This is a genomic window from Streptomyces prunicolor NBRC 13075 (genome assembly GCF_000367365.1).
In the GTDB taxonomy this organism is placed as follows: Bacteria; Actinomycetota; Actinomycetes; order Streptomycetales; family Streptomycetaceae; genus Streptomyces; species Streptomyces prunicolor.
Genome location: NZ_BARF01000093.1, coordinates 1 through 55578, shown reverse-complemented (window position 1 = coordinate 55578; position 55578 = coordinate 1). Strand labels below are relative to the sequence as shown.

Annotated in this window: 55 protein-coding genes and 1 pseudogene (1 of these 56 only partly in view); 36 read left to right on the top strand and 20 right to left on the bottom strand. The window is 69.4% G+C overall.

Annotated features, from left to right (window positions below; translation table 11 throughout):
• A protein-coding gene (locus tag SPR02S_RS39590; protein ID WP_026151268.1) for a winged helix-turn-helix domain-containing protein crosses the window boundary here: on the top strand, positions 1-718 show its 3' portion. It extends 197 nt beyond the left edge of the window; the window shows 718 of its 915 coding nt (coding positions 198-915); its start codon lies beyond the left edge, outside the window; it ends in the stop codon at positions 716-718.
• A gap of 71 nt (positions 719-789) precedes the next feature.
• On the opposite strand, the gene SPR02S_RS39585 is transcribed toward SPR02S_RS39590, so the two are convergent.
• A complete protein-coding gene (locus SPR02S_RS39585) occupies positions 790-978 on the bottom strand; it encodes a hypothetical protein (RefSeq protein ID WP_019062567.1) in 189 nt (62 codons plus the stop codon).
• A gap of 156 nt (positions 979-1134) precedes the next feature.
• On the opposite strand from SPR02S_RS39585, the gene SPR02S_RS39580 reads away from it, so the two are divergent.
• Both SPR02S_RS39580 and SPR02S_RS39575 read left to right on the top strand, forming a co-directional pair.
• Positions 1135-2016 (top strand): winged helix-turn-helix domain-containing protein, encoded by an 882-nt coding sequence (locus SPR02S_RS39580; protein ID WP_063746297.1) that lies wholly within the window; start codon positions 1135-1137, stop codon positions 2014-2016.
• Positions 2016-2753, top strand: coding sequence for an HAD family hydrolase (locus SPR02S_RS39575; RefSeq protein WP_245607693.1), 738 nt, complete (start codon positions 2016-2018; stop codon positions 2751-2753). The genes SPR02S_RS39580 and SPR02S_RS39575 overlap by 1 nt, the downstream gene beginning before the upstream one ends.
• On the opposite strand, the gene SPR02S_RS39570 is transcribed toward SPR02S_RS39575, so the two are convergent.
• Entirely contained in the window at positions 2744-2926 is a 183-nt protein-coding gene (locus tag SPR02S_RS39570) for a hypothetical protein (protein ID WP_019062564.1), read from the bottom strand. The genes SPR02S_RS39575 and SPR02S_RS39570 overlap by 10 nt on opposite strands.
• Before the next feature lie 225 nt (positions 2927-3151).
• On the opposite strand from SPR02S_RS39570, the gene SPR02S_RS39565 reads away from it, so the two are divergent.
• The 5 genes from SPR02S_RS39565 to SPR02S_RS39545 all read left to right on the top strand — a co-directional run bounded on the left by SPR02S_RS39565 (position 3152) and on the right by SPR02S_RS39545 (position 8756).
• On the top strand, positions 3152-4084 hold the full coding sequence (locus tag SPR02S_RS39565) for a winged helix-turn-helix domain-containing protein (protein ID WP_043258811.1): 933 nt from the start codon (positions 3152-3154) through the stop codon (positions 4082-4084).
• Between the two features lie 162 nt (positions 4085-4246).
• Entirely contained in the window at positions 4247-6472 is a 2226-nt protein-coding gene (locus SPR02S_RS39560; RefSeq protein ID WP_019062562.1) for a phosphotransferase family protein, read from the top strand.
• A 40-nt stretch (positions 6473-6512) separates the two neighbouring features.
• A complete protein-coding gene (locus tag SPR02S_RS39555; RefSeq protein ID WP_106437108.1) occupies positions 6513-7400 on the top strand; it encodes a hypothetical protein in 888 nt (295 codons plus the stop codon).
• A 136-nt stretch (positions 7401-7536) separates the two neighbouring features.
• A complete protein-coding gene (locus tag SPR02S_RS39550; RefSeq protein ID WP_019062560.1) occupies positions 7537-8160 on the top strand; it encodes an RraA family protein in 624 nt (207 codons plus the stop codon).
• A 95-nt stretch (positions 8161-8255) separates the two neighbouring features.
• Entirely contained in the window at positions 8256-8756 is a 501-nt protein-coding gene (locus tag SPR02S_RS39545; RefSeq protein WP_043258803.1) for an HAD domain-containing protein, read from the top strand.
• 28 nt (positions 8757-8784) lie between these two features.
• Here SPR02S_RS39545 and SPR02S_RS39540 read toward each other — a convergent pair whose 3' ends face one another.
• On the bottom strand, positions 8785-9882 hold the full coding sequence (locus SPR02S_RS39540; protein WP_019062558.1) for a phosphotransferase: 1098 nt from the start codon (positions 9880-9882) through the stop codon (positions 8785-8787).
• Between the two features lie 64 nt (positions 9883-9946).
• Here SPR02S_RS39540 and SPR02S_RS39535 point away from each other — a divergent pair, with 64 nt between their 5' ends.
• The 5 genes from SPR02S_RS39535 (at position 9947) to SPR02S_RS39515 (ending at position 13053) form a co-directional block, all read left to right on the top strand.
• Positions 9947-10429, top strand: a complete 483-nt coding sequence (locus tag SPR02S_RS39535; protein ID WP_026151266.1) for a GNAT family N-acetyltransferase — start codon at positions 9947-9949, stop codon at positions 10427-10429.
• A 64-nt stretch (positions 10430-10493) separates the two neighbouring features.
• On the top strand, positions 10494-10919 hold the full coding sequence (locus tag SPR02S_RS39530; RefSeq protein ID WP_019062556.1) for a hypothetical protein: 426 nt from the start codon (positions 10494-10496) through the stop codon (positions 10917-10919).
• Between the two features lie 14 nt (positions 10920-10933).
• Positions 10934-11737: an SDR family oxidoreductase gene (locus tag SPR02S_RS39525; RefSeq protein ID WP_019062555.1), complete on the top strand. Its 804-nt coding sequence runs from the start codon at positions 10934-10936 to the stop codon at positions 11735-11737.
• On the top strand, positions 11734-12690 hold the full coding sequence (sigJ, locus tag SPR02S_RS39520) for an RNA polymerase sigma factor SigJ (protein ID WP_019062554.1): 957 nt from the start codon (positions 11734-11736) through the stop codon (positions 12688-12690). The genes SPR02S_RS39525 and sigJ overlap by 4 nt, the downstream gene beginning before the upstream one ends.
• 132 nt (positions 12691-12822) lie before the next feature.
• Positions 12823-13053, top strand: coding sequence for a hypothetical protein (locus tag SPR02S_RS39515; RefSeq protein ID WP_019062553.1), 231 nt, complete (start codon positions 12823-12825; stop codon positions 13051-13053).
• Here the strand turns inward: SPR02S_RS39515 and SPR02S_RS39510 are convergent.
• Positions 13040-13573 (bottom strand): DUF3592 domain-containing protein, encoded by a 534-nt coding sequence (locus SPR02S_RS39510; protein WP_019062552.1) that lies wholly within the window; start codon positions 13571-13573, stop codon positions 13040-13042. The two genes, SPR02S_RS39515 and SPR02S_RS39510, sit on opposite strands and share 14 nt — an antisense overlap.
• Before the next feature lie 87 nt (positions 13574-13660).
• Positions 13661-13807: a hypothetical protein gene (locus SPR02S_RS63565; protein ID WP_019062551.1), complete on the bottom strand. Its 147-nt coding sequence runs from the start codon at positions 13805-13807 to the stop codon at positions 13661-13663.
• A gap of 28 nt (positions 13808-13835) precedes the next feature.
• On the opposite strand from SPR02S_RS63565, the pseudogene SPR02S_RS60940 reads away from it, so the two are divergent.
• The 4 genes and pseudogenes from SPR02S_RS60940 to SPR02S_RS39480 all read left to right on the top strand — a co-directional run.
• Positions 13836-14194 (top strand): annotated as a pseudogene (locus SPR02S_RS60940) (TetR/AcrR family transcriptional regulator); the annotation flags it as partial.
• Positions 14195-14524: 330 nt separating this feature from the next.
• Entirely contained in the window at positions 14525-18244 is a 3720-nt protein-coding gene (locus SPR02S_RS39490; protein WP_245607692.1) for a laminin G domain-containing protein, read from the top strand.
• A gap of 115 nt (positions 18245-18359) precedes the next feature.
• Positions 18360-25178 (top strand): polymorphic toxin-type HINT domain-containing protein, encoded by a 6819-nt coding sequence (locus SPR02S_RS39485; protein WP_019062547.1) that lies wholly within the window; start codon positions 18360-18362, stop codon positions 25176-25178.
• A complete protein-coding gene (locus SPR02S_RS39480; RefSeq protein WP_052347118.1) occupies positions 25165-25449 on the top strand; it encodes a hypothetical protein in 285 nt (94 codons plus the stop codon). Before SPR02S_RS39485 ends, SPR02S_RS39480 begins: the two co-directional genes overlap by 14 nt.
• A gap of 247 nt (positions 25450-25696) precedes the next feature.
• Here the strand turns inward: SPR02S_RS39480 and SPR02S_RS39475 are convergent, their stop codons facing one another.
• On the bottom strand, positions 25697-26407 hold the full coding sequence (locus SPR02S_RS39475) for a TetR/AcrR family transcriptional regulator (RefSeq protein ID WP_043258802.1): 711 nt from the start codon (positions 26405-26407) through the stop codon (positions 25697-25699).
• 53 nt (positions 26408-26460) lie between these two features.
• On the opposite strand from SPR02S_RS39475, the gene SPR02S_RS39470 reads away from it, so the two are divergent.
• The gene (locus tag SPR02S_RS39470) at positions 26461-27585 is read left to right on the top strand and encodes an FAD-dependent oxidoreductase (protein ID WP_043258801.1); all 1125 of its coding nucleotides are present in this window, start codon (positions 26461-26463) and stop codon (positions 27583-27585) included.
• A gap of 248 nt (positions 27586-27833) precedes the next feature.
• Here the strand turns inward: SPR02S_RS39470 and SPR02S_RS39465 are convergent, their stop codons facing one another.
• Together SPR02S_RS39465 and SPR02S_RS39460 are read right to left on the bottom strand one after the other, a co-directional pair.
• On the bottom strand, positions 27834-29357 hold the full coding sequence (locus SPR02S_RS39465; protein ID WP_019062543.1) for a hypothetical protein: 1524 nt from the start codon (positions 29355-29357) through the stop codon (positions 27834-27836).
• A 108-nt stretch (positions 29358-29465) separates the two neighbouring features.
• Positions 29466-29663 carry a hypothetical protein gene (locus tag SPR02S_RS39460; RefSeq protein ID WP_019062542.1) on the bottom strand — a complete coding sequence of 66 codons (198 nt, stop codon included), beginning with the start codon at positions 29661-29663 and terminating at the stop codon, positions 29466-29468.
• 118 nt (positions 29664-29781) lie between these two features.
• Between SPR02S_RS39460 and SPR02S_RS39455 the strand changes: the two genes are divergently transcribed.
• The 3 genes from SPR02S_RS39455 (at position 29782) to SPR02S_RS39445 (ending at position 31458) form a co-directional block, all read left to right on the top strand.
• A complete protein-coding gene (locus SPR02S_RS39455) occupies positions 29782-30249 on the top strand; it encodes a helix-turn-helix domain-containing protein (protein WP_019062541.1) in 468 nt (155 codons plus the stop codon).
• 76 nt (positions 30250-30325) lie between these two features.
• Positions 30326-30991, top strand: a complete 666-nt coding sequence (locus SPR02S_RS39450) for a hypothetical protein (protein ID WP_019062540.1) — start codon at positions 30326-30328, stop codon at positions 30989-30991.
• 131 nt (positions 30992-31122) lie between these two features.
• Positions 31123-31458, top strand: coding sequence for a DUF2516 family protein (locus SPR02S_RS39445; protein WP_078623141.1), 336 nt, complete (start codon positions 31123-31125; stop codon positions 31456-31458).
• Positions 31459-31490: 32 nt separating this feature from the next.
• On the opposite strand, the gene SPR02S_RS39440 is transcribed toward SPR02S_RS39445, so the two are convergent.
• The 3 genes from SPR02S_RS39440 to SPR02S_RS39430 all read right to left on the bottom strand — a co-directional run bounded on the left by SPR02S_RS39440 (position 31491) and on the right by SPR02S_RS39430 (position 35276).
• Complete coding sequence (locus SPR02S_RS39440) at positions 31491-32933, bottom strand: PP2C family protein-serine/threonine phosphatase (protein ID WP_019062538.1); 1443 nt, start codon at positions 32931-32933, stop codon at positions 31491-31493.
• Between the two features lie 262 nt (positions 32934-33195).
• Positions 33196-34281: a C40 family peptidase gene (locus SPR02S_RS39435; protein ID WP_019062537.1), complete on the bottom strand. Its 1086-nt coding sequence runs from the start codon at positions 34279-34281 to the stop codon at positions 33196-33198.
• A 182-nt stretch (positions 34282-34463) separates the two neighbouring features.
• Positions 34464-35276: a class I SAM-dependent methyltransferase gene (locus tag SPR02S_RS39430; RefSeq protein ID WP_026151264.1), complete on the bottom strand. Its 813-nt coding sequence runs from the start codon at positions 35274-35276 to the stop codon at positions 34464-34466.
• Positions 35277-35415: 139 nt separating this feature from the next.
• Between SPR02S_RS39430 and SPR02S_RS39425 the strand changes: the two genes are divergently transcribed.
• The 4 genes from SPR02S_RS39425 to SPR02S_RS39410 all read left to right on the top strand — a co-directional run bounded on the left by SPR02S_RS39425 (position 35416) and on the right by SPR02S_RS39410 (position 39783).
• Positions 35416-35940 carry a hypothetical protein gene (locus SPR02S_RS39425; protein WP_019062535.1) on the top strand — a complete coding sequence of 175 codons (525 nt, stop codon included), beginning with the start codon at positions 35416-35418 and terminating at the stop codon, positions 35938-35940.
• 225 nt (positions 35941-36165) lie between these two features.
• Complete coding sequence (gene mshA / locus SPR02S_RS39420; RefSeq protein ID WP_019062534.1) at positions 36166-37503, top strand: D-inositol-3-phosphate glycosyltransferase; 1338 nt, start codon at positions 36166-36168, stop codon at positions 37501-37503.
• Positions 37496-38008, top strand: coding sequence for a type III secretion system chaperone family protein (locus SPR02S_RS39415; protein ID WP_019062533.1), 513 nt, complete (start codon positions 37496-37498; stop codon positions 38006-38008). The genes mshA and SPR02S_RS39415 overlap by 8 nt, the downstream gene beginning before the upstream one ends.
• 131 nt (positions 38009-38139) lie before the next feature.
• The gene (locus SPR02S_RS39410) at positions 38140-39783 is read left to right on the top strand and encodes a glycosyl hydrolase family 28-related protein (RefSeq protein WP_019062532.1); all 1644 of its coding nucleotides are present in this window, start codon (positions 38140-38142) and stop codon (positions 39781-39783) included.
• A 13-nt stretch (positions 39784-39796) separates the two neighbouring features.
• On the opposite strand, the gene SPR02S_RS39405 is transcribed toward SPR02S_RS39410, so the two are convergent.
• Positions 39797-40444, bottom strand: a complete 648-nt coding sequence (locus tag SPR02S_RS39405; protein WP_019062531.1) for a methyltransferase domain-containing protein — start codon at positions 40442-40444, stop codon at positions 39797-39799.
• A 9-nt stretch (positions 40445-40453) separates the two neighbouring features.
• A complete protein-coding gene (locus tag SPR02S_RS39400; protein ID WP_019062530.1) occupies positions 40454-41293 on the bottom strand; it encodes a helix-turn-helix transcriptional regulator in 840 nt (279 codons plus the stop codon).
• 49 nt (positions 41294-41342) lie between these two features.
• Between SPR02S_RS39400 and SPR02S_RS39395 the strand changes: the two genes are divergently transcribed.
• Positions 41343-41804 (top strand): DUF2000 domain-containing protein, encoded by a 462-nt coding sequence (locus SPR02S_RS39395; protein WP_019062529.1) that lies wholly within the window; start codon positions 41343-41345, stop codon positions 41802-41804.
• Positions 41805-42138: 334 nt separating this feature from the next.
• Positions 42139-42363, top strand: coding sequence for a hypothetical protein (locus SPR02S_RS39390; RefSeq protein WP_043258806.1), 225 nt, complete (start codon positions 42139-42141; stop codon positions 42361-42363).
• A 137-nt stretch (positions 42364-42500) separates the two neighbouring features.
• Here the strand turns inward: SPR02S_RS39390 and SPR02S_RS39385 are convergent, their stop codons facing one another.
• Positions 42501-43769, bottom strand: a complete 1269-nt coding sequence (locus SPR02S_RS39385; RefSeq protein WP_019062527.1) for an MDR family MFS transporter — start codon at positions 43767-43769, stop codon at positions 42501-42503.
• A gap of 169 nt (positions 43770-43938) precedes the next feature.
• Between SPR02S_RS39385 and SPR02S_RS39380 the strand changes: the two genes are divergently transcribed.
• The 4 genes from SPR02S_RS39380 (at position 43939) to SPR02S_RS39360 (ending at position 46699) form a co-directional block, all read left to right on the top strand.
• Positions 43939-44700, top strand: a complete 762-nt coding sequence (locus tag SPR02S_RS39380) for a phosphoglyceromutase (protein WP_019062526.1) — start codon at positions 43939-43941, stop codon at positions 44698-44700.
• Positions 44701-45049: 349 nt separating this feature from the next.
• Positions 45050-45592 carry a hypothetical protein gene (locus SPR02S_RS39375; RefSeq protein WP_158697959.1) on the top strand — a complete coding sequence of 181 codons (543 nt, stop codon included), beginning with the start codon at positions 45050-45052 and terminating at the stop codon, positions 45590-45592.
• Positions 45593-45973: 381 nt separating this feature from the next.
• A complete protein-coding gene (locus tag SPR02S_RS66295) occupies positions 45974-46366 on the top strand; it encodes a GIY-YIG nuclease family protein (protein ID WP_373283393.1) in 393 nt (130 codons plus the stop codon).
• A 105-nt stretch (positions 46367-46471) separates the two neighbouring features.
• Positions 46472-46699 (top strand): hypothetical protein, encoded by a 228-nt coding sequence (locus SPR02S_RS39360; RefSeq protein WP_019062522.1) that lies wholly within the window; start codon positions 46472-46474, stop codon positions 46697-46699.
• Between the two features lie 72 nt (positions 46700-46771).
• On the opposite strand, the gene SPR02S_RS39355 is transcribed toward SPR02S_RS39360, so the two are convergent.
• From SPR02S_RS39355 to phoU, 5 genes are all read right to left on the bottom strand, one after another.
• Positions 46772-48151 carry a S53 family peptidase gene (locus tag SPR02S_RS39355; RefSeq protein ID WP_019062521.1) on the bottom strand — a complete coding sequence of 460 codons (1380 nt, stop codon included), beginning with the start codon at positions 48149-48151 and terminating at the stop codon, positions 46772-46774.
• A gap of 157 nt (positions 48152-48308) precedes the next feature.
• Entirely contained in the window at positions 48309-48500 is a 192-nt protein-coding gene (locus SPR02S_RS39350; protein WP_019062520.1) for a hypothetical protein, read from the bottom strand.
• A gap of 116 nt (positions 48501-48616) precedes the next feature.
• Positions 48617-48865 carry an SCO4226 family nickel-binding protein gene (locus SPR02S_RS39345; protein ID WP_019062519.1) on the bottom strand — a complete coding sequence of 83 codons (249 nt, stop codon included), beginning with the start codon at positions 48863-48865 and terminating at the stop codon, positions 48617-48619.
• A gap of 147 nt (positions 48866-49012) precedes the next feature.
• A complete protein-coding gene (locus SPR02S_RS64140) occupies positions 49013-49168 on the bottom strand; it encodes a hypothetical protein (RefSeq protein ID WP_019062518.1) in 156 nt (51 codons plus the stop codon).
• A 141-nt stretch (positions 49169-49309) separates the two neighbouring features.
• Positions 49310-49999: a phosphate signaling complex protein PhoU gene (gene phoU, locus SPR02S_RS39335; RefSeq protein WP_019062517.1), complete on the bottom strand. Its 690-nt coding sequence runs from the start codon at positions 49997-49999 to the stop codon at positions 49310-49312.
• A gap of 229 nt (positions 50000-50228) precedes the next feature.
• On the opposite strand from phoU, the gene phoR reads away from it, so the two are divergent.
• Positions 50229-51482, top strand: a complete 1254-nt coding sequence (gene phoR / locus SPR02S_RS39330; RefSeq protein WP_019062516.1) for a two-component system sensor histidine kinase PhoR — start codon at positions 50229-50231, stop codon at positions 51480-51482.
• A 5-nt stretch (positions 51483-51487) separates the two neighbouring features.
• The gene (gene phoP, locus SPR02S_RS39325) at positions 51488-52159 is read left to right on the top strand and encodes a two-component system response regulator PhoP (protein WP_010985401.1); all 672 of its coding nucleotides are present in this window, start codon (positions 51488-51490) and stop codon (positions 52157-52159) included.
• An 88-nt stretch (positions 52160-52247) separates the two neighbouring features.
• Here the strand turns inward: phoP and SPR02S_RS39320 are convergent, their stop codons facing one another.
• Positions 52248-52907, bottom strand: coding sequence for a hypothetical protein (locus SPR02S_RS39320; RefSeq protein WP_019062515.1), 660 nt, complete (start codon positions 52905-52907; stop codon positions 52248-52250).
• 588 nt (positions 52908-53495) lie between these two features.
• Here SPR02S_RS39320 and SPR02S_RS39315 point away from each other — a divergent pair.
• The 3 genes from SPR02S_RS39315 (at position 53496) to ispF (ending at position 55557) form a co-directional block, all read left to right on the top strand.
• Positions 53496-53978, top strand: a complete 483-nt coding sequence (locus SPR02S_RS39315; protein WP_003953493.1) for a CarD family transcriptional regulator — start codon at positions 53496-53498, stop codon at positions 53976-53978.
• Between the two features lie 330 nt (positions 53979-54308).
• Positions 54309-55061 (top strand): 2-C-methyl-D-erythritol 4-phosphate cytidylyltransferase, encoded by a 753-nt coding sequence (gene ispD / locus SPR02S_RS39310; protein WP_019062514.1) that lies wholly within the window; start codon positions 54309-54311, stop codon positions 55059-55061.
• A complete protein-coding gene (gene ispF / locus SPR02S_RS39305; protein ID WP_026151262.1) occupies positions 55051-55557 on the top strand; it encodes a 2-C-methyl-D-erythritol 2,4-cyclodiphosphate synthase in 507 nt (168 codons plus the stop codon). Before ispD ends, ispF begins: the two co-directional genes overlap by 11 nt.
• Positions 55558-55578 lie beyond the last annotated feature (21 nt).

The following is a 55578-nucleotide window of genomic DNA, read 5'->3' as shown; positions in this document are numbered from 1 at the left end:
GCGCATCCTGCAGTCCGAGCGGCTGCTCACCAACATGTCCAAGGGGAGCCCGGCGACCGTGGCCCCCGACCTCGGCCTGGCCCTGACCGGCCCCGGAGCCCCGCCGCAGCCCACGATGGTGGGACTGGGGCCGCGTATATCGGAGGCCTTCGCGCAGCCGCACGTCGAGATCGAGGCGCTCTGTCTCACCGCCGTCTCGCTCCAGCTGGCCGTCGGCGAACCGCTGCGCCAGATCCACGCCGGACGTCTGAAACCGGCCACGGTCGACGTCCGGGTGCTGCTGCCGAGCAGCGACATCGACCTTGCCTTCCCCGCCCGCGTGGACGCCCCGGCCGACAGCCGGCTGCAACGCCGCTGGCTGGCCCAACGCAACGCCCAGGGCCAGGTGTTGAAGCACAACCTGCTCGCGTTACGCGCGACCCACGGCATCGACGTGCACATCACGTTCCGCGCCCTGCCCTTCACCCCACCGGTGAAGCTGTACCTGCTCAACGGCTCGGAGGCGCTCTTCGCCTACTACACGCTGACCCAGCGCGAGGCGGAGATCGGCCACGAGCAGGTGGAGATGTACGACGCGGAGGGCACCCAGTCGATGCTGTTCGCCTTCGAGCAGGGCGCGGGGCTGCGGGACACGACGTTCGTGGAACAGTCGCAACTGTGGTTCAACGCACTGTGGGAGACGATCAGTTCGGAGCTCACGCTGACACCCACGAGCTGATCGCCTCCCGCAGTGGCTGACCTGATCTGACCTTGGGGGCGGCCTTCGGGTCGTACGGGTCGTCCTACGGGTCACAGGGCCGGACCGGTGACCAGCAGGGCCAGGACGACGGCCCCGATGGAGCTGATGGCCGGGCTCTTGGCCTTGATGCCGATGGAGAGCAACAGCAGACCGATGATCCCGGTGGCGCCGTACTTCCACTGGACGATCTGCTCGAAGCCGACGACGAAGACGGCGGAGAGGAGGGCGATGGCAGGCACGGTGGTTCCCCCTTCGGGCTGTGGAAGCAAAACTTCCACCAACTTGGAGAAGTTGGCAGCCAACTCTGCTTAAGTTGTTCCCGATTGGCACCTACTCACACCTACTTACAATCAGGTTCCAAACAACTCCCCTTAGATGGGGCAGAGTTATACCGTTTGGTCGTGACCCAGGAGAACGTGGCAGTGAACGGCAGCAGAAGCTTCTCGCCCCAGGAGATCGCCGACGCCCTACGCGACCGCATCCGCACCGGCGACCTCAAGGCAGGCGACCGCCTGCCCACCCAGGCCGACCTGGCGGAGGAGTTCGGGGTCGAACGCGGCGCCGTACGCCAGGCACTGCGGCTGCTCCAGGAGGCGGGCCTCCTGACGAACGTGAGCAAGGGGAGCCCACCGCGGATCGCGGAGCCGCCGGCGCCGCTGCGCGGCGAACCCCAGCCGACGATGGTGGGGTTGGCCCCCCGCCTGACGGACGCGTTCGCGGCATCGAACGTACGCATAGACGTCGTGTGCCACACGGCCGAGACCCTGATGCTGGCCCTGGGCGAACCCCTGCGCCAGATCCACGAGGGCCGCCTCAGCCCCCAGTCGATCGAGGTCCGCATCCTGGTCCCCTCCAAGGAGATCACCCTCGCGTTCCCCGTCCCGGCCGACGGCAGTGGCGAGGACAACTCGATCCACCAACGCTGGCTGTCCATGCGCAACGCCCAGGGCCAGGTGCTCCAGCACAACCTGCTGGCTCTGAGAGCCACGCACGGCATGGACGTCAAGGTCACGTTCCGGGCGCTCCCTTTCACCCCGCCCGTGAAGCTCTACCTCCTCAACGGCCAGGAGGCGCTGCTCGGTTACTACTTGCTGACGCGGCGGGAGGAGGAGTACGGCAGCCAGACCCTGGACATGTACGACGCCCTCGGCGCCAAGTCCCTCCTCTTCTCCTTCCTCCGGCAGACCGGCGAGCGGGACGCGGCGTTCGTGGATCAATCGCAGCTGTGGTTCGACGCCCTCTGGGAAACCATCACGACGGACCTGACACTCTCCTAGTGACTCCTGATACGACGCAGACTGAACCGGTGACAGTAGAGACAGAGAACCTGCGAGAACTGATCACCAAGACGCGCAACGTCCTGTTCGACTTCGACGGCCCCATCTGTCGGCTGTTCGCGGGGCACACGGCGGAGCGCGTGGCGGGCGAACTGGTCGAGTGGCTCGAAGGGCGGGGTCTGCACGGGCTGTTGACGGAGACGGAACGGGATTCCCTGGACCCGCACATGGTCCTGCGCGCCGTCGATCGCCGGCATCCGGGCAGTGACCTGGTCGCGGAGCTGGAGGAACGTCTCACGCAGGAGGAACTGCGGGCCACGGATTCGGCGATGCCCACGGCGTACGCCGATCCGCTGATCCAGACCTGGTCGGCGGTCGGCTCACGGCTGGCCATCGCCACCAACAACTCCCCGCGCGTGGTGCGCACTTACCTGTCCGGCCGCGGGCTCTTGTCCCGCTTCGCCCCGCACATCTACGGCCGCACCCAGGACCTCCAACTCCTCAAGCCCGACCCGCACTGCCTCAATCGTGCGCTGAAGGGCCTGGGCGCCGCACCGTCGGCCACTTTGATGATCGGCGACACTCCCACGGACTTCGAAGCCGCGGAAGCGGCCGGTGTGTCGTTCCTCGGCTACGCGCGTAACGACCGTAAGGAGAAGGTGCTGCGGGACGCGGGAGCCGAGCACGTGGTCGGCTCCCTGGACACGGTGTTGCAGATGCTGCGGGATCAGGCCTGAGTCATCAGGAGCACGAAGATCACGGCTCCGACGGACATGCAGGTGGTGTTACGGACCTTGTAACCAACGCTGAGCAGGAAGAGGCACAGGAGGCCGAGGGCCCCGTAGCGGTACTGCATCAGTTGCTCCACGCCGAGCGACACAACTGCTCTCAGCAGCTCTAAGGAGATCATGGGACCCCACCCCTTGTTTCTCTCTGTTTGTTTCTCTCCGACACGACTTCTGCCCGGTTGCGGATCAACAACCGTTCCAATTGGACTGGTTGCCGTAAATTTGATGTGCCCAGATGGCTTGATCGGCTAACGCCGCCGCCCTATTTACATGGTGGGCGGTCACATTGGGCCGCCGATGTGGCTGGAAGCGGTTTGGTCGCCGTGCCGAAGCGGTACGGTCGCGATGTGAGCTCAGGACGTGGCGAGGGCGGCGGCAGGGAGTACAACACCCTGCTGGAGGAACTCCGTGTCCGCATCGCCGACGGCACCTACGCAGTGGGGCAATCGCTGCCCACGCAGCGCGAGTTCGCCGAGGAGTTCGGAGTCTCCCGCGACACGGTCCAGCGTGTACTGCGCGAGTTGAAGGGCGAAGGGTGGATCGAGTCCCGTCAGGGAAGCGGTTCGCGGGTAGTGAAGAGCCCCATCCACTCCGGCAAGGTTCCGCAGCAGGCGCCCCGGCTGCGGGCGGCCCTGGGCCCCTTCGTCACCCGGGCGTTCGCTCAGCCGACCGTGCGCCTGGACGTCTTCACTCTCACGTCGGAGAGCCTGGACGCCCATGTCCGGCTGCAGGCCGAGCACATCCGTACCGAGCACATTCGCACTGGGGAGATCACCACCGAACGCATCGAGTTGCGGATGCTGTTGCCCTCCGAGTCGCTGCAACTGCCGTACCCACGGGCCCTGAAACCGGTGGGCGAGCCCGAAGAGGCGTACGGGCCCGAACAATTGGACCAGTTGCAGGAACAGATCCAGGAGCGTCTGCGAGGTATCACCCGAAGACACACGACGTCGCTGCGCGCGGCACTGCGGAATCTGAAGACAGAGGGACTGGTGCCGTCCGTGGCGGTGGAGGTCAGGAGCGTCCCCCTGGTACCCGCCTTCAAGCTGTACCTCCGCCCGGGCACCGAGGCCCTGTTCGGGCCTTACGAGGTCGTGGAGCGCTCCATCCTCCTCGACGACGGGACGGAGGTGGACGCCCTCGACGTCCTCGGTCTGGGATCGACTCTGATCAGGCACGTCAACGACGAGGGTGATCCCAACTCCACCGGATCAGTGTTCATCGAGACCATGCAGGCATGGTTCGACGCCTGCTGGGAGCGCCTGGCTGTGCCGTTCTGAAATCCGCAGGTCATTGGGTCGACGTCATCAAGTGAGTTGCGTTTTTCGATGTTGTTCCACTCGCTCCAGTCTTGGGCATTACAGTGTGGCCACCCATCTCGCGACGCATGAACATCTGCGGCGACGTACAGCTATTCAGGAGTGACCTTGGGTGGTCCGCCGATGCCCCGAGCTCCCTTTTCGGAGAGGGACGCGCGCGAAGCGTTCACCTCGCTCGTGGCTTGCGCCAAGGTCGAGGGGGAGTTCAGCCGGGGGCACCACAATCTGAACCATGTGGTGCAACCGCCGGGAGCGGTGAGCGCCCGGCTGCCGGCGCTGAGGGGGCACGAGCGGGTCACCATCCGTCAGCGGATCGGCGATGCGCTGCCCGTCGTCATCAGGACATGGCAGGACGAGGCGGAGATCCTCGACGCGCTCCGTGGGGTGCTGCCTCATGTGCCGCAATGCCTCGTCAGACACGGCGACATGACGGTTCTGAGCTATGTGCAGGGGGTGCCCCTGTCGACGATCTGCCGTAACGGCAAGCGCGTCGAACCTCATCTGATCCCAGCCCTCGCGGGCCTGCTCGCGGACATGACGCAGGTGCGCAGAAAGGATCTGCCACCGCTGCCGCTGTCCTGGCCCCGCAACGGCCGGGACAGCCGGGCCTTTCTGCAGACTCTGGCCCTGGCGACGGAGGAGCAGATCCGGAAGCGCAACTGGTCGAAGTTCGGCGGTCTGTTCGCCACGCTGGGTATTCCGGAGGACGCCATGGTGCGCTTCGCCGAGCGGGTGCCCAAAATGACCAGCCGCTCTTTCAGCTTTCTCCACACCGACCTGCACCGCGACAACGTGATCTTCTCGTACGACGGTGACCCGCCCCTGATCTGTGTCGATTGGGAGCTGGCGACCTTCGGCGACCCGGTGCACGACCTCGCCACCCATCTCGTGCGGATGGACTACCCACATGATCAGTGGTCCGAGGTGATGGACGCCTGGCACACCGCTATGGACCACCGGTGCGGTGACGCGGTGCAGGGTGCCGAGCGGGATCTGAGGCACTACGTTGACTTCGAGCGCGCGCAGTCCGTCTATCCGGACGTGATGCGGGCGGTGACCTCGCTCGGCGACAAGTTCGACCAGCGGGACCTGGATGCTGCGACGCACGCGGTGCACCGGGCGTTGGTGGCGGCGGAGATCCCCCTACGGCTCAAGAGCGTGCCGGACGAGCAGGCCATCGAGCGGATGCTCTTCCGGTGGAACGTGTCCAACGGCAAGCGGCACAGCAAGGACCGGAACAAGCTGACCATCGCCTGGAAGCGGGACATCAGGGTGCCTGAGCATCCGAAGTTTCCGGCGTGGGCGGTCCGGGACGCGCTCTTCGGGGAGGGCGCCGCTCCCGCGGACCATGTGTTCAAGGGGACGGCCCATCTCAGTACGGCGGTGCAGGTGCGTGGCATCCCGTTGCCGGTCATGGTGCGTCGGAAGGTGGGACCGGCCAATCCACGCGAACGGCGGTACCTCAACGAGCATGCCGTCCTGACGGCGATCGAGAAGTCCGGGGTGAAGGTGCGCGCCCCGCGGGTGTTGGCGCTGGGCACCAGCCATCGCCAGCTGAAGGACCAGTTCACCATCCACTCCTACGAGGGGCCGAAGGGCGAGATCCGGCACCCCGACCATCCGACCGAGGGGCTGCTGCCGTACGAGGCGGACGATCTCGTCGACCAACTCTGTGAATTGACGCAGATCGACTGCGATGAGCTGGGTTCGGACACTCTGGGCCAGGACTTCTACCACGGACTGCGCCTCGAACTGCTCCGCATGGTGTCCCAGCTCCCGAAGGAGACGCTGGCGCTGGCCCGGGAGTTGGGCCTGCCCGGAAACATCGTCCGACTGGGAGAGATTCTCGACCGGCACATGGTGACCCCGCGCCGGTCCGTGCTCCTGCACGGTGACCTCAACCCCTGGAACCTGGTGCGTCGCGAGGACTGGACGGGGCTGACTCTCATCGACTGGGAGATGGCGATGGTGGGCGACCCGCTCTACGACCTTGTCCGCCACATGCACCTGACCCCGACGAGCCCGGACATTCGGCACCGCCTGTTCACTCGATGGGAGAGGAGGATGCCGGAGGAGTGCACCAAGGGCTGGAACGAGGACTGGAACGTGTACCGCTGGATCGAGACCGTGCGGTCCGCCTATGTGGACCTTGACCGGCTGGTGACCGGAGACAGCCTGGAGGCTCCCAACGTCCGCCGGGCGGTCGACACCTACGCCATGACCTTGAAAACGGCGACCGCGTCACTCGGGCTCAGGGACAGATCGACGGCAAATCCCTATCTTGCCTTGGCGCTTGCATGGCCCGACCATGGACAGACGCGGACGCACGAGTACCCCGCAGAGGTGTGACTTGTCGTTGTGCGTCGCGTGACGGGGGAGAGGGGCTGCGATGGCCGGCAGTGGAAGGGTGCTGCCGGAAAGCACCCTGAGCGAGCGGCTCAGGCGGTTCCAGGCCCGCTACGAGCCGACGATCACGCGGATTCTGCTCCTCTCCGTCTTCGTCGTCGCGCTGATCGCACAGTTCGTGAAGCCGGTGGGCGATGCCCTCCAGGGCAAGGTGTTCCTCGGCAGCGCCCTTCTCAGCGTCGTGGCCTATGTGCTGTACAGCAAGGTCAACGACCTTGACGCGTCGCTCAGGGTGCCGTCGCACGCCCAGGTGAAGTCACGGGAGCTGGGCACCTTCGTGACCGAGGCCTTCCGCGACCGGACGGTGGAGATCAGTTTTCTCGGCTACACGGGCGAGACGCTGTACAACGAGCTCTATCACCGTCTGGAGGAGCTCCACGAAGATCCCGGTCCGACGCGGGAGGTAGTGGTCAGATTCCTGGTGCCGGACTTCCGCGTTCCCATGACGGTGCCCTCCCGAGTGGGCACGGGGGGTGTTCCCGTCGATGACGTGGACTTCCGCAAGCGGGTGGAGCTCAAGTGCGAGGAGTACGACCAGAGGCTGTCGGGCATCGCGAGGCGGCTGACGTCGGTGGGGCGGGTGACGGCCGCGTGCGAGTACCGCTTCTACCCGGGCATTCCGCGCGACAAGATCTGCATCTTCAACCGGGAACTGGTTCTGCACGGTCTCTACGACGTGTCCGCCCGCACCGTGGGATTCGGTCCGGAACCGGAATACTACGATCCCCAGGGATATCGCACCGACCTCAACATCTGGTCGCGGGAGGACACCGACGACGCCAAGGCTGCCGTCGAGACCTGGAACAAGCACTTCGACGCCCTGTGGGAACTGGCCGACAGGCCATCCTGGCACAGGGGCACGCTCGACTGACTGTGCTCGGCCGAGGAGCGACGTCGAAGAGCGGGATCAACTGCTTTTCCTTGTCGGCGAGGACCACGGCTCGGGCCTCGAATGTGAACGTGCCGCTCTCGACGGCGACTTGGGGGTGGGCGGTAGCGTCCGCCGTATGACTGATGCCACCGATTTCCAGGACGTTCCCACGACCACCCTCGCCGACCTCCTCGGCCACGAGCAGGTGTTGGACCTCGGTATCCGGTCGCTGTGGGGTCCGGTGTCGCGCCTTGTCGGGCCCGCCTTCACCGTGCGGTGCCCTCCCGGCGACAACCTCATGCTGCACGCGGCCATTTACCGGGCCGAGCCCGGTTCGGTGCTCGTCGTGGAGTCGGGTGACGTGGAGTACGCGCTCGCCGGGGGGAATGTGTGTGCCGTCGCGCAGCGGCGCGGGATCGCCGGGTTCGTCGTCGACGGGGTGATCCGGGACGTCGGGGAGGTGCGGGCGGCCGGGTTCCCCGTGTTCGGGCGAGGGACCGTGCCGATCCCGGGGGCCAAGAAGGCCGTACTGCCGTTGAACGAGCGGGTGCGGTGCGGGGGCGTCGCCGTCGACGCCGGGGATGTCGTGGTGGCCGACGAGGACGGGGTCGTGGTCGTGCCGGGTGCGCGGCGGGCGGAGGTGCTCGCGGGGGCGTTGGCGCGGCTGGTTCAGGAGGGCGACGAGAGCCTTGACGAGTGGGAGGCGGCGCATCGGGCCCGGGTCGAGGAGCTGCTGCGCGCGGGCGGGTTCGAGGGGTGACGTGTCCGGCGTAGGAGTTGAGAGTGCGGAGTGGGGGCGAGGAGTGGGGGTGATGCGCGTGGCGTCGGGGAGGGAAGTGGCCGATCCTGGTGTCGATGCTTCTCTTCCTCGATGTCGACGGAACCCTGCTCCCCTTCGGTGCGTCGCGGCCCTACCCGGTGTACGAGCCGGAGTTTGCGCCGCCGGTCGCCGCCGCCCCGCCCCTGCTGACCCGGATCGACCCCTCGCTCGGGCCCCGGCTCGCCGCGTTGCGGTGCGAACTGGTGTGGGCGACGACCTGGATGGACGACGCGAACGTGTGCGTCGCACCCTGGCTCGGGTTGCCCCAACTCCCCCTGGTGGACTGGCCCGACCCGGCCGAGGAGAGTGCGGGTGGGAGTCCGGTCAGCGGCCTGCACTGGAAGACCCGGCCGCTCGTCGCCTGGGCCGCCGGGCGCCCTTTCATCTGGGTGGACGACGAGATCCGCGACGCCGACCGCGACTGGGTGACCGCCCATCATCCGGAACGGGCCCTGCTGCATCGCGTCGACCATCGGTACGGGATCACCGACGCCGATCTCGATGCCGTGCGGGCGTGGTTGGACGCCAACCGGTAGCGGGCGGCGGGCAGTTGACGTACGGCTCTCAGAACGGAGGCTCGGCCGTTGCCAGTTGCAGCAGGCGCTTCGTGCTTTCCGCCGCGCCCGTCGCGCGCGTCTCGTCGGACGCGCCGGGGAAGATCCGGCCCCAGGTGACCGCACGTCCGATGACACCGAGCCGTCCGGCCAGGCTCAGCGCGCGACGAAGTTCCTTGCTGCTACGGCCGTTTCCTGTCCAGGGTTCCAAGTAGGCGTCCCGTAGGCGGGGCAGCGAGTCGGGGCCGTAGCGTTCGGTGAATTGCTCGGCCGGGACCAGGAAACTGCAGAACGGGTGGGAGACGGACGCGTCGCCCCAGTCGAAGAAGGTGAAGCGGCCGGGCTCCGGGTTGAACAACTGGCCCTCGTGCAGGTCGGAGTGGTCGAGCGAGTCGGGGATGCCCAAGTCGGCCAGTTCCGCGGACCAGTTGAGCAGGCGCGGGCGTAGGGCGTGCAGGGTGGTGGGGTCGACGCCGGGGGCGGGGTGTCGTGGCGGCGCTGCTGTTTTCTCGGTGACCGACCTGATGAACTCCACTGTCTCGTCGAAGACTTGGGGGAGTGTTGTCGTCCTGGCGCTGGGGACGCCGAGTTGTTCGAGGTCCTTGGTGTACGGGATCAGCGCGCGCTGCATCGTCGCGTACTGGCGCAGCGGTTCCTCCCAGGCGTGGGGGTCGGCGGGGTTGCGGTCGAGGACCTGGTAGAAGAGGTCGCCGCCGTCGGGGAGCAGGGACCAGCCGCGGTCGGCGTCTACGGCGAGGGGTTCCAGGACGTACTCCGGGACCCAGTGGGCGAGTGCGGCGGCGAGGGGTGCCTCGAAGGCGCTGGCCGGTGGATTGGCCTTCAGCCATACGGTGGAGGTGGAGGCGGACGTGGAGGTGGTTCCGTCGGTGGTGTCGGCGTCCTCGACCGGGATGCGGACCAGGACGGACCAGGGGCGTAGGCGTACCCGCCGTCCGGCTGTCCCGCTCTCTCGTAGTCCCCTCGTCGTGAGTTCGCGGGTGGCCCAGTCGAGGGCCGTGTTCCGCCAAGTCGGCTGGTCCCAGGGGGTCTTGGCGTTCTTGTGCCGACCTCGGTCCGTGATCGTCGATGTGTCGGCGGCGTCGCGCATCGGGTCATTCCAGCAGGCGGGGCCGCTCGGGTTCCATCGATTTCCGCGCGGTAGCGTGCTGATCATGGCTGACTGGGAGATACGGCCCGCGTCGGCGGCCGACGTCAACGCGATCGCCGAGCTGCGTGCCGTCGTGATGCGTGGTGATCTGGAACGGCTCGGGCGGTACGACGAGCGGCGTGTGCGGCAGCGGCTGCGGGACGGGTTCGTGGCGGAGTGGACCTGGGTGATCGAGGTGGGCGGGGCGTTCGCCGGGTGCGTGGCGCTACGGCCGGACGGGGACGCCCGTTGCCACTGGCTGGAGCATTTCTATGTGGGCGCGCAACATCAGGGGCGTGGGATCGGTTCCGGTGTGCTGGGGGAGCTGCTGGAGCGGTGTGACCGGGGTGAGGTCGATGGCGGGGGCGGCATCGGTGTCGGTGTCGGTGTTGTACGGCTGAATGTGTTGCAGGGGAGTCCGGCTCGGCGGTTGTACGAGCGGTACGGGTTCGTCGTCGAGGCCGAGGACGCGGTGGATGTGTTCATGGTGCGGGGAACGGCCGCCTGACCTGTGACTTTGTCCTCCGCCCTGACATTCGCGGGGGCTGTGTCGTCGTACGGGTATGACAGGTATGAGCACACGAATCCGGTACGTCAGCCTCGGTCTGCTGGCCGTGGTCGGGCTGTACACAGGTGGCCGGGCCTATTTCTCGCCGACGGGGTGGTACGCGAACTTCCCTGGACTCGGGCTGAGTTGGTTGCCCCAGCTGGGTCCCTACAACGAGCACCTCGTCAAGGACGCGGGGGCGATGTTCCTCGCGCTGGCCCTCCTCACGATCGTCGCGCTGCGCGAGGTGCGGAACACCAGGCTGGTGCAGACGACGGGTGCGGTGTGGCTGGTCTTCAACGTGCTGCACTTCAGCTATCACGTGCAGCATCTCGACATGTACGGGACGCGGGACCAGGTGCTGAACGTGGTGTTCCTCGCCGCGTTGGTGCTGTTGTCGGCGGTGCTGCTGGTGCCGGTGTCTCCTGGGCGGCGGGGTGACACCAAGTGAAGGCGAGGGTCGGTATGCGGGTTGCGGTGGCGGGCGGTACCGGGCTGGTCGGGCGGTACGTGGTCGAGGAGTTGGTCGCGGCCGGGCGGGAACCGGTGGTGCTGAGCCGGTCGCGGGGTGTGGACCTGGTAGCCGGGAGCGCTGGGCTCGATGCCGCGCTCGATGGCGTGGATGCCGTCGTCGACGTGAGCAACGTGACGACCACTAGCGCGCGAAAGTCGGTCGCGTTCTTCGACGCCGTCGGGCGCAATCTGCTGGACGCGGGGGAGCGGGCCGGCGTACGGCATCACGTGGTGCTGTCGATCGTCGGCATCGACCGGGTCGGCCTCGGCTACTACCGGGGCAAACTCCGCCAGGAGGATGTGGTGAGGGGCGGGCCGGTGCCGTGGACCGTGCTGCGCGCGACACAGTTCCACGAGTTCGCGGAGCAGACCCTCGACCGGGTGCCGGGGCCGTTCGCGGTGGTGCCGCGGATGCGGACCCAGCCGATCGCTGCGCGGGAGGTCGCGCGGCAACTGGTGACGCTCGCGACCGGGCCCGCGCAAGGTATGGCCCCGGATCTCGCCGGGCCGCGCGTCGAGCAACTCGTCGACATGGTGCGGCGGTTGCTGCGGGCGAGGGGGGAGCGGCGGTTGGTGGTGCCGGTGCGGATGCCGGGGGCGGTCGGGGCGGCGATGACGGGGGACGGGCAGTTGCCGGTCGCCGACGCGGCCGATGCACCCGGGGCGCGGGGCGGGCAGACCTTCGACGAGTGGCTCGCGCGGCATGTGGTGCGGGGCGGTCGGTCGTCCGGCCGGCCGTCTGTACGGGGAGGATGATCACCGCTGTGTCCAGTTCACCCGGTTCGTCCCAGGATCCCACCCTCGGTTCCCTCATGGCCGAGCGGCGGCGGCTGCTCAACCTCGGTTACCGGATGCTCGGTTCGGTGCAGGACGCCGAGGATGTCGTACAGGAGACGTACGCCCGTTGGTACGCCCTGTCCGAGGAGGCGCAGCGGGCGATCGACGTGCCCATGGCGTGGCTGACCCGGGTCGCCTCGCGGATCTGCCTCGACCAGCTGGGCTCGGCGCGGGCCCGGCGGGAGCGGTACACCGGTGAGTGGCTGCCGGAGCCGGTGCGGCACGGTGCGGGGTGGGCCAGTACGGGGGGTGGTGCGGGCGCCGACGATCCCGCCGACCGGATCACCCTCGACGAGTCGGTCAGCATGGGGATGCTGGTGCTGCTCGACTCGATGACTCCCGCGGAACGCGTCGCGTTCGTCCTGCACGACGTCTTCGGGCTGCCGTTCACCGAGATCGCCGAGACCGTGGGCCGTACGCCCGCGGCCTGTCGCCAACTCGCCTCCTCCGCCCGCCGACGCCTGGCCCACCGCGCACCCGGCAGCGGTACGGCGGCGGAACACGGGCGGGTCGTCTCCGCGTTCCGCGAGGCCTGCGAGACCGGGGATCTCGATGCGCTGGTCGCGTTGCTCGACCCGGCGGTCGAGTCGCGCAGCGACGGGGGCGGCAAGGTACGGGCGGCTCTGCGTCCGGTCGTCGGCCGCGACAAGGTGGCCCGCCTCTTCCTCGGCCTCATGCGGCGGGAACCCGACATGGAACTCGTCGAGGACGACGTGAACGGGACGCCCGGGGTGGCGGTACGGATAGCCGGGACGACGTTCGCCGTGCTCGCGGTGGGGGTGGGGGGTGCCGGCCTGATCACCGATCTGTGGTTGGTGGTCAATCCGGACAAGTTGGGGGCGTGGAACGGGTATGGCGATGGCGAGACGTAGGGGGTGAGGGGGGGGAGGGGTTGAGGCGGTGAGGGGGTAAGGCGTGATGCAGCTTGAAACGGGGTCGGAGTCGCCGAAGAAGGCCTGTGCTCCCGGACGTACGAGGCCGCCACCTCCAGTTTCGTCGCGGTGATGTTCCTGACCGGGCTGGCCGCCCTGGCGGTGGTCACCCTGCTCGTCTCGGCCGGCAGCACCTCCGTCTGGCAGCCGGCGGACGACCGTCCGGCGCGTCCCCCGTTGCTGCTCGCGCCGGCTCTGTTGGTCGTCCTGCTCGCGGGGCGTGCCCGGGGAGTCGGACCCGGGGCCGGAGATACGACCATGGCGACCGGGGAGACTACGGCGACCGCCGTCACGGCGCCTTGAGGAGTGCGTCGGACCGAGGGGGTGACGCTTGCGGACTCGCGGCCCGCGAACGCCTCCGGGTCAGCACCGCCACCGTCGTCCCGATCGCCGCGACCACCAGCCCGATCCCGCCGAAGACCAACGGCAACAGCCACAGGGAGAGGAACCCGTTGATCCGCGCGTCCTCGGGTGAGTCCGCGTGGTAGAGCACCTCGACCCGCTCACCCGCGTCGTACGCGGGCGGATTGGACCCCGTCGAGTCCCGGAACGTCCGCCGCGTACCGTCCGCCGACGTGAACTCGACGACCGGGTACGCCATGGGCTTGTCGCTCGCCCGGTTCTTGCGGGACGTACCGCTGTGGTCCTGCCGCCACTCCAGGCTCACCACGGTGCCGGGGGCACGTTCCGCATCCACCAGGAACGAGACCGACACCCCCGCCGTGATCACCCCGATGACCAGGAACAGCGCCCCGAAGGCGATCACCCCGAACAAGATCCAACGGCGTGCGCGCTGCCCCGGTACCTGACCCCGAACCTGCATGACATTCCTTGCCCCGAAACGGTCAACTGCGGCGATCAGTGTGGCCAGTTCGGGTGCGCGGTGGCCAATTGGCGTGGGTACCCGAGGTCAGGTCTTCGGCGTGGGCGTGGCCGCGGCCGGCAGTACGGCGAACACCACCGGGCCGGCCGTCTGGTACCCGATCCACACCTCACCCCCGGCACCGCTGCCCCGCCACGCCATCAGCAGGGCCACGCCGGAGACGGCCCGGGCCATGAGTGTTCCTCCCTGAAGCTCGTTCGACGTCTCGTCGGCTCAACTGCGGCCGTACTACGAGGAGATCGAGCGGGAGGTCCCGGCCGGGCTGGAGCTGCCGGCGGCGGTCGACGCCTTCGCCCGGCACTGCCGGCGCGGTGGTGACGGCCCCGACGCGCTGCCGCGCCTGTCGCTCCAGGAGGAGCACCTGATCGCGCTGTTCACCGGCAGGTCGTACGACGGCGGCACCGTGACGTCACCTCAGGCCCGGCTCCGGTCACCGCGCTCAGAGTGCTGTTCGTCGGCCTCACTCAGGGCGTCACCCTCGGCCTCGCCCCCGACGCCGACGAGCAGTGCTTCGCCGACACCGCCCGGGCCCTGGCATCCGACGTCTCCCCGCTCTCGTAGGCATGGGAAGGGGAATGCCTTATAACACCCGCCCTGTCGGGTCTGTGCTCGTACTCGACGGTGACCCTAGGGGAAACCTGTGTCCAGGAATCTTTTGGTCAAGTCCCCGGGTTTGAGGGGGAGATGGGGCAAATGAAATCTTGATGAAGGTTGTGAATCGCTTTAGGTTCCCTTTGCTGATCCATGTGGGATCGCGGGGGACGGGGGCGGATTGTGATCCGAAGAGGCAGTGGAAGAGGCAGCGGCAGCGGAAGAAGCAGAACCGGACGCGGGCTGGGCACGTTGCTCGTGTCAACGGCCTTGGTGTGCGGCCTGGTTCAGGCCGGAGGCGTGTCCGTCGCGGCCGACGTGGATCCGCTGGACGGGACGGTCGAGGCGGCCAGGTCGGTGGCGTCGGCGGCGAAGTCGGAGCCGATGAGCGAGGCCGAGGCGTCGGCGGACGACGGGAGTTCGGAGTCGACGCAGGCCGCGCAGGACGCGCTCGCGGCGGCGAAGTCGACGGGCGCGCAGGTGGAGGTGCCCGCGCTGCGCACCGAGTACGCGACCACCTACGCCAATCCGGACGGTCTGTCCTTCACGCTGGAGGACTCGGCGGTCCCGGTGCGGGTGAAGGCCGGTGACGACGACGGCTGGGTCGCGCCCGATGCCACGCTGGAGGTGCGCGCGGACGGGTCGGTCGGGCCGAAGGCCGCCGCTGTCGGCATGTCCTTCTCCGACGGCGGCGACGGCGGCGATCTGGTGTCCGTGACCCGGGAGGGGCGCACCCTGTCCCTGGGCTGGGCCGGCGAGCTGCCGAAGCCGGTGCTGGCAGGGGACTCCGCGCTGTACAGCGAGGTCCTGCCCGGCGTGGACCTGAAGCTGACCGCGTCGGTCGAGGGCTTCCGCGAGGTGCTGATCGTCAAGTCGGCCCAGGCGGCGGCGAGCGAGGCGCTGTCGGAGGTGTCGTTCGGGCTCGACACGACCGGTCTCGACGTCCAGGAGACGACCGGTGGCGGGATGCAGGCGGTCGACGGCGACGGTGTGCCGGTGTTCCGCTCGCCGCAGGCGCAGATGTGGGACTCGGCGGGCGATGCCCAACAGTCCTCGGCCGACGCCCAGTTGACCACGCAGTTGAGCACTCGGTTGACGACGGCCGGCGAGGTCGACGACTCCTCCGGCTCCGCTGACTCCGCAGACTCCGCAGACTCCTCGGGCGGCGCCTCGGTCGCCGACGGTGCGGACGGTCCCGCCGACGGCAGCGCGATCGCGCTGCTGCCCCTCGACGTCTCCGACGACGAACTCTCCCTGACCCCGGACGCGGAACTCGTCGAGAACGCGACCTACCCGCTCTACATCGACCCGACCGTCACCTGGTCCGAGGCCGAGCGCACCCTCCTGCGCAGCGACGGCTACGCCGACTACGCGTGGACGAACGGGGACGACGACGAGGGCAAGGGCATGGGGTACTGCGGTACCTACGTCACCGGCGGCTACTCGTACTACTGCGGTTCGGGCTACAAGCAGCGCCTGTACTTCGAGTTCGCGCCGACCTCGCTCAAGGGCAAGCACGTACTGGACGCCACGTTCCGGGCGACGGAGTCGTGGTCGATGTCGTGCACCGCGTCGTGGGTGGATCTGACCCGTACGAACGGGATCTCGTCGTCCTCGGACTGGCCGGGCCCCACGCACCTGGACCTGATGGTCGACCGGTACGTCTCCGCCGGCCGGGGCAGCGCCTGCGACCCGTCCCAGCCGAACGCGGCGATCGAGTTCAACGACAACGCGGCCGAGACGAACGAGAACCTGACCGCCACGGTCAAGAGCTTCGCGGCGGGCAACTTCTCCCGCCTTCCGCTGATGCTGAAGGCGCACGACGAGACCGACCCCAACTCGTGGAAGCGGTTCAAGAACGACGCCGTGCTCTCGGTGAAGTACGTGGGCCTGCCCGCGACGCCGACCGGTGTCGGCATCGTCACGGGTGACGGCACGGTCTGTGAGCGGGACGCGGACGACCCCGCGATCGTCTCCGACCCCACGCCGTCGCTGGCGGCGACCGCGCAGACCAAGTCGGGCGGTGAGAACGACGCGAGTCTGCGGATCGCCTTCGACCTGGACCAGCGGAGCAGCACCGGCACCTGGTCGAACGTGACCGCGGGCAACGGGAGCGAGCGGCCCTCCAGCGGTTACGCCGGTGACAACGCCAAGGTGACGCTGGCGTGGTCGACGCTGAGTGAGGACGTGCTGTACCGGTACCGGGCGTGGGTGCGGTCGTACTACAACGACGGTGCCAGCTGGCTGTCGGGCTCGTCGAACGCCTCGACCACGGGCTGGTGCTACTTCCAGGTCGACCCGACCCGACCGCTGAAGCCGACGATCGCGATCGCGTCGCCGTACTCGGCGTGCACGGCCAACGCGTGTGCGGCGGCGGGTGGTCCGGGGATCGCGGCGACGTTCACGTTCGGTCCGGCGGACGGTGACGCGAACGTGGCGTACCAGTACAAGCTCTCCACGGAGACGGCCTGGTCGTCCGCGATCAGCGGCACCAAGGTGACCAAGGCGGTGACCCCGGACGTCGAGGGGACGTACCGGCTGTACGCGCGGGCCGAGGACAGTCTGGGGCGTTGGGGCGCGCAGAACCTGATCGACTTCAGGGTCTCCGACGGCGAGGCACCGCAGGCCGAGTACCACTTCGACGAGGCGTCCGGCGCCGCCGTCGACTCCGGTACCGGGGTGGACGCCGACGCGGACGACCTCACGCTGTCCTCGACCGGTGTCACCCGCGACGGTCGCGGTCGCCGGGGTACGGACCCCGACACCGGTGCGGAGGACACCAGCCTTCTGCTGGACGGCGGTTCGGGGTACGCCCAGACGGACGGCCCCGTGCTCGACACCGGCAAGTCGTACACCGCGTCGGCATGGGTCCGGCTCGACGACCTGAGCAAGACGCAGATGGTCCTGTCGCAGAGCGGTGCGTACAACAGTCCGTTCTACGTGCTCTACAACGCCACCTACGGCTACTGGGGCATGATCACCACCGGCGACAACTCCGACGACCCCCCGTACACCGTGTACTACATGGTCGCGCCGGTGGCCGCGAACACCTGGACGCATGTGTCCTTCGTCTACAACGCGACGGCCGGGACGATGCGGTTGATCGTGAACGGCAAGTGGTACATCGAGAAGGCCGCGGCGGCGCCCTGGGCCTCCACGGGTGCCCTGCGGGTCGGGCCCGCGCTCTTCAACGGGGCGTACTCCTACCCTCTGCACGGTTCCGTGGACGAGGTGCGGACCTGGCAGCGGGCGCTGTCCTGGAACGAAGTCGTGCGGGACGCGCGCCTGTTGAACCCGACGACGGGTGACCAGTACGTCGAGCTCGCCGCGCACTGGGACGCCGCCACCGCGGCCGGTGGTGCCACCAGCCTCGCCGACAGCTCGGGGTACGGGCGCACGCTCACCGTCTCCGGCGGCGGTGCCACCGACGGGGAGGCGATCGTGCTGGACGGCACCGACGACGCGGCCTCCTCGGACGCGGCCGTCGACGACACGGGTTCGTTCACCGTGACGGCCGTGGTCGATCCCGACCTCGAAGCGCTGGCCGCCAAGGGCACGGGATACGTCGCCCAGGTCGTCGGCAAGCGCGACAAGGACGGGACGTCGAACTGGGGCGTCTTCTTCGAGGTGACCGGTAGGACGACGGTCGCGATCGAGACCACGGACGGCGACATCGTGGAGAAGACGGTGGCGACGGGCTTCTGGCACTTCGGCCGCTACAACGACGACGGCACCTTCACCGCGCAGGTCAGCGAGGAGGCCACCACCGACAGCGGTCAGGTGCGGATCACCGGCGTCTTCAACCAGCAGGACGTCACGGCGGCCCTGTATCTCAACGACAACGTCCAGTACACGACCGTGTCCTACACGACCGACTCCGGCAAGGAGTCCCTCGCGGTCGGCAACGGCTACACCGCCGGGGCCTGGGGCCACTGGCTGCCGGGCTCGGTGAGCGAGCTGCGGCTGTGGGCCGGGGCGGCCTCGGACACCGATCAGATCACCTCGATGGTCGGCGAATAGCGCGGACGGCCGCGTCCGGGAGACGGTGCCCCGCACCACCTCCCGGACGCCGGCACGACGGTACTTCCTTGATCTTTTTCATGTGACATGACGGGGCGACGACGTGAGACATGGCATGCGCACATCATCCATAAGGCTGGGGCGAACCGGACTGGTCGCCGTCACCGCGACCTTGCTGGCCTCGCTGCTGACACCGGTGGCCTTCGCGGCGGACGCGGATCCGCTGGGCAGGCTCGCGACCCAGAAGGAGCGGGTCAGCGAGGTGTACGAGGTCGAGGGCCTCGGCGCGAAGAAGGCGCGGGCGAAGGTCGCCGAGGCCAAGGCGGAGAACCAGGCGCAGGCGAAGCGGGCGCGTGCCGAGCAGAGCGCCGACTGGCCGAAGGCCGGTACGGCCGCGCTCGACCTCTCCACCGGCAGGGCGGCCGAGGCCGAGCCGGGTGGCCTGCCGGTGAAGCTGACGGCGGGGAGCGGCTCCGCCACCGTCGAGGTGCTGTCCCGCAAGGCGACCGAGGCGGCCGGGGTCTCCGGAGTCCTGCTGTCCGTCGCCGGTGCCGGAAAGGCGCAACTCTCCCTCGACTACGGCGAGTTCGCCTCCGCCTATGGTGGTGGCTGGTCGGGCCGCCTCCGGCTGGTCGCGTTGCCGGCGTGTGCGCTGACCACCCCGGAGCAGGCCAAGTGCCGTACCCAGACCCCGCTCGGCTCCGCCAATGACATCAAGGCCCAGGAACTCTCGGCCACCGTCGAGCTGACCGGTGCCGACACCGGCGTGTCCACCCAGCTGGTGCGCGAGGCGAGCACCGCCGCCGCGACCGTGCTCGCCGCGACCGCGGCCTCCGGTGAGTCGGAGTCCGGTTCGGGTGACTACACGGCGACCCCGCTGGCGGCCTCGTCGATCTGGTCGGCCGGCGGCTCCTCGGGGGCCTTCAGCTGGTCGTACGACATCGACGTACCGCCGGTCGCCGCGGGACCGGAACCGGCGCTGGCCCTGTCGTACGACTCGGGCGGCGTGGACGGCAAGACGGCGTCCACGAACAACCAGGCCACCCTGGTCGGCGAGGGCTTCGACCTCTCGTCGTCGTATGTCGAGCGCAGCTACGGCAGTTGTGACCAGGACGGGCACGACGAGAAGTACGACCGCTGCTGGAAGTACGACAACGCCTCCCTGGTCCTGAACGGCAAGTCGTCGGAGCTGGTGAAGGACGACACGACGGGTGAGTGGCGGCTGAAGGACGACGACGCGTCGACCGTCACGCACTCCACGGACGCCGACAACGGCGACAACAACGGCGAGTACTGGACGGTCGTCACCGGTGACGGCATCAAGTACGTCTTCGGCCTCAACAAGCTGTCCGGTGCGGGCGACGAGCGCACCAACTCGGTGTGGTCGGTGCCGGTGTTCGGCGACGACGAGGGCGAGCCCTGCTACGACGCGACCTTCGCGTCGGCGTACTGCGCGCAGGCCTGGCGGTGGAACCTCGACTACGTCGAGGACCTGCACGGCAACGCGATGTCGTACTGGTACACCAAGGAGTCCAACTCCTATGCCAGGAACGGCGCTTCGACCGCCACCGCGACCTACACGCGTGGCGGCTACCTCACGAAGATCCTCTACGGGCAGCGCTCCGGCACGCTCTTCACCGCGGACGCGCCGGGCAAGATCACCTTCGACCACAGCGAGCGTTGCACCGCCGACGACTGCTCGGCGCTGACGGACGACACCTCGGACGACTGGCCGGACGTCCCGTTCGACGCCATCTGCGCGGCCGACGCGGACTGTGAGACCAACGTCTCGCCCTCGTTCTTCACCCGTAAGCGGCTGACCGGTATCAACACCTACGCCTGGTCGGCGGCGAGCAGCGCCTACACGCAGGCCGACTCGTGGAAGCTGACGCAGGAGTTCCTCGACGGCGGTGACATCGGGGACACCTCGGACCAGACCCTCGTCCTCAAGTCCCTCACCCACACGGGCAAGAACGGTGCCGACGTCTCGCTGGACCCGATCACCTTCACGTACCAGATGCGGGAGAACCGGGTCGACGCGACCGACGACATCCTCCCGCTCACCCGCCCCCGCATCGAGACGATCACGTCCGAGACCGGCGCGATCACGGACGTGACGCTCTCCGAGCCGGAGTGTGTGCGCGGCTCGAACATGCCCACCGCCGAGGACGACAACAGCCTGTCCTGCTACCCGGTCTACTGGAACATCAACGGCGCCACGGAGGCGTCGATCGACTGGTTCCACAAGTACCGGGTCACCGCGGTGTTCACGGCCGACCCGACCGGGCAGAACGAGGCGGTCGAGCACTCCTACGAGTACTCCGGACCCGGCTGGCACTACAACAACGACCCGTTCACGCCGTCGGACGAGCGGACCTGGTCGCAGTGGCGCGGCTACCGCAAGGTGACCGAGTACACGGGCAGTCCGGATGTGACGCGGTCCAAGAAGGTGTCCCTGTATCTGCGGGGCATGGACGGCGACAGGACGGACTCGGGTACGCGTTCGGTGACGGAGGCGGGTGTCGAGCTGGACGGCTTCACCGTCGCCGACATCGCGGACGCCGACCCGTACTCCGGGTTCCTGCGCGAGCAGATCTCCTACGACGGTTCGACGCCGGTGTCGGTGGTGGTCAACGACCCGTGGAAGTCCAGAACGGCCACCCAGCACAAGAGTTACGCGGACGTCGAGGCCTACTTCGTCCGCTCGGACAAGGCGGTCACCCGCACGTATCTGACCGGCTCCGCGTCCTGGCGTACGTCCTCCACGGAGACGACGTACGACGACCACGGCATGGCGGTCGAGGTCCAGGACAACGGCGACGCGGCCGTGGACAGCGACCAGACCTGCACCCGCACCTGGTACGCGCGCAACGACACCCTCGGCATCAACTCCCTTGTCTCACGCACCCGTACGGTCGGCCGCGTCTGCTCGGCCGCAGAGACCGACCTGTCCCTGCCGACGGGCACGGACAGCCGCGGTGACGTGCTGGCCGACACGGCGACGGTCTACGACACCGCGTCCGCCACCACCTGGTCGGCCGCCCAGACCCCGACCAAGGGCGAGGTGTCCTGGACCGGCCGGGCGAGCGCCTACCCGGCGACCGCCACCAACGGCGAGCGGAATCCCGGCAGTTGGCAGACCACCGGCAAGGCGACCTACGACGCGCTCGGCCGGCCCCTGACGTCCACGGACGCGGGCGGCAACACCACGACCAACGCCTACACGCCCACGGGCGCGGGCCCGTTGACCCGCACCAAGGTCACCAACGCGGCCGGGCACTCGACGTACACCTACGCGGACCCGGCCACCGGCCAGCCGGTCAAGATCTACGACGCCAACCTGAAGAAGACCGATCTCACCTACGATTCGCTCGGCCGGCTCACCGCCGTGTGGCTGCCCAACCGCTCCAAGGACGGGGGGCAGAGCGCGAACACCAAGTTCGCCTACCACGTCACCGGTGACGAGCAGTCCTGGATCTCGACGTCGACACTGAAGGCGGACGGGACGTCGTACGCGACGACGTACACGATCTACGACGCGCTGCTGCGGGAGTTGCAGACCCAGACGCCGGCGTCCACCGCCGGGCGGATCCTCACCGACACCCGTTACGACACCCGGGGGTTGGCGTACGAGACGTTCGCCGACATCTACGACACCACCAGCGGGCCCAACGGCACGTACACCAGGGCCGAGTACGGCGAGGCGCCCAGCCAGACCGAGACCGTGTACGACGGGGCGGGCCGGGCGACGAAGGCCACCTTCCTGACCGGCGGGGTCGAGCAGTACGCGACGACCACCACGTATACCGGTGACTCGACCGCCACGACGGCTGCGGAGGGCGGTTCGGCGACCCGGGTGATCACCGACGCGCAGGGGCGGACCACCGAACGCCGGGAGTACGCGGGCGTCTCGCCCACGGTCAGCACCTACACGTCGACGAAGTACACCTACACCCGTGACAGCCTGGCCGACACGATCACCGGACCCGACGGCGAGCAATGGTCGTACGGCTACGACCTGTTCGGCCGCCAGACCAAGGCGACCGACCCCGACACCGGCACCACCACGAGCACCTACACCGCCCTGGACCAGAAGGAGTCGGCGACCGACCAGCGCGGGCAGAAGCAGCTGTACGGCTATGACTCCATCGGCCGTACGACCGGGGTGTGGCAGACGTCGAAGACGGACGCCAACAAGCTGACCGCGTACGCCTACGACTCCCTGGCCAAGGGCCAGTTGGACTCCACGACCCGCTACGCGGGCGGCACGGGCGGGGACGCCTACACCGACGCGGTCGTCTCCTACGACAGCCTCTACCAGGTCACCGAGTCGACGTTCGGCCTGCCGTCCGACGACACCTTCGTCACCTCGGGCGCGGTCCCGTCCGCCACGCTGACCTTCAAGACCGACTACAACGTCGACGGCACCGTGGCCTCCGGCTACGAGCCGGCGGCGGGCGGTCTGGACGACGAGTACGTCTCCACCACCTACACCGACTCGGCCCTGCCCAAGACCGTCTCCGGCACGTCGGGCTATCTGCTCGGCGCCTCCTACTCCGCACTCGGCCAGACCGAACAGCTCACCCTGGGCGCGTCCGCCGCGGCCAACACCCCCAAGGCGTACGTCACCAACACCTGGGAGGAGGGCACCGGCCGGCTCACCGAGTCGCATGTGACGACCACCGCGCACGCCTACATGCTCCAGGACCTCCAGTACGGCTACGACGACGCGGGCAACGTCCTGTCCATCGCCGACCCGACCACGCTGGGCGCCACCACCGAGGCCGACAACCAGTGCTTCTCCTACGACGGTTACCGCCGCCTGACCGAGGCCTGGACCCCGAAGACCGCCGACTGCGCCACCTCGGGCCGTACGACCACCGACATCGACGGCGCCTCCCCCTACTGGACCTCGTACACCTACGACGACGCCGGTCTGCGCCGGACGGACACCGAGCGGACCACGACCACGTCGACGGCCCGGACGTACTGCTACGACACCGACCGCCCGCACGCACTGCTCGCCACCATCACCGGCACCGCCTGCGCGAGCGCCTCGGCCGCGTACGGGTACGACGACACGGGCAACACCACCACCCGCCCCGACGGCACCGCCACCCAGAGCCTGACCTGGAACAGCGAGGGCAAGCTCGACTCGCTCACCGAGGCGGGGGCCAGGACGGGATATCTCTACGACGCGGACGGCAACCTGCTGGTGCGCCGGAACACGACCGGCGAGAGCGTCCTCTACCTCGGCGCCACCGAGGTCCACTACAACGCGGCGACCGGCGCCATCTGGGGCCAGCGCTACTACACGGCGGCCGGTACCACCATCGCCGTCCGCACCAACGAGACCGGCACCGAGAAGCTCTCCTTCCTCGCCGGTGACACACACGGCACGTCCACGCTCGCGGTCGCCGCCACCGATCTCGCCGTCACCAAGCGGTACTTCAGCCCCTTCGGGGAGTCCCGCCAGGGCGGCACCGGGACGTGGATGGACGACAAGGCCTTCCTCGGCAAGACCGCCGACGACGACACCGGGCTCACCAGCATCGGGGCCCGCGAGTACGACGCGTCGACCGGCCGGTTCATCAGCGTCGACCCGAAACTCACCCTCGACCAGCACCAGTCCCTCAACGGCTACAGCTACGCCAACAACACCCCCGTCACCCAGTCCGACCCGACCGGGCTCGAGTCCTGCTACCCGCACTACTGCTCGGGCACCAACGGCACCTACGGCACGTACAAGCCGGAGAACGACGACGGCTCCTCGCAGTACGACGGCTCCAGCCACGACAACACCCCCGACACGACCACCACGACCACCCTCTTCGGATGTGGCTGCGGGGTGGTGGCCACCGACCCGATGGCCAACCCCTACTTCGCCTCCCAGGTGCTCAACAGCCCGGATCTGAAGAACTGGGTCGCGCAGGCACAGGCGCTCCAGGCGAAGGACGACGCACTGCTCAAGGAAGTGGGAATCGCCGGCTGCGGCTGGATCCCCATCGTCGGTCTGGGCTGCGACGCCTACGACATCAAACGCTCCTGGAGCGACGGCGACGCCTTCGGCGTCGTCACCGGAATCATCGGCATCCTGCCCTTGGGCGACCTGGCCAAGGCGCCCAACCAGGCCGACAACGTCGCCGATGTGGTCAAGGGCGCCAAGAAGACGGCCACCGGCTGCACCCAGTGCTTCCTGGCCGGTACCGACGTACTGATGGGCGACGGGGCGACGACCGAGGACATCGAGGACGTCGAGGTCGGCGACCTGGTCATGGCCACGGATCCGGAGACCGGGGAGTCCGGGCCCCGCGAAGTGACGCGGCTGATCATCACCGAGGACGACAAGCACTTCAACGAGCTGTCCATCGCCACGGAGGACGGCGTCGAGAAGCTGACGGCGACCTTCGAGCACCCCTTCTGGTCGCCCTCGGCGGGCCGGTGGACCAAGGCCACCGACCTGAAGCCGGGCATGACCCTGCGCACCGACGACGGCACCTCCGTCATCGTCACCGGCAACCGCGCCTTCACCAGGCACGCGACCACCTACAACCTCACCGTCACCGACCTGCACACGTACTATGTGCTGGCCGGTGAGACCCCGGTGCTCGTCCACAACAGTGGCTGCGATCCGCGGTTCGAGGTCGACTCGCACGGCACGGCCACGGACACCACCAACCCCGGCGGCAGGCTCGCTCCTCCCAAGCTCGACGGCGGCTCCCTCCAGGAAGTCGGCGCTCCGATCTGGGGGAACGGAGACCCGTCGCATCTCGTCGGGACACGTTCGGCTGAGGAGCTCCGAGGCCTCGCCAGCAAGTCCGACGCGGAGAAGTTGCAGGACTTCTACCGCGGCGCCCAACTGGCGGGCCGGGGAGGCAAAACCGCGCCGGCGCGCGTGACACTGACGCAGGAGATCATCGATGCCTGGAGCTAGCGGAGCCCCTGGACCCACCGGACCCACCGGCCCGCAGACAGTGGACCTGAAGTTCACGGCGGCCCGGGGCGAGACCGTCGAAGTCTGCTTCGAGCCGATCGGGACCACCTTCTCGCTGTTCGACGGCCAGTCGATCTACCTACGGACCCCCCTCGCCACGGTGGGCTCCGTGGAGGTCGTCTCCTGGCCGAACGGCATCGGCGTGTGGGTGCCGTACCCCGGCGACCACCTGATCCTCGACAGCGAACGAAACGAACTGGAACCGCTCTGATCGTGTGCCCCGGGCGAGTGCGTCGACGGGAAGTCGGGACGACCGGATCTCGGTGCGGTCGGCTCGGCTTCGGACTGGACGTGGGCTTCCCTCGCGCCCACGACGAGCCGCGCCACCGCCGTCAGGAACTCCTCGGGCGCGTCGCTGATGCGGGACGCGGTCGGCTCCGTCTTCGCCCGGTGGTCCTCGACGACGCGGTCGGCCCGCCCATGTGCCCCCGGCGTTCAGGTGATGCGGATGCCGACCGTCACCGAGGCGCTCCGGTCGCCGGCGGCCTTCGGGCGAGTCTGGCGGCCACGGCGTCGAGGACCCAGTCCAGGCCGGTCGCGAAGGAGGTCTCGGCGTCCACGTCCGTGCCGTCGTGCACGGCCTTGGCCAGCGCCGGGAAGCGGCCCGTGGCCAGCATTTTCGTCAGATGCGGGCCGTGGGCGCGCTGCCAGTCGTACTTGGACAGGCCCGTGGCGCGCTCGGCCCGCAGGTTCGCGATCTCGCGCCTGATCGCGCCGATGAAATAGGCGCTGACGGTCTCCACGGCGCGCAGGACGGTGTCGATGTCGGCGAGGCCGTCGAGGGCGGCCAGCGTGGACTCGGCTACGACAAGTCCGTTGGGGCCCATGGCCGGGCGGCCGCCGAGCAGGTCGGCCAGCCATTCGTGACGGAGCGCGGCCTGCCTGGTGCGATGGGCGAGGGTGCGCAGCGCCTCCCGCCAGTCACCGGGCTGCTCCTCGGAGAGGATCTCGGCCTGGACCTCGTCCACCATGAGGTCGAACAGCTCCTCCTTGGTGGAGATGTATCTGTACAGCCGCATCGGACCGGCGTCCAGGCGGGCCGCGACCTTGCGCAAGGACACCGCCTCCAGCCCGCCCTCGTCGGCCAGCGCGATGGCGGCGGCGACGATCCGCTCCCGGTCGAGCGTCACGGGGCGAGTCGGCGGCTCCGGCCGGTCCCACACAGTCATGCTCACACCGTACCGTTGCGATACGCCGTATCAGAGCAATACAGTGTATCGACATGAGACACCGCATCGCAGTGGTTGGCGGCGGCCCCGCCGGCCTCGCCTTCGCCCGCGTCCTGCACCGCCACGACCACCCCGTCACCGTCCTCGAACGCGATCCCGCCCCCGACGCCCGCCCCCCGGGCGGCACGCTGGATCTGCACGAAGGGCTGGGTCAGCTCGCGCTGGACAAGGCGGGGCTGCTGGCGGAGTTCCAGGCGCTGTCCCGTCCCGAGGGGCAGGCCATGCGCATCCTGGACCCGGACGGGACCGTCCTGCGCGACTGGCGACCCCGTCCGGACGACCGGGCCAATCCCGAGATCGACCGCAGGCAACTCCGTGACCTGCTGCTCGGCCCTCTCGACGTCCAGTGGGGCCGGGGCGTGACGCGGGTGGTGCCGGGGGCCGGGGATGGCGTACGGGTCCGGTTCGCGGACGGGCGACAGGAGACGTTCGACCTCGTGGTCGGCGCGGACGGCGCCCGGTCCCGGGTCCGCCCGGCCCTCTCGTCGGTGACACCGCACTACACCGGCGTCACCTCGGTCGAGACCTCCCTCGACGACGTCGACACCCGCCACCCCGACCTCGCCCGGCTGATCGGCGACGGTTCCGTGGCCGTGTACGGCGTCAACCGCTCCCTCGTCGCCCAGCGCAACAGCGGCGGCCACGTGAAGGTGTACACCAAGTTCCGCGCACCGCTGGACTGGCACACGAACCTGGACCCGGCCGACGTCGAGGCCGTCCGATCGAGCCTGCTGGCCCTGTTCGACGGCTGGGCCGCTCCCGTCCTCGCCCTCCTCCGCCACGGCACCGCTTTCGTCCACCGCCCCCTCCACGTCCTGCCCGTGTCCCACACCTGGACCCACGTCTCCGGGGTGACGCTGCTGGGCGACGCCGCCCATCTGATGCCCCCACTGGGGGTGGGCGCGAACCTCGCGCTGCTGGACGGCGCCGAACTCGCCGAGTCCATCGCCGCCGCCCCCGGCCGTGGAGATCTGGACGAGGCCGTCCGCACCTTCGAGGAGCGGATGTGGGCACGGGCCGGCAAGTGGGCGAAGATCACGACGGCCGGCCTGGAACGCCTCGTGAGCCCGGACCCCACCGAAGCCCTCGCCCTCTTCGACGGGGTCCAGCCGTCCTGACGGCGTGCGTGCTTCCTTTCCCTGTCTCGCCGGACGCGGGGCGGGGCGGCCTGGACCTGTCCGACGGCTGGCCGGACCGGTGGATCGTGACGTGGAAGTACGCCGGGGAGCCGGCTGCGACGGGCCCCAACAGTTCACCGATTTCGTCGGCGGTCATCGGCGCCCGGAATGTTGACGAGACGTGGAAACACCTGTCTGGAGTGTCGGCGTCGACCGATGGCCGACGGAACCTGCCAGACCTGTGATCGCTAGGAGGGCGTCGTCTCCCAGTGTCCGCCCGACGGCGAGGTGGCGGTGTCGTTCAGGCAGCGGTCGAGCAGTTCGTGCATGCGGGGCACGGGGAGAGACGGGTTGGCGGAGGCGCCCTCTGCGGTGCGCGAGTCAGCGAGGAGAGCGTCCAGGGCTTCCGGCGTCAAGCTCGGGTTGACGGCGGCTGCTCGGCACACCGACTCGTCGGGGTCTTCCACCGGGGTCTCGGCCAGGGTGGGATCGGCTGCGGCCAGGGCCCGTACGTCGGGATCCGGGTGGCCGATGAGGTGGGCCCAGCCGGTGCGGGGGAACGCGGGCAGGGTCAGCAGGTGCGGTCGGTGGGCCGGGCGGGTGACGAAGACATCCAGGAGGAGGTGTGGCGGAGCCAGCGGGTGGTGGCAGGCCAGCAGGATCCGTACCTCCTCGTCGTCGTCCTGTGCGAGTGTCGCGGCGAGTTCCGCGGCCAGGCCGGGGAAGCGCGCCGCGACCCGACGGAGCACTGGTTCCTCGGACACCGCGCAGGCGGCGAACCAGTCGGGCGACGGCTCGCCGGTCGGCTCGGTGATCGGGCAGGTGCAGTCCGGGCCGTGCCCGATGACCCTGTCGATCGCCCAGTATTCGGCCCAGGTACGGGGGAAGGGGTGGAGGTCTGCGCGCATCCGCACGTCCTCGTCCGGGTCCTCCCTCAGCTCCGCCACCAGGTCCGGTCCCAGGTCGGGCCGGCTGGCGACCAGTCTGCGGATCTCTGCATCGGGGTGGCGGGCGAGCCGGGCGACGGCGTCGGCCGGGGTGCGGGGATTCCAGGTCAGAGGGTGCACCGTGCCGTCCGCGAAGCACTGCTCGACGAGCACGGGGGACAGGGCACACCTGCCGAACACGAACTGCTTACCGCGGGAGCCGTAGGACGGCAGCCTGGCCTCCACCTGTTCCGGATCCAGCACCCAACTGTGCTCCTGCGCCGCCTTCCGTACCGCGGGGTCGGGGTCGTCGAGCAGCGCCTCCCGCTGCGCGGCGGTGAGCGAATGCCACTCCCAGGTGGCGCGTTCACGGAGCCCTGGGTGCTCGTGCCCGGCCATGGAGCGGTGGAAAGACAGAGGGATCTGCTGGGAGGAAATGAGCTCCCCGGCGATCTCGTTCGCGGTGAGCGTGCCGTCCTCGCCTCCGTCCCGGGCGGTCAGGAGGGTGACGAGGATGTCGTCCGGCAATGGTCGGACCCATCGCGGGCGGAGATGGGCAGGGGTGCCGCCGGCGAGCCACCCGCGGACAATCCCCGACGGGTCCGTCGCCAGGGGGGCCAGTCGTGCGGGGTCGATGTGCCGGTTCCGCGCGAGCGCGCGGCGGATCACTCTGTCCGGGTGGTTCAGGGCCGCGTCGATGACGGCGTCGGGCAGGTCACGACCTGCGCACATCAGCAGGCCGGCCTCACCGGCCGCTGGATCCACCAGGCGTATCAGTACGTCGGAGGGCGCCGCCGGATTGAAGGCGATGCCGCGCAGCCACGGTTCGTGGAGAGAATCGGACACCGCGTCATCCTGCCACCTCGCCTCCTGAACCGGACCGCCGACAATTACCTCGTCGGCGCTTACCGGCGTCTCCGTTCGCAGGGCTTTTTGGACCACGTGGCGCGGGCCTTACGCGGCAACCGCGCGGGAGTGGTCGTCCTCGACGGCCGTCGGCCAGGGCCGGACGGGCCTGCCGCTGGAGGCGATCACCCACAGGTCGAACTGCGTGCGGTCGGCCTGCCAGACGGCATGGGGTCTCTCGGCTGTGTCGGACCACCAGGAGGTCGATATCTCTGACGTCGGCCGTAGGCGTCTCAGCCTCCTCATCCAGAGCCGTCTGCCGTCCCCTGCGGAGATATCAGCTCCGACCAGGAAACGAGTGGCATGGCGCACTTTTGCAAGCAGGTGCTTGCAATAGTTAGCGGGGGTGATGCAAGGTAGGGGCATGGCAACGCTCAACGTCGGCAATCTCGGTGAGTATCTGCGTGAGCAGCGGCGCAACGCGCAGCTGTCTCTGCGGCAGCTCGCCGATGCCGCCGGGGTGTCGAATCCGTATCTGAGCCAGATCGAGCGCGGGCTGCGCAAGCCGAGCGCGGAGGTGTTGCAGCAGGTCGCCAAGGCGCTGCGGATCTCCGCCGAGACGCTGTACGTGCGGGCCGGCATCCTCGACGCCGAGCGGGACCGGGACGAGGTCGAGACGCGTGCCGTCATCCTCGCCGATCCCACGCTCACCGAACGGCAGAAGCAGGTGCTGCTTCAGATCTACGAGTCCTTCCGCAAGGAGAACGGGTTCGAGATCGCCGACGGGGGCGAGGGCAGCAGCGGTAGCAGTAGCAGTAGCAGTATCCCCAGCGTGGTTGATGTCGGCGGCGACGGTGGCGACGGTGCCGCGCCGCACGAGACCGCCGGCTGACCAGCGGGACGTAACAACATAAAGCAGATGTACGCCACACAACCCTCAGCTGATAGCAACCGGGAGGACCATCACCATGGCCATCACCGATGACCTGCGCAAGACCCTGAGCGACCCCACCCCCCTCTACTTCGCCGCCGGCACCGCCGACCTCGCGCTCCAGCAGGCCAAGAAGGTGCCCGGCCTGGTCGAGCAGCTGCGTGCCGAGGCGCCGGCCCGGATCGACGCCGTGCGCGGTACCGACCCGAAGGCCGTGCAGGAGAAGGCCGCCGCCCGTGCCAAGGAGGCCGGCGCCAAGGCCAAGGAGGCGCAGGAGACCCTCCAGACCAAGGTCAACGAGTTCATCACCAGCCTCGACGGTGACCTCAAGAAGCTCAGCAGCACGTTCGACGCCGACCTGAAGAAGTTCGGCGAGTCCGCCCAGGACTTCGCGCTGCGCGGTGTCGGCGTCGCCGCCGAGTACGCCGTCAAGGCCCGCGAGGCGTACGAGAAGGTCGCCGAGCACGGCGAGCAGGCCGTGAAGACCTGGCGCGGCGAGGCCGCCGACGAGATCGAGGAGCTCGCGGTCGCGGTCGAGCCGGACCCCGAGCCCGTCGCGCCCGTGTCCGAGCCCGTCGTGGTGAAGGCCGAGACCCCGGCCCCGGCCGCCCCGGCGAAGAAGCCCGCCGCGAAGCCCGTCGCCAAGAAGGCCCCGGCGGCCCGCAAGACCACCGCCAAGAAGACGACTCCGCCCGCGAAGTAACACGAACGGGTGATCAGTAACGGGTCGGGCACTCCACGAGTGCCCGGCCCGTTCTTCGGGTAGCGGGAATCCGGTTGCGGGTACGGTGACCGCGTACGGACGAGTCGAGTCGGGTGGTGGACGTAGTGCTGATGCAGGGCTTCACAGGGTTCATGTGGCTGTTGAGTACCGCCCTGATCATTTTCAGTGGCTTCGCGCTCGTCGACGCCGCCACGCGTCGCGAGGACGCCTATCGCGCGGCGGACAAGAAGACCAAGCCGTTCTGGCTGATCGTCCTGGCGCTCGCCTTCGTGGTGAACCTCATCTTCAACATCCTGTCGTTCCTGCCGATCATCGGCCTCGTCGCGACGATCGTGTACATGGTCGACGTACGCCCGGCCCTCCGCGGCCTCCCCGGCGGCGGCCGCAGCCGCAGAGGCGGCTCCAGCAGCGACGGCCCCTACGGCCCGTACAACGGCGGCCGCTGAAGCACCCAGGCCGAGAAGCTGGGGTTACGGCGTCACGGCGTCCGGTCCAGCATCACCACCGCCACGTCGTCCGTCAGCTCGCCGCCGTTGAGGTCGCGGACCTCGTTCACCGCCGCGCGGAGCAGTTCCTCGCCCCGTAGGCCCTCGGCGAGTTGGCGGCGGACCATCGCCACCATGCCGTCCTGGCCGAGCCGCTCGCGGCGGCCTTCTCCGACGCGGCCCTCGATCAGGCCGTCGGTGTAGAGCATCAGGCTCCACTCGGCGCCCAGTTCCACCTGCATCCGCGGCCAGCGGGCGCCGGGGAGCAGGCCGAGGGCGGGGCCGTTGTTGTCGTAGGGGAGAAGTTCGGCCGGGCGGCCGGGGCGGGCCAGCAGCGGGGACGGGTGGCCGGCCAGGCAGAGGCCCGCGCGGCGGCCGTCGGGGGCGATGTCGACCGTGCAGAGCGTCGCGAAGATCTCGTCGTCGGAGCGCTCGTGCTCCAGGACCTGTTGCAGCGTGCCGAGGAGCTGGTCGCCGCAGAGGCCCGCCAGGGTCAACGCGCGCCAGGCGATGCGGAGTTCCACGCCGAGCGCGGCCTCGTCGGGGCCGTGGCCGCAGACGTCGCCGATCATCGCGTGCACGGTGCCGTCGGGGGTGCGCACGGTGTCGTAGAAGTCGCCGCCGAGCAGCGCGCGGGAGCGGCCGGGGCGGTAGCGGGCGGCGAAGTGCAGCGGGGAGCCCTCCAGAAGGGGGGTGGGCAGCAGGCCGCGTTCGAGGCGGGCGTTCTCCTGGGCACGGAGCCTGGACTCGGTGAGCTTGCGCTCCGCTCTGTCGGAACGTTTCCGCGCCACCGCGTAGCGGATCGCGCGGCTCAGCAGCCGGCCGTCCAGCTCGTCGCGGAAGAGATAGTCCTGGGCGCCCACCCGGACCGCCTCGGCGCCGCGCTCGGTGTCGCCGGACGCGGTGAGGGCGAGGACGGCGTGGTGCGGCGCGATCCGCAGCACGTGCTTGAGTACGGCCAGCTCGTCGTCGGTGCCGTCAGCGGCGCGGCCGGGGGCGGGCAGCGCGAGGTCCAGCAGGATGCAGTGGACGTCGTCGGTGAGCAGCCGCTCGGCCTCGGTGAGGTTGCGGGCGGTGCGGACCCGGATCGGTTTGCCGGTCGGGTCGAGCAGCTCGGGCACGACGGGGGAGCCGCCGGGGTCGTCCTCGATCATCAGCAGGGTGAGGTGACCGGGAGCGTGGCTGTTTCCGTTGCCGGCCTTGTCGCCGGTGACCGTGTTTTCGGCGGCTTCGGCGGCTTCGGCGGCTTCGGCGGCCGTGTCCTGCGTGCGCGGGGCCTCCGTGGCTCCGGAGACGGCTGCGGAGGTGTCCGTGGAGCTGTCTCCGGACATGTCTCCGGAAGGGCCGCCGACCGCGGGTGCGGCCTGCGCCGGCGTCTGCGCCTGACCGCTTTCCGCGGCCGGGATCGCTCTCTGCCGCGGTATGGGTGCGGGCATCGTCCTGGTTCCTTCCCTCCCCCCGAGGGCACGGCGGGGCGAGGGACCTCGACCCACCGACCGGGACCATAGCGGTAGTGGGCGCCGTAAAGGAATGGTGTGAGGCAGGTCGCCCGGCAGGCGGCCACTGTCATATGCCGTGTTCTGTACCGCAGTTGGGCAGGGCGGCCCCCACCTGGGGATGACGAAGGTCACGCCGGGCGGGCGTTTGGCGCCGGGGGTGCGTGTGCCAGGTCACGTGGCCCGGGTCACCGGTGGCACATCACGCATCCGGGCGCACAACGCCCAGTATCTTCATCGAGCCCGCCCCCGCGACCGTCACCGTCCGCCCCGGTCGCGGGGCGTGGATGATCGCGCCGTCGCCGATGTACATCGCGACATGGCTGGCGTCGTCGAAGTAGATGATGAGGTCGCCGGGGCGCATGTCCTGCACGGCGATGTGCTTCAGCTGCTTCCACTGCTCCTGCGAGGTGCGCGGGATCGGGTCGCCGGCGCTCGCCCAGGCCTGCGAGGTCAGCCCCGAGCAGTCGTACGACGACGGGCCCTCGGCGCCCCATACGTACGGCTTGCCGAGGGCGGCGGTGGCGTAGGCCACGGCCGCCTTGCCCGCCGCGGAGGCCTTGGTGTCGATGTCCTTGAGGACGCCGGAGTCGAGCCACGTCGTCTGTGCCTTCAGCGCGGCCTGCCGCTCCAGCTCGGCCAGCCGTGCCTTCTCCTGCTTCTCCAGCTGGGACTCGAGCTTCTCGGCCGCCGCGATCTGGGTCGTGACCTTCTTCTTGGCGGCGGCCTTGGCCTGGCGGTTCTTCTCCAACTGCGCCCACTGGGCGGAGGCGTCGGCGGTGTACTGCTTCAAGTCCTGCTGGGTGCGGGTCAGTTCGGAGATCAGGCCCTTGGTGGCGCGCTGGCCCTGGAGCACCCGGCCGGTACCGTCCAGGAACGCCTGCGGGTTGTCGCTCAGCAACAACTGCGCCTCGTCCGGGAGTCCGTTCGTGCGGTACTGGGAGCGGGCCGCGGCGCCCGCGCGGTCCTTCAACTCGTCCAGCTTCTCCTGGCCCTTGACGATCTTCTTGGCCAGCTCGACGATCTCCGCGGACTGCTTCTGGGCCTGCTCCTCGGCCGCGTTGTAGGCGTCCGTGGCGACGGCGGCGTCGTGGTAGAGCGCGTCGAGCTTCTCGCGTACGGCCTCAAGGTCCTTGTTGGTCACGGGAGTTGAGGATGCGGACGCGGACGGGGTCGACGAAGGGGTCGGTGTGGGGCTCGCGAACGCGGTGCCGGGTGCCGCGAGTACGGTGACCGCGCAGACGACCGTGATGGCCGTCGTGATCAGGGCTCGCCTGCCCGCTCCCATACCCCTGCCCCCACATCTGATTGACCGTCAGTAACTTACGGATGCCTGAGGGATCGTGCCATGTCCGTACAGAAAACGACAGAGGCAGTACTTCCTGTACCTCTCTCCTTTCCTTCCAGGTCATGGGATGTGACGAACGGCCGCCGGAGATCGTTCCCCGCAGCCGACACCCGCACCGGGATTCACCCGCGTGGAGCCAACGCCCTCCAGGCCACGGTCACTTCGCCCTGCCGCCAGCGCACCGGCCCGTCCGTCACCGGCCAGTCGGCGGTGAGGTCCCGCACCGCGCGGATCCAGCGCTGGCGGGCGCCGTAGGAGGCGTAGGGCGCGGCGGCGGCCCACGCGCGGTCGAAGTCACGGAGGAAGGCGTGCACCGGTTCGCCGGGAACGTTGCGGTGGATGAGGGCCTTCGGGAGACGCTCGGCGAGGTCGGACGGCCGCTCCAGGGAACCGAGCCGCGTCGCGAAGGTGACCGTGCGCGGCCCCTCGGGCCCGAGCGCGACCCACACGTGCCGCCGCCCGATCTCGTCACAGGTCCCCTCGACGAGCAACCCGCCCCGGGAGCCCTCGCCCGCCGGCGCGAGCCGCCCGCACAGCCGCGCCCACACCTCGGCGACCCGCGCCTCGTCGTACTGCCGCAGAACGTTCGCCGCGCGGATCAGCGACGGCCGCTGTGGCACCGGAATCTCGAACCCCCCGTGCCGGAACGCGAGCCCCTCCCGCTCGTACGGTTTCGCCGCCGCGACCCGCGCCGGTTCGATCTCGACACCGACCACGCGCGCGTGCGGGGTGACGGTACGGAGACGCGCCAGCAGTTCTACGGCCGTCCAGGGCGCGGCGCCGTAGCCGAGGTCGACGGCGACGGGGTCGACGGCCCGCCGCAGCTCGGCGCCGTGCGTCGCGGCGATCCAGCGGTCCATGCGGCGCAGCCGGTTGGGGTTGGTCGTGCCGCGCGTCACCGTTCCTACGGGGCGGGTCGTGGCGCGGGCTGTCATGCCTACGAGGGTAGGCGGCGCGGGACGAGGGGCGCCGCACGGGCATCGGCCGCGGCTGTCCTTGGCCTTCGCCCGTCCCGTTGTCAGTGCCGCCTGGCAGGATCGGAGATCAAGTCGACCGAGGGGTGAGGCGGGACCGATGAAGGCGCTTGTCAGCGACGAAGTGCATGTCGACTACGGCCAGATATTCGTGGAGAGCGGTGACGACGACTGCGACCTGCACGATGCCTTCGCCGGGCAGGAGGGCGTCGGGCTCTGCGGGGGCGGGCAGGCGGGGATGCTGTTACTTCTGACCGGTCTGCGCATCGGCGGCGTCGACTTCACCGCCGAGCTGCACGACAGCCGGCCCGAGCTGGACGAGACGTGGGAGGAGATCGTCGAGGTCCCGTTCCGGCCGGTGTCGGAGGAGACGGTGCTGCGGCAGTGGAACGGGAAGAACCGGTGGGAGCTGGAGCTGGAGGAGCGTGACTACCGCGTGCGGTACTCCGCCATCGGTATGGACGCGGGCCGCAGCAAGGACGTCCGGGAGGACGACGAGCCGCCGACCGGCGACCGGTACCTGCTCCAGATATGGCCCGCCGCGCCCGAACCGGCCCGGCTGCTCAAGCAGACCGGCCGCACGGCCGCGAACTGGCACGCCTTCGCGACGTCGCCGGTGGGCTGACCGGCAGACGCTGACCGGCAGACGGGAGCCGGCGCACCGCCGGACGGGAGTCAACGTACGGAAGGAGGCCAACGCACCGCCCCATCGAACGGTTGAGCGACCCCCGGCAATGGCTGGGTAAAATCCCCATGCGCCGGAATGAGAATCCGGCCTCCCGATGTTGGCGTCCTTGGAGGGACCCGCACGCCCTCCCTCAGGCATGCCCGCAGCGAGGAGGAACGCCACGTGAGCCAGTACGGCAGCAGGCTCGGGCGGCGTTCCGCGGCCTCGTCCGCGCGGCTGCGGCTGCACCGCAAGCCTCGCCGGGTGGCCATGCTCTCCGTGCACACGTCACCGCTGCACCAGCCCGGCACGGGCGACGCGGGCGGCATGAACGTCTACATCGTGGAGCTCGCGCAGCGTCTCGCCGCGATCAACATCGAGGTGGAGATCTTCACGCGCGCGACCGCCGCCGCCCTCCCCCCGACCGTCGAGCTGGCGCCCGGCGTGCTCGTCCGGCACATCGACGCGGGGCCGTACGAAGGCCTCGCCAAAGAGGAACTCCCCGCCCAGCTCTGCGCGTTCACGCACGGAGTGATGCAGGCGTGGGCCGGCCACCGCCCCGGGTACTACGACCTCGTCCACTCGCACTACTGGCTCTCCGGCCACGTCGGCTGGCTCGCCGCCCAGCGCTGGGGCGTGCCCCTCGTGCACGCCATGCACACCATGGCCAAGGTCAAGAACGCCAGCCTGGCCGACGGCGACACCCCCGAACCCGCCGCCCGCGTCATCGGCGAGACCCAGATCGTCTCCGCCGCCGACCGCCTCATCGCCAACACGGCCGAAGAGGCCGACGAACTCGTACGGCACTACGCGGCCGACCCCGCCAAGGTCGCCGTGGTGCACCCGGGCGTGAACCTCGAACGCTTCCGCCCCGCGGACGGCCGCGCCGCCGCCCGCGCCCGCCTCGGCCTTCCGCAGGATGCCCTGATCCCGCTCTTCGCGGGCCGGATCCAGCCCCTGAAGGCGCCGGACGTGCTCCTGCGAGCCGTGGCCGTGCTGCTCGACGAGCGGCCCGAGCTGCGCTCGAACATCGTCGTGCCCGTCGTCGGCGGCCCCAGCGGCAGCGGCCTCGCCAAGCCCGAGGGCCTGCAGAAGCTCGCCGCGCGGCTGGGCATCGCGGACGTCGTACGGTTCTGCCCGCCCGTCGGGCAGGAGCAGCTCGCGGACTGGTTCCGGGCCGCGTCCGTGCTGGTCATGCCGTCGTACAGCGAGTCCTTCGGGCTGGTCGCCATAGAGGCGCAGGCGGCCGGTACGCCGGTGCTCGCGGCCTCGGTCGGCGGCCTCCCGGTCGCCGTCCGCGACGGCGAGACCGGCTTCCTCGTCCAGGGCCACGACCCCGTCGCCTACGCCCACGTCCTGCGCCGGCTCGCCGACGACCCGCACCTCGCGCCCCGCATGGGCGAGGCCGCCGCCCGGCACGCCCAGTCCTTCGGCTGGGACACGGCCGCCGCGGCCACGGCCGACGTGTACGCGGCCGCGGCGCAGGCCCACCGCCGTCACGTACGCTCGCACCATGGGTGAGGCGGCAGCGGATCAGGACCGGGCGGCGCAGGTCATCGAGGGTTTCCTCAAGGATGCCGAACTCGACTGGGAGAGCCCGGAGTTCGGCACGTTCGTCGTCAAACTCCCCGGCACCCGCAAGCTGTCGACGACCCTCTCCCTCCTCGTCGGCCGCCACTCCCTCTCGCTCAACGCCTTCGTCATCCGCCACCCCGACGAGAACGAGACCGGCGTCCACCGCTGGCTCCTGGAGCGCAACCTCAAGCTGTACGGCGTGAGTTACGCCGTCGATCAGCTCGGCGACGTGTACGTCACCGGCCGGCTGCCGCTGTCCGCCGTCACCGAGGCCGAGATCGACCGCCTCCTCGGCCAGGTCCTGGAGGCCGCCGACGGCAGCTTCAACACCCTCCTGGAACTGGGCTTCGCCTCCGCGATCCGCAAGGAGTACGCGTGGCGGGTGTCGCGGGGGGAATCGACGCGGAATCTCGACGCGTTCACGAATCTGACCCAGCGGCCGACCAGCTGATCTCGTCCCGACCCCTTTCGCCTTTCGTCCGACCCCTTTCGTTGTGCCTGGGCGCCATGGCATGCTCACCGCCAGCACATTTCTGAACGTCGTTCACATCCATGAAGAGCCGCGTGGGAGGACGTACGTACATGAGCACCCCCCGTCTCACCAGACGAACCCTGCTCGGAAGCACGCTGGCCTTGGCGGTCCCCCTGCCGAAACAGGGACCAGGAGATCCTGCGGGCCAAGTCCCGTCCCTCTGGCGGGAGTTCACCCGCACCCCCTTCACCCACCCGCAGATCCCGTACATCGGCAGGGCGGGCTGTCGCACCCGGCGCGGGGGAGGCCACCCGCTTGTCCTCGACGTCCGTCGCTACGGCGCCGTAGCGGACGGTACGACCGACTCCGCCCCCGCGATCAACCGTGCCATCGCCGCTGCCGGTCGGGCCGGCGGTGGCACGGTGCTCATCCCGCCCGGCACCTTCCGCATCGACGACGTGATCCGCGTCGGCCACTCGAACGTGGTGGTCAGGGGAGCCGGCAGCGACCGTACGAAGCTCTACGCGACCAAGAACCTCACCGAACTGATCGGCGTCTACGGCTCCCGCTACGGCGGCGACAAGTCGTCCTGGTCCTGGGCCGGCGGCCTCATCTGGCTTGCCCCGACGGCCCGTTGGGACTCACTGGTCGCCGCGATCCGCGCGAAGGCCTGGCCCTTCGAGGGCTGGACCGGCAACAAGCGTGACGAATGGCGGCAGTTGACGGCGATCGAGCCGGCGCGACAGGGCGCGTGGACGGTGACGGTGGCGGACGCCTCTCAACTCAAGCCGGGCGAACTGGTGTTGCTCCGCCTCGCCGACGACACCGCCCACACCCTCCTCCAGCACATGGCGGGCGGCGGCCCCGGCCCCGAGGCGTACTACTGGGACGACAAGACCAAGCTCCTGTCGTACGTCCCCTACGAATGGCCCGTCCGCATCGCCCACGTCCACGGCCGCAAGGTGACTCTCGAACGCCCGCTGCCCCTCGACCTCCGCCCCGAGTGGAACCCCCAATTCGCCACTCACGTACAGGAGTTGACGGGCTCGGGAGTGGAAGGCCTGACCCTGGAGGCGGTGGAGACCCCGCAACAACCGCACCTCCTGGACAAGGGCTACAACGGCGTCGTCCTCCAATGCGCCTACGACTGCTGGCTCGACGACGTGACGGTTCGTCATGTGGACAACGGCTTCGGCCTGGTGGCGGCGTCGGCGTGCACGCTGCGCGGTACGACGGTGGCGGGCCGCGGCTCCCACCACCCGTACTTCTGCCGAGAGGGCTCGCACGACAACCTCATCGAGGACTTCACGATCGAGGAGCGCACGGTCCCGGCCCCCGCCAACACCCAGCTCCACGGCATCAACGTCGAGGGCCTGTCGTCGTACAACGTCTGGTCGCGCGGCGACATGCGCATGGGCACCTTCGACAGCCACCGCGGCCTCCCGTTCGCCAACGTCCGCACCGACATCACGGTTAACAACGACGGCCGTCACGGCGGTGACGCGAACGCCGGTCCGCTCTTCGGCGCCCGCTTCACCCACTGGAACATCCGCGTCACCAACGGCCGCGCGGGCCTGATGAAGATCGACCAACTCGCCCCGTACAGCGCCACGGTGGGCCTCAACACGGTCACCGAGTTCGACCAGATCGACGTCCCCGACTTCACCGGCGACCTGCACGCGCGGCTGGAGCTCTACGGCACGACGGGGGTCGTACGGCCGCGGAATCTGTACGAGGCGCAGCGGGAGCTGTGACTCACGCGTGAGCTCATGTGCGCCGCAGGACGTCGTAGCCGATGAAGTCGAACATGCGGGTGTCGGTGGGGAGTTGGCGGGGTTCGCCGGTGAAGCGGTGGGCGCCGACGGACTGGGGGATCGAGGGGTCCGACACCCACAGGCGCTCGAAGCCGCGCTCCTCCAGCCAGGCGCAGACCTGGGGGACGAGGTCGGGGGCGAGGTCGCGGCTGCGGGTCCAGACGACGGTGCCGCCCGTCCGGCACAGCGCGGTGCAGTGGTCGAGGACGCGCTCGACATCGGCGTCGGAGATGTTGCCGAGGAGGCCGCACACCAGGACGAGGTCGGCGGGGGCGAGTTCGGCGTACTGGTCCGTCAACGCGGCGTCTCCGGCGACGACTTCGACGCCGGGGAGGCCTGCGGCCCGGGCCGCCCGTGTCGCGACGTCCACGTTCCGCTCGTCCAACTCGACCAGCCGGGCGCGGACTTCGGGACCTCGGGGATGCTCGGCCAGCACGCCGATCAGGTCACGGCCCTGTCCGGCGCAGAGGCTGATCGCGGTGAGCGGGCCCGGCGGGGCGGTGTCGAGGGCGAGGCGGATGCGCTCCTGGATGAGGGCCAGGCGATGGCTGAGGTAGGAGTCGGGGGAGTCGTAGGCGTCGTGCCATTCGTGCCAGTCCATGCGCGGAATCTAGCTACGGCGTCGATCGCTGTCGCGTGAATAACGCCCCGGCGTGACCCCCACCAACTTCCGGAAATGCCGGGTGAGATGGGACTGGTCGTAGAACCCGGTCAGCGCCGCGACCTCGCCCGGCGGGCGGCCGTCGAGGAGCAGCCGGCGGGCGCGGTCGACGCGGCGGGACATCAGGTACTGGTGCGGAGCGATGCCGTACGCACCGCTGAACGCCCGTACCAGATGGGCGGGATGGGCGTGCACGAGCCGCGCGGCCTCGTCGAGGGCGATGCCTTCGGTGACGCGTGCGTCGAGGAGTTCGCGGAGGGTGCGGGCGAGGGTGGGGTCCTCGGTGGGGGCCGGGGAGAACGGCCGTAGGTGGGCGTGCAGCCGTTCGGCGATGAGGGTGAGGCGGCTCGCGGCCTCCAGTTCGTCGCCGGGGTGGTCGAGCGCGGTATGCAACTGGCCCACGCGCAGCCGGAGTTCGGGATCGCGGAGGTCGGGCCGGTCGACGGCGGAACCGATGAGGGTGTCCGCCAGGTGCGTGCCGTCGAGATAGAGGACGCGCTTGCGGAAGCCGTGCGGGGTGGCGGGGGAGCCGTTGTGCGGGACGTGCGGCGGGAGCAGCGTGACCGTGTCGTGCGGGGTGCCGTGCTCGTGCCGGTCGAGGTCGTAACGTACGGCGCCGTCGTCCACGATCAGCAGCGTCCACGCGTCGTGCACGTGCATCGGGTACGCGTACTCGGTGAAGTGGGCGTGGAAGACCTCGACGACACCGGGGATGCGGGGCCGCCACGCGGAGACTTCCTGTTCGGGGCGGCCTGGGTCGGGGTGGCCCGGGCCCTGTTGCGGGGCCATGCAAAGAACGTACAAGACGGGGGCGTGGGGCGGTCGGCAGTCTCGACGTATGAGCACCGACACGACCGCCGACACGGCCCCCGACACCTTCACCGAACCGATCCGCTTCGACACCAAGATCGCCGTACTGCTGCGGGCGGACCTGGAGCCCTGGCAGCGGCTGAACGTCACGTCTTTCCTGGTCAGCGGCCTGGGATCACAGGTTCCCGAGGTGATCGGGGAGCCGTACGAGGACGCCGACGGGGTGCGGTATCTGCCGATGTTCCGGCAGCCCGTGATGGTCTTCGAGGCCACGAAGGAGGTCCTGGTGGCGGCCCACGGGCGAGCGCTCAGCCGCGCGCTGCCCCGGTCCGTCTTCACGTCGGACCTCTTCACCACCGGCAACGACCGGGACAACCGGGCGGCGGTACGGGCCGTCGCCACGGCTGAGCTGGATGTGGTGGGGCTGGCGGTGTACGGGCCGCGGAACGGGGTGGACAAGGTGGTGAAGGGGGCGCGGATGCATCCGTGACGCCGTCCGTGACGTCATTCATGACCGAATCTGCACAGGGCGTGCGCAATCGCGGGGCGGGCGGGGCCCGTTGGGGCCGAGTTGTCCGGTTCCAACCGGTCGCCACGCGGCCTGTCAGCCCGCTGTGTGCCGCCGTGTGTAGAGAACCCGGACCCAACTCGTGTGCACACTCACACGGTTCGGTCGCCGTCGCGTTCAACTGCCCCGCCGCGAACGGGTTCGGACTGGATGCCCCGCACATCGCGTGGTTTGATCCTGCGCATCGCGGCCCGCAGCCTGTCCCCCAGCGGGACCGCATCCCCATGTGGACCACCACGCGAAGGGCAGTTTCCCCATGAACTCCGCTCCCCAGGTTCAGACCCTCGAGATCTCCGACGCCGAGCTCGACACCGTCTCCGGCGGCGTGAGCCCGCAGGTCAGCGTCAGCGTCGGTTCGACGACCCTCAGCAGTGCGGACCTCCTCGCCGAGGTCGACTCGGTCAAGGCGACTGTCCTGGGCGCCGTCGGCGGCACCCTCGGCGCGCTCCCCCACAACGTCGGCGTGAACGTCGGCTACTGACCGACGCCCGTCGGCGGTCATCGCCGGTCACGACGACGAGCCCCCTACCGGCAGAAAACGTGCGGGTAGGGGGCTCGTCGTCGTCGGGAATGCCATCGTCGGGAAGGTGACGGCGTGGCCGTGTCGTCGCAGGGCCGTCAGGCCGCGCTGACCTCCGGTGCCGCCACGGCGGCAGAGGGCTCGGTGGCTGCCGTCGCGTTCGCCGAAAGCCCCCGCATCAACACCCCGTACCCCACCGCCGCCCCCGTCCCCACCACCGCGCACAACCCCCACAGCCACTCCGCCCCGAACCGGTCGATGACGAAACCGGACATGAGCGGGGCGACGAGCGCGGCGACCGCCCAGGACAGGGTGTACATGCCCTGGTAGCGCCCGCGTCCCTGGACGGGGGACAGCCGCACGACGAGACCCGTCTGGGTCGGGGCGTTGATCATCTCGCCCAGGGTCCACACGCACACCGTGAGGGCGAAGACGCCGACCGAGCCGGCGAACGCGGTGAGACCGAAGCCGTAGCCCGCGAGGATCGAGGAGACGACCAACAGGCGCTTGGCGTCGCGGTGTTCGATGAGGCGGGTGACCGGGATCTGGAGGGCGACGATGAGGAAGCCGTTGACGGCGATCGCGGTGCCGTAGTCGGCGGGCGTGAAACCGGCCTCGCCCATCGCCACCGGCAGTCCGACCGAGCCCTGCTGGAAGACGACGGCGACGAGGAAGGACAGTCCTACGACGCTCATGAACCGCCCGTCGCGCAGTACGGTCCCCAGGCCGACCGCGGCGGCGGGTTCCTTGCCGTCGGCGGTCGCCTGGGCCGTGGGCCGGGACTCGGGCAGCCGTAGGAACACGACGACCGCGCAGACCGCCGTCATCCCGGCCTCCAGCAGGAACCCGGCGCGGTAGCTGACCTCGGCGATGAACCCGGCGGCCATGGAGGAGATGGCGAAGCCGAGGTTGATGGCCCAGTAGTTCAAGGAGAACGCGCGGACTCGGTCCTCAGGGCGCACGATGTCGGCCATCATCGCCTGCACCGCCGGGCGGGACGCGTTGCTCGCCGCCCCGACGAGGCACGCTACGGCGGCGATGGCGACGGGATGGTGCATGAAGCCGAGCAGCGCCACGGACGCGGCGGTCGACGACTGCGCGATGAGGAGGGTGGGACGGCGGCCGATCCGGTCGGTCAGCACGCCCGAGCCGATGGAGGAGACGACCCCGCCGAGGCCGTAGAGGGAGGCGACGAGGCCTGCGTAGGTCGCGGAGTAGCCGCGGTCGAGGGTCAGGTACAGGGCCATGAAGGTCGAGACGAACGCCCCGAGCCGGTTGACGAGGGTGCTGGTCCACAGCCACCAGAACTCGCGGGGCAGACCGGAGACGGTTTCCCGGGCGGCACGTCTCAGGGCGGCGAGTGACATGGATGGATCCCCCAGGGTCGGACAGGTGGCCTGTAAGCGGCTACGGCCGCGAGCACAACTTACGAACGGGACGGCCCGGGGGACCACTCAATTAACAGAAGCCGTCAACTGTGGGGCTGGGAGGCAGGCGCCAGGCGGGGGCCCGAATGCGTGGATTACGCTCTGAGGCATGGCCGACGCACCGTACAAGCTGATCCTCCTCCGCCACGGCGAGAGCGAGTGGAACGCGAAGAACCTGTTCACCGGCTGGGTGGACGTCAACCTGAACGAGAAGGGCGAGAAGGAGGCAGTCCGCGGTGGCGAGCTCCTGAAGGACGCCGATCTCCTCCCCGACGTGCTCCACACGTCCCTCCAGAAGCGCGCGATCCGCACGGCACAGCTCGCGCTGGAGTCCGCGGACCGCCACTGGATCCCGGTCCACCGCAGCTGGCGCCTGAACGAGCGCCACTACGGGGCCCTCCAGGGCAAGGACAAGGCGCAGACCCTCGCGGAGTTCGGCGAGGAGCAGTTCATGCTGTGGCGCCGTTCCTACGACACCCCGCCGCCGCCCCTCGAGGACGGCACGGAGTTCTCGCAGTCCGCCGACCCGCGCTACGTGACGATCCCGCCGGAGCTGCGCCCCCGCACGGAGTGCCTGAAGGACGTCGTCGTCCGCATGCTCCCGTACTGGTACGACGGCATCGTCCCCGACCTCCTCGCCGGCCGCACGGTCCTGGTCGCCGCCCACGGCAACAGCCTCCGCGCCCTGGTCAAGCACCTCGACGGCATCTCGGACGCGGACATCGCGGGCCTGAACATCCCGACGGGCATCCCGCTGGCGTACGAACTGGACGCGGACTTCAAGCCGGTCAAGGCCGGTGGGACCTACCTTGACCCCGACGCGGCTGCGGCTGCGATCGAGGCGGTCAAGAACCAGGGCAAGAAGAAGTAGATTCCCTGGTCACGTCCCCGAGCTGCGCACACGGCGCGGATCGGGGGCGTTTTCATTGCGCGGTGGCAGTACGCCTCCGGGCGATCGGCCGCATTACCGAACCGGCGAGCGACCCAATTGCCCGACAGGGCAGCCGAGTTGAAATCCATCGGCGCGAGCGCGCACAACTGCGGCAACAGGGTTTCCTGGATCACAGAGTGATCTCCGCCTGAATTGAATGCCCTCTGATGGAACGTCAAAAAATGAGGCGCCTCAAGTTCGTCTCAAAACTGTTGATCGATTATCCATGGGTGGGCTACGTTCCTGGTCGACCAAGATCACCATGCGCAATGCCTGACCAGGGGGATTCATGCTCCGGGCCTCAATAGCCGCGCTCGCGACCATCGCATCGGCAGGTGTGATTACCGCGCCGGCCGCCCAAGCCGCTGACGCGGTGACTGCCCGCCCGCAGGTCTGCCCCGAAGTGGGTGAGGTCTCCACCAGCTTCGGGGCCAAGAAGGCCTACTTCATCGGCGCGCCCGTCCCTGTCTTCCGCTCCGGCCCGTACGGCCCCAAGGGCGGCACGATGAGCGTCTCATTCCAAGCGGGTGCCACCGTCGGCGCGTCCGTGACCGGTACGGCGAAAAGCGAGATCAACGGGCTGATCGCCAAAGCCGAGGCAAGCCTGTCCGTCACGCTCCACGGCTCCATCACGGCTTCGACGACGTTGACCGGAACTTACTCGGTCAGCCCGCACAAGATCGGGAATGCCAAGCCGGGATCGGACGGATACAAAATACCCTGGAAGAAGACCGAGATCGTCGCCCCGTGCAATGTCAAAACCATTGCCTCGGGTACTCTGACCGCGCCTTCCTACTCCATCCGTATCAAGTACTGGGAGACCAGTTCATGAAGCGTGCGCCTGCCGCTTGGGCGGCTCTGGCCGCCGGTGTGGCATTGGCGGGATGCGGCGGTCACCCGACGGATCGAGCCACCGCCGACGCTCACCCTTCCGCGACGGTCAGCCCGTCCCGTACGGCGTCGGCTCTGCATGTGACCGCCTCCGGGACAGGGCTGCGCCTTGTCGCCGGGACGCCCGTCCACTTCGGTGCCGACAGCACACCGGGGGTGGCCGGGGAGCTCGTTCTGACCTGCCGGGGTCAGGGACTGGTGCATGTCCAGCCCACCGGGGGAAAGGCCACGGACGTACAGTGCGGCGGCACTTCCGAGGTGCAGACCGATTCCGGCGGCACCATGTTCACCGCCTCCACTACGAGCAAGTCGGCAATGACACTTGACTGGACTCTCAAGAGGATGGCGCGTTAATCGCACGACGGAGCAGCCGAGTTGGACTCCATCGGCGCGAGCGCGCACAACTGCGGCAACAGGGTCTCCTGGATCTCGATCGGCTTCGCGATCCCGAGCTGCCAAGAGGCCCTGGCTTCAGTCGCCCCACCCGGACCTGGACGCCGGGCGCCTGCTCTACGTCGGCATCGCCCCGCGGCACATGGCGAACCGGACCAGCACGCAGAACCTGCGCAAGCGGGTGCGCTATCACTACCGAGGCAACGCGGCCGGCTCGACCCTGCGGCTCACCCTCGGGAGCCTGCTCGGACTTGAGCTGCGCCGCGTGGGCAGCGGCAAGCGGATGACCTTCGGCAAGGCCGGCGAAGCCACCCCGAGCTAGTGTGACCCCCGCCCACTGACCCTTGATCGCGTACCCCAACTACCGTTCCTGACAGGGTGATAGCGACTCCTTGGCAAGGAGTCCGCCCCCTGTCACGATCACCTCGTGGACGATCTTTCGAAAGTCGTGCGGTGGCTGGACATGCTGTCCGACCTGGTGGGCCCGCCGGTCAGCGTGCTGCTGCTCGTGGAGGGGATCCAGATGTACCGCGACGGGGGCTCCATCGGCTGGCCCGTCGGGGGAGCGGTGCTGCTCCTGGGCACCCTCTACACGGCCGGGCGACGGTTCGTCCGGTATCGGGGCCGGAAAGCGACGGCGCCGTCCTCGTCGTAGCGGACGGCCCGGGTTCGCAGGGGACGCGAACCCGGGCCGTCCGTCCGGGAGTTCAGGGGGTGCGGCGGTACCTCAGTGCCGCCGGCCCGCCCGCGCCAGCGCCGGTACGAACCGCAGCGCGTCCACCGTGCCCACGCCCGTCGCCATGTCGTAGCCGTTGACCGCGGTGTAACCGGTCACGCCCGCGTACGTGTTGTTCGTGCCGTCGTTCACGTCGACGATGCCGTTGCCCTTGGCGCCGTGCTTCGCGAGCGCGTACAGCGCCGAGTTGATGTTGCCGACCCGGTGTCCCGCCGCCTGGTCCGCCAGGGCGATGATGCCCGAGAAGAGCGGGCTGGCCTCGCTCGTGCCGCCGTAGACGTCCCAGCCGATCGCGGTCGGGTCGTAGCTGGAGTAGACCCAGGCGCCGCCGTTGACCGCCGCGGCCATCGAGACGTCGGGGGTGGCGCGCTGGGTGCCGACGATGCTCTTCACGCCGTTCTGGAAGGACGGGCGGGCGAACACGTGGGACTGGCCGCCGCCGCCCGCGCCGTAGTCGTTGTAGACGCTGTCCGGGGTGACGCGGTCGCCCTTGTCGTTCAGGTGCAGCTGCGTGCCGCCGATCGACGTGACCAGCGGGTCCGAGGAAGGCCAGGAGTTGACGGGCTTGTCGTAGAAGGCCGAGCCGTCCGCGTTGTAGTCGGTCGCGCCGCCGTCGCCGGAGGAGGCGAGGACGGTCACGTGCTTGCGGTTGGCGGCCTCGAAGGCGTAGCGCAGCTTCTTGATGCTGGAGAAGTTCCCCTGGTCGAAGCCGGGGAAGGTGTTCTCGGTCGCGCCGAAGCTCTGCGTGATGACGTCACCGACACCGTGGTCGATCAGGTACTTCTCGGCGTCCATCATCTCCGGCAGCCCGGTCACGCCCTCGGTCTCGGCGACGGCCGTCTCCACCAGCACGATCTTCGCGTCGGGCGCGACCGCGTGCGCCATCTCGACGTCCAGGGTGGTCTCGCCGGCCCAGCCGGTCATGTCGGCGTTCGTCGGGTCGAAGACCGGGACCTTGCCCCACTTCACGACATTCACCTTGGCGCTGTGGATGCCGAACTGCTTGCTGTACGTGTCGAGATCGTGCTGGATCGTCGGCGAGCCGAACGAGTCGACGATGACGATCGTCCGTCCCTTGCCCGTAATGCCCTTCTTGTAAAGGGAGTTGAGGTTGTACGCGGTGCGGTACTGGAGCGGGTTGTAGCAGGCGATCTGCCACTTGGCCTCGCACTGCGCGCTGGAGAGCGGGGTCGGCACGTCCCGCGCGAGGGTGTGCCCGGTGATGGCCGGGATCACCTTCGTCTGCGGTACGGCGGCGGGCGCGGCGCTGCTGATGCCGGCCAGCGGCGCGGTCGCGAGCGCGGCGGCGGCGAGGGCGGCGGTGGCGGCCGTAGAAGCCGCGATGGCGCGTCTGTTGTGGGCTATGCGCATGAATGCCCCCTGGGTGGTTACGAGTTGCACGCAATGGTCTGCGTGCATCTCACCCAGTGAGACATGCACAGGACAAGACAGTTGAACTGCCGATGTCGAACCCTTTGCCCAAACAGCACTCAATGCACGAACGGAGCTGACGATCGGCCCTCTTGACTCAGGCGGCGGACCCGGCGAGGCGCTGGAACGCCTCCGTGGTGCGGGGGTGCGCGATCTCGTCCAGCACGTGCCGCCACTCGGGGTCGCCCGTGGCGGGGTGCGCCAGGTCCCACGCGGCCAGCAGCGGCGCGAGGGAGTTCTCGCCGGGGACCGTGGCGGAGTCGGAGTTCGTGAACTGCGTTGATTCCATGGGACGGTCCTTCCGGACGAGGGCCCCGGGGGGACCGGCTTCCTTCTACGATGCCTTCGCGCGCCTCGAGGAACCATGGAGCGCCCCACCCGGTCGGGGGTGGGGCTGGCCGGTCGTCAGATCGAGTACGGCACCGCGTGCACCTCGTCCGCCCGGTGCCCCGCGCGCTCGTGCACGCGCTGGACCGCCTCGGGCGACGGCGCCTCCGACAGGCAGTAGACGGTCCCGCTCTCCGGATCCGCCCAGGCCCGCTCGAAGTGGACACCCTCGTCCTTCTCCACGGCGAGATCCGCCTTGTGGGCCGCCATCAACTGGTCGGCCGTGATGCCCTTCATCCCGTGGTGTACGTCCATGTACTGAGCCATGACCGCGCACCTCCTTCCCTTCGACCCCTCCGGGTTTCCCTTCCATGCTGCGCCCGTACGGCTCCGGCGGCACGACGAAGGGGCCCCGGTGCCGTGAAGCACCGGGGCCCCTTCGACGGAATCAAAGGCTCTGTACGTCGGTCGCGGTCAGCCGCACTGGCAGGGATTGCCCGACTGGCACCCGCACCCGCAGCCCGAGCCGCAGCCGCAGGCGCCGAAGAGCGGGAGGCTCTTGATCTCGGCGGGCTGCTGCGTCTCGCGCTCCTGCGTCGGGTCCGGCGTCGTGGCGGGGGATTCGGCCATGGGTCCTCCTAGAGGCTGGTGCCTGTGCCCATTGGATGCCCGTTTCGCCGGGCGCATCAACGGCGCATTGAGGCTTCCCCGCAAGCCCCCGGCCCGCAAGCCCCCGGCCCGGAAGCCCCGCCCGGACCCGTGCCCGGTGGCCTACGCCCCCTCGGCCCCCGTAACCGGCTGGATGTCCGGCTGCAGCTCGTCCGCGTGCTCGCCCGTCACCAGGAACACCACGCGCTTCGCGACCGACACCGCGTGGTCGGCGAAGCGCTCGTAGTAGCGGCCGAGCAGGGTCACGTCGACCGCCGTCTCGATGCCGTGCTTCCACTTGTCGTCCAGCAGGTGCTGGAAGAGCGTGCGGTGGAGGAGGTCCATCGCGTCGTCGTCCTGCTCCAGCTGGAGGGCGAGGTCGACGTCCTTCGTGATGATGACCTCGGCCGCCTTCGCCATCAGGCGCTGGGCGAGCTGGCCCATCTCCAGGATGGTCGCGTGCAGGTCGTGCGGCACCGCGCGGTCGGGGAAGCGCAGCCGGGCCAGCTTCGCCACGTGCTGGGCGAGGTCGCCGGAACGCTCCAGGTCGGCGGACATGCGCAGGGACGTGACGACGATGCGCAGGTCCGTCGCCACCGGCTGCTGCCGGGCCAGCAGGGCTATGGCCCGGGCTTCGAGGTCGTGCTGGAGGTCGTCGACCTTCTTGTCGGCCTCGATGACGCTCTCGGCCAGCTTCAGGTCGGAGTCCAGGATGGCCGTCGTGGCGCGTCCGATCGCCGACCCGGTCAGCCGGGCCATCTCCACCAGACCGTCACCGATCGAGTCAAGTTCCTCGTGGTACGCGTCCCGCATCAGGTTTCCCTCTCCTACGTTTGCTTCGGGGGCCAGGGGCCCCGGGCCCGTCGGTGTGACTAAAAACCGGCCCTTCCACCCCACGCTCCCACGTTCCCCCTCCTACGCGACGGTTTCCGCCAACCCAAATGAACCAATACTGGCTCCAAGGTGAACTCTGGGCGACGAGTGTTCGAGGTCGCACTCCGATGGCTGTGGCCAGGAGGTATCCCATGCCTAACCTGGGGGCATGGACGTGAACGCGGCGGTCGCCGCAGCGGCAGCGATCGCCGGGGTGCTCACCGGCGTCATCGCCATGCTGGCGTTCCGCTGGAGCGAACGCGACCAGAAACGACCGACGAGGACGTCCCTGCACACGGACCCGGTGCTTCCGCCGGGTGTGGACACCGTCCTGTCGGTGCTCCGTTCCTCGGCCGTCGTCCTCGACGAAGCGGACGCCGTGGTCAAGGCGAGCTCGGCGGCGTACGCCCTCGGACTCGTCCGCGGCGGGAAACTCTCCGTCGACCCCATGCTCAAGATGGCCCGGGACACCCGGCGCGACGGCGAGATACGCCAGGTCGAGCTGGATCTGCCCCGGCGCGGCACCGGCCGCGGCGAGGCCCTCGCGGTCTCCGCCCGGGTGGCGCCGCTCGGCTCCCGGCTCGTCCTGCTCCTCGTGGAGGACCTCACCGAGGCCCGCCGTATCGAGGCCGTACGACGTGACTTCGTGGCGAATGTGAGCCACGAACTGAAGACCCCCGTCGGCGCGCTGTCCCTCCTCTCGGAGGCGGTCATGGACGCCTCCGACGATCCTGAGGCGGTGGAGCGTTTCGCCGGCCGGATGCAGATCGAGGCCACGCGCCTGACCAATCTCGTGCAGGAGCTCATCGACCTGTCACGGGTCCAGAACGACGACCCGCTCGAAGACGCCGAACCCGTCGGCGTCGACGAACTCGTCGCCGAGGCCATCGACCGCTGCCGGCACCAGGCCGGCACCAAGCAGATCACCATGGCCGCCGGCGGCACCGCCGACCTGCACGTCTACGGCAACCGCGGCCAGCTGGCCGCCGCCCTGGGCAACCTGGTCGAGAACGCCGTCAACTACTCGCCCGCCCGCACCCGCGTCGGCATAGCAGCCAGCCGGGTCGCCGCGCCGGGCGGCGACCACATCGAGGTCGCCGTCACCGACCAGGGCATCGGCATCTCCGAGAAGGACAAGGAGCGCGTGTTCGAGCGCTTCTACCGTGTCGACCCGGCCCGTTCGCGGGCCACCGGCGGTACGGGTCTCGGGCTGGCGATCGTCAAGCACGTGGCCGCCTCGCACGGCGGGGAGGTCACGGTGTGGAGCTCCGAGGGACAGGGTTCCACGTTCACCCTGCGACTGCCGGAGGCGGGTGCGGCCCGCGACCGCGCCCACCAGCACCCCGACCTCGACGACGAGGTCGAGGAGTCCCCTGAACCATCCCCGTACGAACCGCTTCCCGCCCCGGAGGTCCTTCCGTGACCCGAGTGCTCGTCGTCGAGGACGAGGAGTCCTTCTCCGACGCCCTGTCGTACATGCTCCGCAAGGAGGGCTTCGAGGTCGCCATCGCGACCACCGGGCCCGACGGACTCGACGAGTTCGAGCGCAACGGCGCCGACCTCGTCCTGCTCGACCTGATGCTGCCGGGGCTCCCCGGCACGGAGGTCTGCCGCCAGCTGCGCGGCCGCTCCAACGTCCCCGTCATCATGGTGACGGCCAAGGACAGCGAGATCGACAAGGTCGTAGGCCTGGAAATAGGAGCCGATGACTACGTCACCAAGCCCTTCTCGTCCCGCGAGCTCGTCGCCCGTATCCGGGCCGTCCTGCGCCGCCGCGGCGAGCCCGAGGAGGTCACCCCGGCCGCCCTCGAGGCAGGTCCGGTCCGCATGGACGTGGATCGCCACGTGGTCACGGTCTCCGGCTCCAAGGTCGACCTGCCCCTCAAGGAGTTCGACCTGCTGGAGATGCTCCTGCGCAACGCGGGCCGCGTACTGACCCGCATGCAGCTCATCGACAGAGTCTGGGGCGCCGACTACGTGGGCGACACCAAGACCCTGGACGTCCACGTCAAGCGCCTCCGAGCCAAGATCGAGCCGGACCCGGGCGCGCCCAGGTACCTGGTGACGGTGCGCGGCCTGGGCTACAAGTTCGAGCCGTAAACCGCGAACACTCCATCACCGGCTCTACGACGACGGGCGGGACCTCTCCGTGAGGTCCCGCCCGTCGTCGTAGCCGTACGACTGTCGCTCAGCCGGTGGTGGTGCCCGTCTCCGTGGCCGTCGCGCTCGCGGAGGCCGCGTCGGTCGGGGTGGCCGACGTGCTCTTGCCCGGCTTCGGGGAGGCGGAGCCGGTCGCGGTGGAGCCCGCGGCCGGCGTCGAGGGGATCGAGGTCGGGCCCCACTTGGTGAAGTAGCTGTCGGCCGGGACGACGAAGGCGCTCAGGCTCACGCCGCCGGTCCTGCTGAGGGTGAAGGTGACCTTCTGGGCGTTGCCGTCCGTGATGCCGGCGGGGTCGGTCAGCGCCGCGGAGGCGTTGCCCTTGCCGCCCAGGACGAGCGAGCCGCCGGCCGGGATCTCCAGCTTGCCCTTGCCCTTGGCGGGGGTCAGCTTGGCGGTGCCCACACCGTCGACGGTGATGGAGTCCAGGGTCTGGGCGTGGCGGATGTCGGAGTTGAACAGGGTCGCGGAGATCACCGCCGGGCCCGCGGCCTCGGAGCCGGACTCGGTGAGGGGCTGGGTGATGACGAGTGCGTTCTGCACCTTGATGGTGCCGACGGAGACGGCCGCGTTGTCCGGCTTGACCTCCAGCGTCTGGGCGTCGTTGCCGGCACCGCACGCGGCGAGGGAGGCGATCGAGAACGCGATGGTGGCGGCGGCGAGGGCGCCGCGTCGAAGGCTGCTGCTCACGGCGGCGGCTACTCCTTGAACGTGGGCGGAGCAGGGCGACTCCCGAATAAAGCCGCCCTAAGTGTCTGTCAGCGGCCTTAGGTTACCGAGCCGTTCCCGCGCCACCGCACCCGACCCTCCCTCAACCGGGTACCCGTGTGCCTCAAGTGACTCGCGGGTCACTTGTGCCCGACACTCGTCCGGCATTCACATAAGCAGCTCAGACGTCCGTCGGCGGATTTTCGGTGAAGAATGCACGGCGCCTCGGATAATTGATCACCGGCATCTCGACGGCCTTCGTTGATCAATTCCGGATTCGTCTCGCACCGGGCTCCGCCCACCGAACGGAGTAGCGGAAGTCGAGCACTTGGAACCAGACATTTAGGGACGTTCGTCCGCTTGGAGGCGCCTCCGGATGTGTGTAACGTACGCGTTTCACCTCGCCCGGAGAGCTGCTCCGACCTGCGAATACCCTCTTCCGCCGGGCCTCCGCAGCACGTTCCTGTTGCTGTTGTCAAGCCCCGAGATGCGCTCTGACCTGCGAAAACGCCATTCAGAACCCGCAGTTTCCGTGTTACCCTGGATAGCCACGGAAGGGGTACCTGTCACATGACGTTCAAGGTTGGCGACACCGTGGTCTATCCCCATCACGGGGCCGCGCTGATCGAGGCTATCGAAACTCGCCAGATCAAAGGCGTGGACAAGACCTATTTGGTGCTGAAGGTCGCTCAGGGTGACCTGACGGTGCGTGTGCCAGCGGACAATGCGGAGTTCGTCGGCGTACGTGATGTGGTCGGTCAGGACGGGCTGGACCGGGTCTTCGAGGTGCTGCGCGCTCCGTATGCCGAGGAGCCCACGAACTGGTCGCGTCGTTACAAGGCAAATCTCGAGAAGCTCGCCTCCGGCGATGTCATCAAGGTCGCGGAAGTCGTCCGTGACCTGTGGCGTCGTGAGCGCGAGCGCGGACTGTCCGCAGGTGAGAAGCGCATGCTCGCCAAGGCTCGCCAGATCCTGGTGAGTGAGCTCGCGCTCGCGGAGAACACGAACGAGGACAAGGCCGAGGCCCTGCTCGACGAGGTTCTCGCGTCCTGACGCAGGCGACTGGTACGCCCTGCTCAGCACACTGAAATGCCGTGGTGCCCGATGACAGCTCCCTTGTCGCCGGGCGCTTCGGCATGTTCGGGGGAATTTTCCGAGACTCCGACCTCGACTCCGGACTCCGTCGAAGACTCAGAGACCCGAACCTCCGAGACCTGAGATTCCGACTCCGTCGAACGTCGGAGAAGCATCCCCCGATAATGGTGTGCCGGGCCCGGGCAGCTGGCTCGACCGGTGTCACGGAAGGGTCCGGTCAAGGCGTCGCGCCCGGCACTCCTGAGGCCATACCCACGTAGGTCGAGCACACAAACCTGACAGGAACCGATGTCTGACGATTCGCGCTCTTCGCAGGCGCAGTCCTCCGTCGCCGCCGTGATCCCGGCCGCCGGACGGGGCGTACGCCTCGGCCCGGGCGCCCCCAAAGCGCTCCGCGCGCTGAACGGCACCCCCATGCTGATCCACGCGATCCGCGCCCTGGCCGCGTCCCGCGCGGTCTCGCTGGTCGTCGTAGTGGCCCCGCCCGATGGCGCGGCCGAGGTGAAGACCCTCCTGGACGCCCACGCGCTCCCCGACCGCACCGACTTCCTGGTCGTCCCCGGCGGCGACTCCCGCCAGGAGTCCGTGAAGCTCGGCCTGGACGCGCTGCCCCCCGGCCACGACATCGTCCTGGTCCACGACGCGGCCCGCCCGCTCGTCCCGGTGGACACGGTCGACGCGGTCATCGAGGCCGTACGGGACGGAGCCCCCGCCGTCGTACCGGCCCTGCCCCTCGCCGACACCGTCAAGGAAGTCGAGCCGGTCGCGCACCCCGGCGACCCGGAACCGGTGGTCGCCACTCCGGAACGCGCCCGCCTCCGCGCCGTACAGACACCGCAGGGCTTCGACCGCGCGACCCTGGTCCGCGCCCACGAGACGGTCACCGACAACGTCACCGACGACGCGAGCATGGTCGAGCAGTTGGGCCTCACGGTCGTGGTCGTCCCCGGCCACGAGGAGGCCTTCAAGGTGACCCGCCCCCTGGACCTGGTCCTCGCGGAGGCGGTCCTGGCCCGCAGGAGGCTGAACGATGGCTTCTGAGACGCCCTCGATGCCGTACCCCCTGCCCCAGGTAGGCATCGGCACCGACATCCACGCCTTCGAGGAAGGCCGCGACCTGTGGTGCGCCGGCCTGAAGTGGGAGGGCGAGGGCCCGGGCCTGGCCGGCCACTCCGACGCGGACGTCGTCGCCCACGCGGCCTGCAACGCCCTGTTCTCCGCCGCCGGGCTCGGTGACCTGGGCCAGCACTTCGGTATCGGCCGCCCTGAGTGGTCGGGCGCGTCCGGGGTGACGTTGTTGAGGGAGGCGGCGAGGATCGTCCGCGAGGCGGGCTTCACCATCGGCAATGTCGCCGTACAGGTGGTAGGCCCGAGACCGAAGATCGGCAAGCGGCGAGACGAAGCCCAGAAGGTCCTGTCGGAGGCGGCGGGGGCTCCGGTGTCCGTGTCCGGGGCGACAACGGACGGTTTGGGGTTCCCGGGCAGGGGAGAGGGCTTGATGGCTGTGGCGACTGCGCTGGTGGTCAAACACGGGTAAGTGGTCCTACTCAAGGGGCGC

What these genes read in the sequence shown, in the direction of transcription:
- SPR02S_RS39570 (WP_019062564.1), bottom strand. Translation starts at nt 2,926, where the DNA reads ATGATCTCCTTAGAGCTGCTGAGAGCAGTTGTGTCGCTCGGCGTGGAG.
- SPR02S_RS39560 (WP_019062562.1), top strand. Translation starts at nt 4,247, where the DNA reads ATGCCCCGAGCTCCCTTTTCGGAGAGGGACGCGCGCGAAGCGTTCACC.
- SPR02S_RS39555 (WP_106437108.1), top strand. Translation starts at nt 6,513, where the DNA reads ATGGCCGGCAGTGGAAGGGTGCTGCCGGAAAGCACCCTGAGCGAGCGG.
- SPR02S_RS39550 (WP_019062560.1), top strand. Translation starts at nt 7,537, where the DNA reads ATGACTGATGCCACCGATTTCCAGGACGTTCCCACGACCACCCTCGCC.
- SPR02S_RS39545 (WP_043258803.1), top strand. Translation starts at nt 8,256, where the DNA reads ATGCTTCTCTTCCTCGATGTCGACGGAACCCTGCTCCCCTTCGGTGCG.
- SPR02S_RS39540 (WP_019062558.1), bottom strand. Translation starts at nt 9,882, where the DNA reads ATGCGCGACGCCGCCGACACATCGACGATCACGGACCGAGGTCGGCAC.
- SPR02S_RS39535 (WP_026151266.1), top strand. Translation starts at nt 9,947, where the DNA reads ATGGCTGACTGGGAGATACGGCCCGCGTCGGCGGCCGACGTCAACGCG.
- SPR02S_RS39530 (WP_019062556.1), top strand. Translation starts at nt 10,494, where the DNA reads ATGAGCACACGAATCCGGTACGTCAGCCTCGGTCTGCTGGCCGTGGTC.
- SPR02S_RS39525 (WP_019062555.1), top strand. Translation starts at nt 10,934, where the DNA reads ATGCGGGTTGCGGTGGCGGGCGGTACCGGGCTGGTCGGGCGGTACGTG.
- sigJ (WP_019062554.1), top strand. Translation starts at nt 11,734, where the DNA reads ATGATCACCGCTGTGTCCAGTTCACCCGGTTCGTCCCAGGATCCCACC.
- SPR02S_RS39515 (WP_019062553.1), top strand. Translation starts at nt 12,823, where the DNA reads ATGTTCCTGACCGGGCTGGCCGCCCTGGCGGTGGTCACCCTGCTCGTC.
- SPR02S_RS39510 (WP_019062552.1), bottom strand. Translation starts at nt 13,573, where the DNA reads ATGCAGGTTCGGGGTCAGGTACCGGGGCAGCGCGCACGCCGTTGGATC.
- SPR02S_RS63565 (WP_019062551.1), bottom strand. Translation starts at nt 13,807, where the DNA reads ATGGCCCGGGCCGTCTCCGGCGTGGCCCTGCTGATGGCGTGGCGGGGC.
- SPR02S_RS39485 (WP_019062547.1), top strand. Translation starts at nt 18,360, where the DNA reads ATGCGCACATCATCCATAAGGCTGGGGCGAACCGGACTGGTCGCCGTC.
- SPR02S_RS39480 (WP_052347118.1), top strand. Translation starts at nt 25,165, where the DNA reads ATGCCTGGAGCTAGCGGAGCCCCTGGACCCACCGGACCCACCGGCCCG.
- SPR02S_RS39475 (WP_043258802.1), bottom strand. Translation starts at nt 26,407, where the DNA reads ATGACTGTGTGGGACCGGCCGGAGCCGCCGACTCGCCCCGTGACGCTC.
- SPR02S_RS39470 (WP_043258801.1), top strand. Translation starts at nt 26,461, where the DNA reads ATGAGACACCGCATCGCAGTGGTTGGCGGCGGCCCCGCCGGCCTCGCC.
- SPR02S_RS39460 (WP_019062542.1), bottom strand. Translation starts at nt 29,663, where the DNA reads ATGAGGAGGCTGAGACGCCTACGGCCGACGTCAGAGATATCGACCTCC.
- SPR02S_RS39455 (WP_019062541.1), top strand. Translation starts at nt 29,782, where the DNA reads ATGGCAACGCTCAACGTCGGCAATCTCGGTGAGTATCTGCGTGAGCAG.
- SPR02S_RS39450 (WP_019062540.1), top strand. Translation starts at nt 30,326, where the DNA reads ATGGCCATCACCGATGACCTGCGCAAGACCCTGAGCGACCCCACCCCC.
- SPR02S_RS39445 (WP_078623141.1), top strand. Translation starts at nt 31,123, where the DNA reads ATGCAGGGCTTCACAGGGTTCATGTGGCTGTTGAGTACCGCCCTGATC.
- SPR02S_RS39440 (WP_019062538.1), bottom strand. Translation starts at nt 32,933, where the DNA reads ATGCCCGCACCCATACCGCGGCAGAGAGCGATCCCGGCCGCGGAAAGC.
- SPR02S_RS39435 (WP_019062537.1), bottom strand. Translation starts at nt 34,281, where the DNA reads ATGGGAGCGGGCAGGCGAGCCCTGATCACGACGGCCATCACGGTCGTC.
- SPR02S_RS39430 (WP_026151264.1), bottom strand. Translation starts at nt 35,276, where the DNA reads ATGACAGCCCGCGCCACGACCCGCCCCGTAGGAACGGTGACGCGCGGC.
- SPR02S_RS39425 (WP_019062535.1), top strand. Translation starts at nt 35,416, where the DNA reads ATGAAGGCGCTTGTCAGCGACGAAGTGCATGTCGACTACGGCCAGATA.
- SPR02S_RS39415 (WP_019062533.1), top strand. Translation starts at nt 37,496, where the DNA reads ATGGGTGAGGCGGCAGCGGATCAGGACCGGGCGGCGCAGGTCATCGAG.
- SPR02S_RS39410 (WP_019062532.1), top strand. Translation starts at nt 38,140, where the DNA reads ATGAGCACCCCCCGTCTCACCAGACGAACCCTGCTCGGAAGCACGCTG.
- SPR02S_RS39405 (WP_019062531.1), bottom strand. Translation starts at nt 40,444, where the DNA reads ATGGACTGGCACGAATGGCACGACGCCTACGACTCCCCCGACTCCTAC.
- SPR02S_RS39400 (WP_019062530.1), bottom strand. Translation starts at nt 41,293, where the DNA reads ATGGCCCCGCAACAGGGCCCGGGCCACCCCGACCCAGGCCGCCCCGAA.
- SPR02S_RS39395 (WP_019062529.1), top strand. Translation starts at nt 41,343, where the DNA reads ATGAGCACCGACACGACCGCCGACACGGCCCCCGACACCTTCACCGAA.
- SPR02S_RS39390 (WP_043258806.1), top strand. Translation starts at nt 42,139, where the DNA reads ATGAACTCCGCTCCCCAGGTTCAGACCCTCGAGATCTCCGACGCCGAG.
- SPR02S_RS39385 (WP_019062527.1), bottom strand. Translation starts at nt 43,769, where the DNA reads ATGTCACTCGCCGCCCTGAGACGTGCCGCCCGGGAAACCGTCTCCGGT.
- SPR02S_RS39380 (WP_019062526.1), top strand. Translation starts at nt 43,939, where the DNA reads ATGGCCGACGCACCGTACAAGCTGATCCTCCTCCGCCACGGCGAGAGC.
- SPR02S_RS39375 (WP_158697959.1), top strand. Translation starts at nt 45,050, where the DNA reads ATGCTCCGGGCCTCAATAGCCGCGCTCGCGACCATCGCATCGGCAGGT.
- SPR02S_RS39355 (WP_019062521.1), bottom strand. Translation starts at nt 48,151, where the DNA reads ATGCGCATAGCCCACAACAGACGCGCCATCGCGGCTTCTACGGCCGCC.
- SPR02S_RS39350 (WP_019062520.1), bottom strand. Translation starts at nt 48,500, where the DNA reads ATGGAATCAACGCAGTTCACGAACTCCGACTCCGCCACGGTCCCCGGC.
- SPR02S_RS39345 (WP_019062519.1), bottom strand. Translation starts at nt 48,865, where the DNA reads ATGGCTCAGTACATGGACGTACACCACGGGATGAAGGGCATCACGGCC.
- SPR02S_RS64140 (WP_019062518.1), bottom strand. Translation starts at nt 49,168, where the DNA reads ATGGCCGAATCCCCCGCCACGACGCCGGACCCGACGCAGGAGCGCGAG.
- phoU (WP_019062517.1), bottom strand. Translation starts at nt 49,999, where the DNA reads ATGCGGGACGCGTACCACGAGGAACTTGACTCGATCGGTGACGGTCTG.
- phoR (WP_019062516.1), top strand. Translation starts at nt 50,229, where the DNA reads ATGGACGTGAACGCGGCGGTCGCCGCAGCGGCAGCGATCGCCGGGGTG.
- SPR02S_RS39315 (WP_003953493.1), top strand. Translation starts at nt 53,496, where the DNA reads ATGACGTTCAAGGTTGGCGACACCGTGGTCTATCCCCATCACGGGGCC.
- ispD (WP_019062514.1), top strand. Translation starts at nt 54,309, where the DNA reads ATGTCTGACGATTCGCGCTCTTCGCAGGCGCAGTCCTCCGTCGCCGCC.
- ispF (WP_026151262.1), top strand. Translation starts at nt 55,051, where the DNA reads ATGGCTTCTGAGACGCCCTCGATGCCGTACCCCCTGCCCCAGGTAGGC.